A 57,671-nucleotide genomic window follows, 5' to 3' on the forward strand; every position below is an offset into this window, starting at 1 on the left:
TCGTCCATAGAACCTCCGTTCTGTGTCGCGCATAAAATAGCGGTCCAAGCACGGAGGTCTCTCAACTACGATGTAGAACACGTCCAGTCCTCCACCGTAGGTGGAGGTTTACTTACTTCATAAGAAAAAGGCGACCCTTGCGGGCCGCCTTTCATATTCGTCGTTCAATGCAGAACGATCAGCTGTCGAGGAAGCTCCGGAGCTTGCGCGACCGGCTCGGATGCTTGAGCTTGCGCAGTGCTTTGGCCTCGATCTGGCGGATACGTTCACGGGTCACCGAGAACTGTTGTCCAACTTCTTCCAGCGTGTGGTCGGTGTTCATACCGATTCCGAAGCGCATGCGCAGCACGCGCTCTTCGCGGGGCGTCAGCGAAGCCAGCACGCGGGTCGTCGTTTCGCGCAGGTTTGCCTGGATGGCGGCGTCGATCGGCAGCAGCGCGTTCTTGTCCTCGATGAAATCGCCGAGGTGAGAATCTTCTTCGTCACCGACCGGGGTTTCGAGCGAGATCGGCTCCTTGGCGATCTTCAGGACCTTGCGGACCTTTTCCAGCGGCATGGCGAGCTTTTCGGCCAGTTCTTCCGGCGTCGGCTCACGGCCGATTTCGTGCAGCATCTGGCGCGACGTGCGGACGATCTTGTTGATCGTCTCGATCATGTGCACCGGAATACGGATGGTGCGGGCCTGGTCGGCAATCGAACGGGTAATCGCCTGACGGATCCACCATGTCGCATAGGTCGAGAACTTGTAGCCACGGCGGTATTCGAACTTGTCGACCGCCTTCATCAGGCCGATATTGCCTTCCTGGATCAGATCGAGGAACTGCAGGCCGCGGTTGGTGTATTTCTTGGCGATGGAGATGACGAGACGCAGGTTGGCCTCGACCATTTCCTTCTTGGCGATACGCGCTTCGCGCTCGCCCTTCTGCACCATCTGCACGATCCGGCGGAATTCCGAGATCGAGATGCCGGTTTCAGTGGCGAGGTTCTGGATTTCCTGGCGAAGATCCTTGATCGTCTGGTTCTCGCTCCTGGAAAAATCCTTCCAGCCGCGCGCGGCTAGGTTGCCGATCGACTTCATCCAGTTCGGATCGAGTTCGGCGCCCATATACTGGTTGAGGAAGTCTTCGCGCGCCACACCGAACGACTCGGCCAGACGCAGCAGCTTGCCTTCGTTCTGCACCAGGCGCTTGTTGATCTCGTAGAGTTGCTCAACGAGGCTGTCGATACGGTTCTGGTTGAGCGACAGCGACTTGACCGCCTTGATCAGCTCGTCCTTGAGTTCCTTGTAGCGGCGCTCCTGGGCCGGTGACAGCGTGGCGGAGGCTGCGAGACGCGCTTCCACCTGCTGGTCCTGAAGCTTGCGCAGCTTCTTGTAGGTCTCAGCGATCTGGTCGAGGGTTTCCATGACCTGCGGGCGCAGCTCGGCTTCCATCGCGGCCAGCGAAAGATTGGACTCGTCTTCGTCCTCTTCCTCTTCCTCCGGATTCATGCTCTCGCCGCCGACATTGGTGATGTCGTCGTCCTCGCCGCCGCCGAAGCGGGCGCGGCGAACCTTTTCCTTTTCCTCTGCCGCCTTGCGGTCGGCTTCGATCTTTTCCGGGCTCTGGAACTGCGGCGCCGCCTTGGCTTCCGGGCCGGAATAAGTGGTTTCGAGATCGATGATCTCGCGCAGCAGCGTCGTGCCTTCGTTGAGCTCGTCACGCCAGATGATCAGCGCCTGGAACGTCAGCGGGCTCTCACAGAGCCCCTGGATCATCGTTTCGCGGCCGGCCTCGATACGCTTGGCGATGGCAATTTCGCCTTCGCGCGACAAAAGCTCGACCGAACCCATTTCGCGGAGGTACATGCGCACTGGGTCATCGGTGCGATCGGTCGGTTCTTTTTTCTTGGCGGTGGCAAGTGCCGTGCCCGAGGTGGGAGCGATTTCGCCACCCTCGCTGTCACCGTCGCCGTCGCTGTCACCGCTGTCCTCTTCCGGAGCAGCTTCTTCCACGTCTTCGTCTTCGACGACATTGATGCCCATGTCGGACAACATCGCCATCGTGTCTTCGATCTGCTCGGACGTGACTTCCTCCGAAGGCAGCACGGCGTTCAGTTCGTCCATGGTCACATAACCGCGCTTCTTCGCGGTCTTGATCATTTTCTTGACCGCGTCATCGGAAAGGTCGAGAAGAGGACCATCCGGTGCGCTTTCGCGTTCCGATTCCGCTTCTTCGTTTTCTTTGACTTTTGTTGCCATAGTCTGTGACTTTCTCTGACGCCGGTTTCTTACAAACTTCGAAGCTACTCGATTGCTCGCGCCGGGCGGGATGCCGGCAGCGAATCAGCTACAACGAAGTAACAGGAAGACGGATTAAGGCCGGATTAATCTCGGGGTGTTTGCCGCTCGCAAACTGCACTTGCGTGCCCCCGGGACAGTCTCGGCCCGATCTCGTGCTTCCTGTTGAATTTCTACTCACTAATTTGCCTGAGATGGTGATTCCCGCAATTTTATGTCCCGTCAAGCTTATAAGCTCAAAAAAGCGCAAAAAGCCTGCAGCGCAGCGCTTGCAGACCCCATTTTCACTCATTTCACCCTATGTAGGGACGATCTGCCGAAAGACAAGGGTCGAGAATCAGCCCTTGCGCGAAGCTTGCGCTAGAATCCGGCTTAACTAGCTGAAATCAAGACATAAGTTGACGACAGCTCAATGCGTCTCCATGAAAATGGTAAGCGATGCGAAATCCCCTGATTCTTGTGATCGCCGCGGGCGGCAAAGCCCCTTCTCCCAACTGCACGGGATCACCATGAAGACGACAAAAGGCACCACTGGCCATGACGGCCTCACAGGAACCAAAGCGGCGGACTTGATCCATGGCCTCGAGGGCAACGACACCATAAAAGGATTGGGCGGCAGTGACCGGATCTGGGGCGACGACGGGATAGACTGGCTCTACGGCGACGGCGGCAGCGACACGTTGTTCGGCAATGCGGGCGACGATTTCCTGTTTGGCGGCGCCGGCAAGGATCTGCTGGATGGTGGAGACGGCAACGACATCCTCGTAGGCGACGCAGGAAACGACACCATCAAGGGCGGCGAAGGAAACGATCGTCTGTTTGCCAATACCGGCAACGACACGTTGAATGGCGGCAACGGCAACGACTACTATTCCGTCATGGCCGACGCCCCGAAAATCACGGACAAGAGCGGTGCCGAGCGATACGAAATTGCCTTCAATGACTTGCGCCCGAGCTCGGCCTGGATTTCCGATGTCGGCGGATTGGACGAGATCGTTTTCAAGGGCTTCGAACTCGGCCAATTGGAGTTCATGCAGTCCGGGCTGGACCTGGTGATCCGCGTCGAGGGCTTCAAACAGGAAACGACGCTTTCCTATTTCTTCGCCGAAGCCAAGTACCAGGTCGAGCAATTGGAGGTCTCCAATGGCAAGGGCGGCTTGAAGGAATACGATCTCACCGAAATCGAGGATGGCGAGTTCATGGACTTCACGAGCGGGGATACGATCTGGCTTTGACCGTCAATGGCTGATGCCGTTGAACTTTACCACCTCGACACTGTCCAGATCGAACTCAGGTATGCAACGCAGGTTGATCATCGCCGATTTCTCGCCGTCCTTTCCCTCGCCTTCGCTGAACGGCGCGGTGCCGCAAGTCGAGCAGAAATGATGCTGGATGACCTGCTTGTTAAAACGGTAGGTCGAAAGCCGCTCCACAGGTGTCCTCAGCCTCAGATTTCCCGCCGGCACAAAGGCCAGTAGCCCGCCCCTGCGTCTGCAGAGCGAACAGTTGCAGTCGATGGCCTGAGTGAACGTGCCCTCCACTTCGAATGCGATGGCGCCGCAATGGCAGCTTCCCTGATACAGCATGGTTCACTCCCGCTTGTTCTCGTTATGTTCTAAGGGTGAAGAACGAGGGTGTCAACCAGTTATTGCCTTCGGGTCTGTCAGTGCCAGTCCATGACCACCTTGCCGGAGTTGCCAGATCGCATGGCTTCGAAACCGTCGCGGAAGTCATCGATGCCGATCCGATGGGTGATGACCTGGCTGAGGTCGAGCCCACCCTGGACGAAGGCGATCATCTTGTACCAGGTCTCGAACATTTCTCGTCCATAGATGCCCTTGAGCGTCAGCATCTTGAAGATCACCTTGTTCCAGTCGATGCCGAAGCCTTCTGGCGCGATGCCGAGGATGGCGATCTTGCCGCCATTGTTCATCGTATCGATCATCGACCGGAAGGCGGGCGGGGCGCCGGACATTTCAAGTCCGACATCAAAACCTTCCTTCATGCCGATGGCGGCCATGACGTCTTCGAGCTTCTCCTTGGATGCGTCCACGACGTGATCGATACCGCATCGGCGGGCGAGTTCGAGCCGGATCGGGTTGATGTCGGTGATGACAACCTTACGGGCACCGGCACGTTTAGCGACCATTGCCCCCATGATGCCGATAGGCCCCGCGCCGGTGACCAGCACATCCTCTCCGACCAGATCGAACGACAGCGCGGTGTGCACGGCATTGCCGAACGGGTCGAAAATCGCCGCCACTTCGTCGGGCACATCCTCGGGAATCGCCACGACATTGTGCTCGGGAATGCAGACATACTCGCCGAACGAACCCGGACGGTTGACGCCCACACCCTTGGTATAGTGGCAGAGATGGCCCCTGCCCGCCCGGCAATTGCGGCATTTGCCGCAGACGATATGGCCCTCGCCGGACACCCGTTCGCCGACCTTGTACTTGGTCACCGATGAACCGATTTCGGCGATCTCGCCGACGAATTCATGTCCCACGACCATCGGTACCGGAATAGTCTTCTGCGCCCATTGATCCCAGTTCCAGATATGCACATCGGTGCCGCAGATGGCCGACTTCTTCACCCGGATCAGCACGTCGTTGGGGCCGGGTTCGGGCACCGGCACATGCTCCATCCACAGCCCGACCTCGGTCTTTGCCTTCACCAACGCACGCATCATGTTCGACATTTCGGCATTCCTCTCAGGCTAGCGCCGGCATCTCCATTCCCTCTTCTCCCCATCGGGGAGAAGGTGGCCCATAGGGCCGGATGAGGGGGAAGGCTGTGCCCTAGATCAACGTCAAGAGGGCTTGGCGTCGCCCCCTCATCTGTCCTTCGGACATCTTCTCCCCGCTGGGGAGAAGGGGAAATCTCAAATCACACCCAATTCCCGACCAACCTCGGCAAACACCTCAATCACCTTTTCGACATCGGCACGCGAATGCGCCGCCGACATCTGAGTCCGGATCCGCGCCTGCCCTTTCGGCACGACGGGAAAGGAAAAGCCGACGACATACACGCCCTTCTCCAGCATCCGCGCCGCCATCGCCTGCGCCAGCGTCGCATCGCCCAGCATCACAGGAATGATCGGATGACCCTCGCCGGCAAGCGTAAAGCCGAGCCTGGTCATCTCGGAGCGGAACAGCGCGGCGTTGGCATAGAGCCGTTCGCGCAGCGCATCTCCATCATCGATCAGGTCGAACACCCTCAGCGATGCCGCCGCGATCACCGGCGCCAGCGTGTTGGAGAACAGATAGGGCCGCGATCGCTGCCGCAGCCATTCCACCACTTCGGCCTTCGCCGACGTATAGCCGCCCGATGCCCCGCCCAGCGCCTTGCCGAGCGTGCCAGTGATGATATCGACACGGCCCTCGACGCCGCAATGCTCGGCCGAACCCCGACCATGCTTGCCGACAAAGCCGACCGCATGGCTGTCGTCGACCATCACCATCGCGCCGTATTTTTCCGCCAGATCGCAGACGCCGCCGAGATTGGCGATGATGCCGTCCATGGAGAACACGCCGTCGGTGGCGATCAGCTTGAAGCGGCTGCCCTCGGCCTTCTTTAGCTCCTCTTCCAGTGCCGCCATGTCGTTGTTGGCGTAGCGGAAGCGCTTCGCCTTCGACAGCCGGACGCCGTCGATGATCGAGGCATGGTTGAGCGCATCGGAGATGATCGCATCGTCCTCGCGCAGCAGTGTCTCGAACAGGCCGCCATTGGCATCGAAGCACGAGGAATAGAGGATCGTGTCCTCCATACCGAGGAAGGACGAGATCCGCCCCTCTAATTGCTTGTGCTCTTCCTGCGTCCCGCAGATGAAGCGCACCGACGCCATGCCATAGCCATAGCGGTCGAGCGCCTGCTTGCCGGCTTCGGCGAGTTCGGCGTTGTCAGCGAGCCCGAGATAGTTGTTGGCGCAGAAATTCAGCACCCTGGCGCCGGATGCGACCTCGATTGTGCCCGCCTGCTTGGAGGTTATCACCCGTTCGGATTTATATAGACCCGCGGATTTCAGCCCGTCGAGTTCGCCGCGCAAGTGATCGAGAAATGCTGCCGTCATGCTGATGCCCCACCTCGATTGATCTGTGACAGATATAACAGAAACGATCAGCAAATGCGCCCGGTCTCGCGGCGAAAAGGTGGCGTTGGGAGGATAGGCGAACTTGCTCAATAGCGCCCGGGCCGGAAGGGTCCGGAATCGACGACAGTCGACTGCCCCGACATGACAGATGCCAGCAATTCACCGGTCACCGGTCCGAGCGTAAGGCCCTGATGGCCGTGGCCGAAATTCATCCAGAGACCGGCTTGGCGCTGCGATTGCCCGATTACCGGCAACATGTCCGGCATGCAGGGGCGCGTGCCCATCCAGGGCTGCTCTTCGACCCGCTCGCCGAGCGCCATCAATTGACGAGCCGAGATTTCCGCGCGCGCAAGCTGGACGGGATCGGCCGATGTGTCGGGCCGGGCGAGATGTGCGCCGGTGGTGACGCGTGTCCCCAGCGCCATCGGCGCCATCACATAACCGTTGGCAACATCCATCATCGGCACCCGAAGCGGCTCGGGCGAACTGTAATGGGCATGATAGCCGCGCTTGCGCACCATCGAAAACCTGTGGCCAAACAGCCTGAGCAGCGTTGGCGACCACGGGCCGAGCGCCACGACGACGTTTTCCGCCTCGATCGGCCCGCTCTCGGTCTGCACCACCCAGCCCCGGCCCGAAGCGTTTCGCTTCAGCGTTTCGGCCTTTCCATGCACGAAAGTCCCGCCTGCCCCCACAAAAAGGTCGGCATAGGACGAAGCCAGCTTGCCGGGGTCGCTTGAAGACCAAGGACCGAGCCAGTGAATGGCGCCCACGCCCCCGAGGATCAGCGCTGGTTCGGCTGCGGCAACCTCATCGGGCGTCAATGTCCTAAAATCGAGCGCATGGGCGCTTGCGAGCTGCTCGGCATGGGTGATTGCTTCCTCCAAGGCCGGTTTGCTGCGGTAAAGCACGCGATAGCCCGAACGCCGGATCAGGTTTCCGGCATTCGCGCGCTTGATGAGATCCTCGTGCCCGGAGGCCGCATGGGCGATCAGGCCGGCCCATGTCAGGGAAATTGCCTGGTGGCGTCTGGATTGCGAATGCCACCAGTAGCGCGCCAGCGAACCGAGATGGGCCGGCAACTCGCGAAAGCTGTAGTGGACGTCGTTGGTGCGTCCCAGCACGATGTCGGCCAGTTCCCGTATGGAACGGGGCATGGCATAGGGCTCGACAACTTCGGACTGGATGATGCCGGCGTTGCCGTAGCTCGTTTCCAGCCCAGGCTGCTTTCGATCGATCAGGGTTACCGACCAGCCGCGATCCTGCAAGGCAAGCGCTGATGATACTCCCACCATGCCGGCACCCAAAACGATCGCACTCTTCATTCCCACGCTCCCGACGCAACAATGCCTGTGGGAGGATCAGTAGATGCGAACGCCCTGCCGCTCAAGCTCGGACTGCACCGACGCTATATCGACACGATCGAATTCACATCCGCTCTTGACAGATAGAGCTGCGGCCACCCCTGCGCCCTGCCCGGCCACTGCGCAGCAGGCCATGTTGCGCGTCGCCGCGTGCGAAACCCGGTCGCCGCCGATGGCGCGCCCGGCCACCAACAGGTTCCGCACACCCTTGGGCAGCATCGAACGATAGGGGATGTGCATATAGCGGCCGGTGGTCGGCAAGATCAGGATACCGTAACCGTCGATGAATTCCGGGTAGATGCCGATCGTATCCTCGAACCGGCCTTCGTTGCGCACGTCGCTTTCGGTGATGTTGTAGACGGCATCGATCTTGCGGGTGTCGCGGATGCCGATGGTCATGCCGAAGTTGCGCAACCGCGCACCTTCGCAGCCTGGCGTATAGCGGCGTAGCGCCTCGATCGCCAGCATCGCCTGCTTGCGGCCTTCGATCTCGAAGGTCGTCATGCTGTCGGGGTCAGTGCCGTCGCAGCCTGCCAGGTGCACGAGGTTCATATAGGTGAGTTCGCCCGTATCGTGGGCTGCGCCCCAAGTCCCGGCAATCGTGTTCAGATGCTTGGGGATGATCCCGTCCTTGATCGCCTGGGCGAACGGTTTGGCGAGGAACGGCGAGAACATCTTGTCCTCCTTGCCAGACGTCTCGATCTGCCACTCGCCCGTCGACCAGTCGCTATAGGTCTGCGGATCGCGCTTGATGCCCTCCATGAAGGCGCGCTTGTCGACTCCGGCAAGATGAAACATAACCGAGGCAGCCTGCATATGCTCAAGGGGTGTCTTGACCGTAGCTGCGCCGGCGCGGTGCGCGACATCCGCATCTCCAGTGGCATCGATCACGCGTTTGGCAAGAATTGCCTCACGGCCCGCCTTTGATTCGACGATGATGCCGACGATCGTATCGCCCTCCATGATCGGCGCGACGAACTGGCGGTGCAGCATCGGGTGAATGCCGGCTTCCTCGACCAGCCGGTCGGCGACCAGTTTGAAGCCTTCCGAATCAAGCTCGTAGGAAAGAGACTGGCTTTCGGGCACGGCAGCGCCCATGTCCTTCGCCCGCTCCTCAAACTCGCGGCCTATGCCGTTGGCCTCCACTGTCTTCTCATGACGGTACCAGGCAAACCCCTCGACCCCGACCGTGGTGATGTTGCCGCCAAAGCAGCCGAAGCGCTCGACTAGCGTAACCTCGACGCCGGCGCGCGCGGCAGCCAGTGCGGCGGCCAGACCGCCCGGGCCCGATCCCACGACCAGCACGTCCGTCCGGTGAATGACCTCGACCTGACGGGCGGGTTCGGTGATGAAATCATGCTCGGTCGTCATTGTGGCTCTCGCTATATGTATCGTTGTTGTCAAACTAACGGGATGCAAGCCGGAGTGGGATGTCAAGCGCGACAGGCCGGGTCGAATTCGCACAAACGCAGTTTGAAAACGACAAATCTCTCCATGTTTTCAGGCAGGTGGCCGCAATCGAAAACCATAAGTTGACTTATCATCCAGAACCGACTACTTATGGCTTATCGATATTTGCTTGCTGAGCTTTTGTTATCGCACCCTAGCAACGTGCCCTCGACGAACCTTCCTTCAAAAATCGCACCGCACCGTTCGCCGCGCATTCGCGCGTCGGAATTTCAATTTGTTATGGAAGGGTTCATCATGGCCACCGGCACAGTTAAATGGTTTAATTCCACTAAAGGCTTCGGCTTCATTCAGCCTGACAATGGTGGTGAGGACGCATTCGTTCACATCTCCGCAGTCGAGCGCGCTGGCATGCGCGAAATCGTAGAAGGCCAGAAGCTTTCCTACGAACTGGAACGCGACAGCAAGTCGGGCAAGATGTCCGCTTGTAAGCTCCAGGCTGCCTAATCAGGACTTGGCCATGCCGATGACCACGGATGTACTGGCATCGCGCAGCGGCTAATTCCGATCGAAAGTCAGGCAGGTTTGCCTGGCTTTTTTTAATTTCCACCAGGATACCACTTTGACCGAAACTCCCAGCAAAGCCCGAGAACGGGCCGAGACTGCGTTCGGAAAGACACAGTCGCAATTCATTGCTCGCAACCGGGCGATTTCCGAAAGCGACGCGATTGTGCAAGCCCGAGACGAAAAGACAATGCGTTTGCGCGAACTGCGCATGGCAAAAGAGGCAAGCGAACTTGCCGCAGGAATTCCGTTGAAACCTAAAAAGCGCGTCCTCAAGTCGCGATAGATCAACGGCCACCCGACCCACCAATCAAGTGACCGCAATAAAGACAGATTGCAGCGATTGAACCTCGCTCCGGGTTGCTCGATTTTCAATCAGGACTGAAACTTGAAAAAAAGAAACAACGAACTCGCCGACCGCCGCCAGGTCGCTGCGGATGCCAAGAAGGCACTGCTTGAGAACTATCGCTCCGCACAGAACGCGGCAGCACCCAACCTCGCAGCGAAGCTGGCCGAGCGTGCAGCCATCGCCGCCGCCAGGGAAGAGCGTCGCGCCGAGCGCGAGCGCCTCAAGACAGAGGAAAAAAACCGCATCCTCGAAGAGCAGGCTGCGCGTCTTGCATTGGAAGAAGCGGAAGCTCGCGCCGAGGCAGAAGCTCGCGCTGCAGCGGAAAACAGCCGGATCGCGCGCGTGATCGAGGACGAAGCCGCCCGCAAGGCGGAACGTGATCGGCGCTACGCACAGCGCAAAGCCCGCAAGGCCTGATTAAACATGGGCGCTCCAATGCGCCCGTAGGGCACAAGAGGGCTTAGTGCCCTCCCGCAGGCCCCTTGACCTTGCCGGACATCACGCCGAAGCCATCGATCAGCGCTTCCTGGCTTTCGAGCCGCACCGCTTCGAGCTGGTTCTCGTTGAGCGCCAGCATCAACTGTTCGACCTCCGCCTCGTCGCCCCGTTCGGTCGCATCGGCAAGTTCCCGCTCCAGTTCGCGTCGATGGCGGATAAGCGCGCGCGCCCTCGTCTGGAGCGCCAGCGCCTGGCGATAACCCTCGCGCGCGTCCTCGATGGCCGCGCTCTCGGTCGCAGTCCACAGGCGCGCGAACCTGATCTGCCGATCGAGGTTACCGAGCAGCGTATCGAAACCTTGTACTTCAAGAGCAGTGATCAGCTCCTCCCGCGTCAGCCCCGGACCACTGGCTGCAGCCACCTGCAGCACCGCCTGCCAGAATCGTTGCATGTCACGGTTTGCATACTCGATCTGGGAAATCTCGTCATACTCGTCGAAGAACAATGCCGGATGGTTGACGATGGTGAGCGCAAGCACGGCTTCCCGCAGCGATGGCAACGAGCGGTAACCGCTGACAAGACCGGATTTGGCTAGCCTGTCGGATATCGGCGCCAGCCTTGAGTTCGAGTTCTGGGGCTGGTTTTTGCCACGCCCCTGCCCACCCCGCTCCTGGAACTTCTGCCGGTTCTGCGGGTTCGTTTGGTTCTGCTGGTTGCGTGACTGAAAGAAAGCATAGAGCCTGTCGCGCATCTCCTGCTGGTAGTGGCGGCGCACGCTTTCATCGGCGATCACCTGCGTCACGTTCTTCAGCCTGGCTTCGAGTTCGGCGCGTTTTTCCGGGGTCTCGTATTCGCCCCCGGAGGTTTCGCGCAACCAGACCATATCGGCCATGGCCCGGGCTTCGGCGATCACACGATCGAAAGGCGCCCGGCCATCGATCTTGACCAGATCGTCCGGATCCTTTCCATCGGGCAACAGCGCTATTTTCAAGGAATAGCCTGGCTTGATCAGCGGCAGCGCCAGATCGACGGCGCGCGAAGCCGCGCGCATGCCAGCCCCATCGCCATCGAAGCAAAGCACGGGTACCGTCGTCATCTTCCACAGCAGCGCCAGCTGGTTCTCAGTCAGTGCCGTCCCGAGAGGTGCAACGGCATTTTCCACACCCGCCTGGTGCAGCGCGATGACGTCCATGTAGCCTTCGACCGCAATGACGGTGCCATCGTTTCCCTGCAGCGTTTTGCGCGCGCGGGAGAAGTTGAACAGCACCTGCCCCTTGGAAAAGAGTTCGGTCTCGTTCGAGTTGAGATATTTGGCCGGCGCATCCGGCGACATCGCCCGCCCGCCGAAGGCGATGACCTTTTCGCGCGACGACAGGATGGGAAACATGATGCGATCGCGAAACCGGTCATAAGAAACCGGAATATCCGGGCCGTGCACGACAAGCCCACACGCCTCGATCTGCTCGCGGCTTATGCCCTTGGAGGACAAGAACTCCTTGAGCGCATTTCGACTGTCGAGCGAATATCCGAGCCGGAACGTCTCGATCGTGCGGCCCGTCAGGCCACGGTCACGCAGATAGGCGCGCGCCCTCGCACCCGCTGCCGATTGCAGCTGGTCCTGAAAGAACTGCGTCGCAAGCTCCATCACGTCGGAGAGATTGTGGCGCTCACGTTCGCGACGCTCGCTTTCCGGGTCTGGTTGCGGCAAGGCAACGCCCGCCATATCGGCCACCTGCTGGACGGCCTCGTTGAAGGCCATGCCATCCAGTTCCATCAGGAAGCGGAAATGATCCCCCGAGACGCCACAGCCGAAACAATGATAGCGGCCCTTGCGATCCTCGCAGTGAAAGCTCGGAGATTTTTCGCCGTGAAAGGGGCAGCAAGCCCAATAGTCACCGCGCCCGGGATTGGTCTTCTTGCGATCCCAGGTCACGCGCCGACCGATCACGTCAGAAATCGTGACGCGATCGCGCAGTTCGTCAAGGAAACTGGGTGAAAAACGCATGGAGTCTGGTCCTGTTGGGGACCGATATAAGCACTTTGGGACGAATGTGCCAATCGGCAACTGCTGCGGCGTCAGCCGCAGCCGATGCCGATGTTTTAACGATATTAGCTGAGCAGCGCCTTGATCTGGCCCGACGCCTTGCCGAAATCGAGCTGGCCCGGATAGCGTTCCTTGAGCAGCGCCATGCACTTGCCCATGTCCTTGATGCCTGAGGCACCAATCTCGGCGATGATGCCCTTGATGATTTCGGTGACTTCGGCTTCGGAAAGCTGCTTGGGCATGAATTCGGAGATGATGGCAATCTCTTCGCGTTCCTGCGCTGCAAGCTCGGGCCGACCGCCCTCGTCATACATCTTGGCCGACTCCTCGCGCTGCTTGACGAGCTTCGAAAGCAGCGAGGCGATATCGCCGTCGGAGGTCGTCGCATCGGGCTTCGTGCGGTTGGCGATCTCGAGATCCTTGATGGCCGCCTGCACCATGCGGATCGTGGTGATTTTCCGCTGTTCCTTGGATTTCATGGCCTCTTTCAAGGCATTCATCAGTTTTTCGCGCATGGCAGGATTCTCCAAAACTATCCGGCGCTTATGCCGAGACGGCGCAAAAAAAGCAATCAATTCCACAAGCAACTGGAATCTATTCATATTTTATTGGCGGGAAAAGTCTCGCGCGCATTGACCGCGAGACAAACCGCCACTATTTTCCGCAAAATTGCAAAAAGGGGATAAAGGCTTGCGAACACGGACACACTCCGTGCGCCTTTTCCTGCGAGCATGTGGCAGACAGACACTGCCGGAACGGAGCGATATGAGCACCCAAGCCTGGACCACCGAAAAACCGACCGCCCTTCTCGTTCTTGCCGATGGCACAGTCATCGAAGGCAAGGGAATTGGTGCAACCGGCCGAACCCAGGCGGAAGTCTGCTTCAACACTGCGCTTACCGGCTACGAAGAGATCCTGACGGATCCCTCCTATCTCGGACAAATCGTCACCTTCACCTTCCCGCATATCGGCAACATCGGCACCAACGAGGAAGATATCGAAGACCTGACGCCCGCCGCCCGCCACGGCGCAGTCGGCGTGATCTTCAAGGCAGATATCACCGACCCATCCAACTACAGAGCCCTGAAGCATCTCGATACGTGGCTGAAGGCGCGCGGCATTATCGGCATGTGCGGCATCGACACGCGCGCGCTCACCGCATGGATCCGCGAGAACGGCGCACCGAACGCTGTCATCGCCCACGATCCGCATGGCGTGTTCGACATCGAAACGCTGAAGGCCGAAGCAAAAGCCTGGAGCGGCCTGCTCAATCTGGATCTGGCCAAGGTTGCGTCCTCGGGACAGTCCTCGCAATGGACGGAAAAGCCGTGGGTCTGGAACGAAGGCTACTCCAACCTTGAAGCCGCCGATGTCAAATATCACGTCGTCTGCCTCGATTTCGGCGTCAAGCGCAACATCCTGCGCCTGTTTGCCGGCCTTGACTGCAAGGTGACAGTGATGCCGGCGAACACCTCGGCGGAAGAAGTGCTTGCCCAGAAGCCGGATGGGGTCTTCCTGTCCAACGGCCCCGGCGATCCGGCAGCGACCGGCATCTATGCCGTGCCGGCAATCAAGGCACTGATCGGCACCGACCTGCCGATCTTCGGCATCTGCCTCGGCCACCAGATGCTCGGCCTGGCGCTCGGCGCCAAGACCGAAAAGATGCATCAGGGCCACCATGGCGCCAATCATCCGGTCAAGGATCACACCACCGGCAAGGTCGAGATCGTGTCGATGAACCATGGCTTTGCAGTTGACTCGAAGTCGCTGCCGGAAGGCGTTGAAGAAACTCACGTTTCGTTGTTCGATGGATCCAACTGTGGCCTGCGCCTGGTTGGCAAGCCGGTGTTCTCCGTCCAGCACCATCCGGAAGCCTCGCCGGGCCCGCAGGATAGTCACTATCTCTTCCGCCGGTTCCTCAACCTGATCAAGGAACGCAAGGGCGAGCCGGCGCTGGCCGAGCGCTGAACCGCCCGATCTTGCAGATATCAAAAAGGCGGCTCCAGGCCGCCTTTTTCGTGCGCGATGCATATTTCCGGATCAAGTTGCCCGCCCCTGTCGCCTGACCAGAATGACATAACGCCCCAGCAGCAGCACGGACGCGGCAATCAGGCCAAACACGAATCCGATCCAGATTCCGATGCCGCCCATGCCGAACGGAAATGCCAACACGTAGGCCAGCAAAAAGCCGACCGGCCAATAGGAGATCAGCGCCAGTATCATCGGCACGGTCGTATCCTTGACGCCGCGCAACAGCCCAGCCGCCACGGCCTGAAGACCATCGACCAGCTGGAAAATCCCGGCAATCACCACCAGCCCGCTGGCATAGGCCAGGACTGCCGCCGAATCCGGCTTGGCCGTATCGAGATAAACTGAGGCGAGTTGCACCGGATACAGTGCGAAGAGCACGCTGCCGATCATCGAACAGCCGGCTGCGATCAGCACGGCCACCCAGGACGCCCGCACCAACGCCTTGTGGTCGGCAGCCCCCGCGGCCAACCCCACGCGCACAGTGACCGCCTGAGCTAGCCCCAGCGGGATCATGAACGCCACGGATGCCCATTGTAGCGCAATCCCGTGCGCAGCCAGCTCGACCGTACCGATCCAACCCATCAGCAATGACGCAACGGTGAACAGGCTGACTTCGGCAAGAATGGTCAAGCAGATCGGCAGGCCGAGGCGAAACACTTCCCACAGCACATGCATGTCGGACCGCCAGAAACGCACGAAGACCTCATAGCTTCGAAGCTCGCGGTGTTTCTGGATGTAGACAAGCGTCAGCAGCACGCTAAGCACGTTTGCACAAAGCGCGACAATCGCGGCTCCCTTCATGCCGAGCGCTGGCATGCCGAAATGACCAAGCACCAGCACATAGGCGCAGAATGCGTTGAAAACGAGCACGACCAACGTGACATAGAGAATAATACGGGCATGCCCGACCGCGCTGAGAAACGACCTCAGCACCATGAAGGCAAGAGCGGGGATCATTCCCCAGCCGGCAATCTGTAGATAGTCGCCAGCAAGCTTGGCGACGTGTGGATCCTGGCCGGCAAACAGCAGGACGTTCTCCGCAAACCAGATGGGTGGCGCGGTCACAAAGCCGAAGCCGATGATCACCCACAGGCCCATGCGAACCGAACGGCGCACCATCATCGTATCGCCCTGCGCATAGGCATAGGCGGCAAGCGGCACGACCGCAGTGGCAAATCCCGAGCCGAAAATGAACAGCGTGAAGAAATACTGGCCCGCCAGCACCATCGCCGCAAGTTCGGCCGTACCGAGCCTGCCGACGATGAAGACGTCGGTGACGTGGATGCCGAGTTGTGCCAATTGCGCGCCGATCAGCGGGATCGACAACGCCAGAGTGGCCAGGAAGTGTCCCTTCCAGCTGTTGTCGACTATTGCCGTTTCATTGCTCGCCGTTAAAGTGGTCATTTGCTCAAACTTTCCTCGAAGGAACCGCTGATAGAGGAAAATTCAGGCGAAAACCAGCAGTCGAGCTCACCCTCGGGAATTTTTCATGGAACCCATCAATGTATTTGATGGGCCTTCTGCGCCAACCCGTTGAGCACCTTGTTCGGCACCCTCCAGACGAACACCGCAAGCCCCAGCACCGTCATCAACGCCGCGGCGAAATACGGCATGCCGGGAAATTCTATCGGCGCCGCAGGCCCGGAAAACCCGGTAAACAGTGACGTAAAAAACAACGGCCCGATGATCGAGGTGACGCTCGAAAGGCTGGTGAATGCACCCTGCAATTCGCCCTGTGCCGACGGCGGCACGCCCGCCGCCGATATCGACCGCAGCGCCGGATCGGTGACCCCCTCAATGCAGCATAACGCGATGACAACGAACACCATCCATCCCTCGGTAGCAAACGCATAGCCAAGGAATGCGAGCACGCAAAAAACCAGGCCGATGACCGCGGTGCGCCATTCGCCATAGCGTTTGACGAGTTGCGGCAGGATCAATCCCATGACAACTGCACTCATCACGCCGAACAGGCCGAGCGACAGGCCGATCATTCCTTGCGACCAGCCATATCGGTAATCAGCAACGAAGGGCCAGGCCACGGGATACACCACGTGGGCAAGCCAGAACAGGAACATCACCGATGCGACCCAGCCAATGCCCTTGTAATTCCTTAGCTGGCGGATGGCCCCAAGTGGGTTGGCGCGCTTCCATTCAAACTTGCGACGGTGCTGCTCGTCCAACGTTTCCGGAAGCAGGAACAGCGCGATGACGAAGTTGAGGAAGGCGATCAGCGCAGCTGCGTAGAACGGCACGCGTGGCCCGAATTCTCCGAGAAAACCGCCGATCACAGGCCCGAGCGTGAAGCCGACGCCGAAAGAAATGCCGACCAGACCGAAGTTCTTCGCTCGATTCTCATCAGTACTGATATCGGCGACATAGGCCGAAGCCGTCGCATAGCTCGCACCGCTGATGCCGGCCAGAACACGGCCGACGAACAGCACCCAGTAGCTGCCGGCCAGCGCGCAGATGAGGTTGTCGATCGCAAACGTCAGCACCGAGAACAACAGAACGGGACGCCGGCCGAATCGGTCACTCAGGTTACCGATGAAGGTGCCGAAAAAGAACTGCATGGCGGCATAGGCAAGAAAAAGCCAGCCACCTTCCATCGCCGCATGACTTACATCGGCGCCGGTCAGTTCCTTGAGATAGGCGGGCATGACAGGCATAATCAAAGCGATCCCCATCATATCCATAAGCAAAATAACAAATACCAACGCCAGCCCGCGGCGGGCGCGTTTTTCATCAATCATGATTGCAAACTCTGCTTGTCCGCCAGATGTCGCACGGAACATAAATAGAACAAGAAGGCACTAGCGAATCTTGGCGCGCCTTTCAAGCGCGCCAATTCTGCAACCTGACGATTTTTCTGCGATGTGACTTGCAGGCGACTCCTGCGTCCTCAGATCGAGTTGTTGAACGTATCGCAGGCTGCCATCTTGCCGGTATCGAAGCCAATGCGGAACCATTTCGCCCGTTGCGCTGATGTGCCGTGCGTAAAGCTGTCGGGCACGACATAGCCCTGGGATTGCTTCTGAAGATTGTCGTCGCCGATCTGGTGGGCGGCATTCAGCGCCTCCTCGAGGTCGCCACGTTCAAGTATGCCCTTCTGGTCGGTGAACTTAGCCCATATGCCGGCAAAGCAATCTGCCTGCAATTCGACCCGTACCGACATGGCATTGGCCTCGCCTTCGCCCATCGACTGGCGTGCGCGGTTGAACTTCGGCAGCACGCCAATCAGATTCTGCACATGGTGGCCGACTTCATGCGAGATGACATAGGCTTGCGCGAAATCGCCCGATGCGCCGAACCGCCGTTCCATTTCGCGGAAAAACGCGGTGTCCAGATAGACCTTCTGGTCCGTCGGACAATAGAATGGACCGGTGGCAGCACTTGCCATCCCGCAGGCCGATGGGAACGAGCCCGAGAACATCACAAGCTTCGGCTCGACGTATTTCCGTCCTGCTGCAGCAAAAATGCCGTTCCACATGTCCTCGGTTTCCGCCAGAACGGTGGAGACGAAGGCCTTCATCTCGTCATTGGTAGCCGGCTTGTCGTTCCGAACCGTCTCGCTCTGATCAAATCCCGGATTCTGGACTTGATCGCCGCTGCCCAACATCTGGGTGACGTCAACGCCCATGAAATAGAGCACTCCGAAGACGATGACGATCAGTACGATCGAGCCTAGGCCGCCGCCCCGTCCCGAACCGATAGGGATGTTAAGACCGCCGCGCCGACCGAAAGGATCGCCCGGCGATTGCGTCGGACCGGTTCCGCGTTCATCCTGAACATTGCCGGACTGCCGGCGACCTTTCCAATCCATGATTTCGCTCCCGTCAACTGCAAGGCAAGCTATGAATAACAGTATGCAGATAACGGTTGATCTTTCAATGCGTTCCTGACTTTACGCGCCCTGCGCGCGATATCAGCACCAGGGCCAACATCAGAAGCGCACAAACAGCCAGGACGGCTAGAAAAAGCATCAGTGGGCCGACGTCAGAAGGCTCCTGCGCTTGCATGAAGACCACATCGTGCATGATGCGCCCTGGAAGCAGGGTGAAGAGCCCCGCGCCGACAATTCCTCCCAGATAGAGCCCGATAACGTGTCGTTTGTGCTGTGCTATTCGGCGAGCGCGCGCATGCCGGTAAGCCATCCAGGCACCGGCGAGCACGTAGATCGAGATCAGATGAATGGGGCCGAAGCCCATGAACAGGTTGCTCTCGTGAATGAAAAAGGACGACAGCGCCACAACGACCATCAGGCCCAGCCAGACCTTGCCCGTAATCCGGTGCATGGGTGTTCCCTTAGGTGCGCAGAAGAGCCATGGCCCGATCATGGCTGCCGGAACCACGGCGCCAACGTGGAATTGCACGGCTATGGGTGCTTGCAAAAGCGGTTCGAGATTCATGCTGAATGCCTCGGATGGGTTGAACATGAATGTCGTCTCGTCCATTTGTTCAGTTAGTACCAAAGGCATTTCGCGACAGGGTAAGGAAACTTCGTGAAGGACAGCATACTGCATTCCGCGCTTCGTGAACTGAGGGCTCTGCCTGGGTCAAGGAACCTCTGGCTGATTTTTGGCGCTGTGGTAGCGCTATTTGCGGTCATCGGCCCATTTGGTACACTGGAGACATTGCCTTTCCTTCAACGCCTTGCCTTTTGGTTCATCCTGCACGCAGCAGCCTGGATGACAGCGTTGATATCAGCCGTATTCGGCAACATCCTGCTTGAAGGGGTCATTGCATCAATGTTCTGGCGCATGATGATTGGATCGCTGGTCGCGGCTGTCCCCATCGGCGCGATCATCCAGACCATCCGCTACCTGTGGTTCGGGCATATCCCGACCGGAACGACACTGTTTGGCGAGATGCTGGCCACCCTGCCTCTCTGCGCCATCTTCTGTGTCATATCCTATCTTGCCATGTCCTCGAACGGGGATCCTACGATACAGTCCGATGCTGATCCGGCAGCGATCCCTTTTACACCAACGACCTCGGCATCCCCGGAACCCGCCCTACTCGGCTGCCCACTCATGGCGCGGCTGAAGCCGGAAAACCGCGGCGCTTTGTGCTTCATGTCAGTCGAAGACCACTACACACATGTCAAAACTAGGCGTGGGCGCGAGCTCGTTTTGCTTCGGTTTGCCGATGCTATTCGTGAAACCGGCAACGTCGACGGGCTTCAAGTCCACCGTTCGCATTGGGTCGCGCGGGATTTCGTCACTGGCGTCAATCGCACCGGCGGCAAGACGACCCTTGTGTTGGCGGACGGCGCGGAAATCCCGGTCAGCAGACCCTACATCGCCCAGGTTCGCGCACTTTTCCAATCGCAATCGTAAGAACAGCAAAACACCACAACCGCGACGGGAAATATTCAACAAATCTAAATATACGTTAAATTAACAGAACCTGCGTAATTTCCTTAAAATTGAAGCCATCATCAGGAATATCCTACGGATTTTCTTTGATTGCGGGCTTGGATGAGGGGAATTTCAGAGGAAAACGATCAACATCTGGTCGCGACCTTCTATCAGGAGGGAAGTGCATGCTCTTTAAGTCGGCTACCAGCCGGAACATTTTTTCAGTCGCTGCTTGTGGGGTTGTGGCAACTGTAGCCGCTTCGGGCGTTTTGTTTAATCTGGCCTATAATGACATCAGGCAATCGAGCCTGGAGCAGATGCGCCAGATCGCCAATGCCAACGCATTGAATCTCGAAAAGTCCATGGACAAGGCGATCAGCCTCGCGGATGGACTGGAAACGTCCCTTTCCACAATGAAGGAAAGCGGCGCGCCCGATCGCAAGCAGGCCGATGTTCTCCTTAACAACTTCCTCAAGGACAACCCGGTTGCGCTTGGCGTCTGGACAGGCTGGGAAGCCAACGCCTTCGATGGCAAGGACAAGGACTTCGTCGGCAAGGAAGGTCACGATACCACCGGACGTTACGTCCCCTACTGGGTTCGCAGCGGCGACAAAGTTCAGCACACGCCTCTCGTGGATTACACGGTCGCTGGCGCCGGCGACTATTACCAGATGCCATTCACCCAGCAGAAGACTGTCGTCATCGAACCCTACGTCTACGCCGTCGATGGCAAGGACGTGCTGATGACCTCGGTTTCCAAGCCGATCGTGATCGACGGTAAAGTGGTTGGCGTTGCGGGCATGGATCTGTCACTTGCCGAAACCAACAAGGCCATCTCGGCAGTCCATCCGATGGAAACCGGTTTTCTCGGGCTCGTCAGCGCCTCCGGCAACATCCTGAGCCATCCCGATGCATCACTCAACGGCAAGAGCCTGAAGGACGCCGGCGAAAAAGCCGCCGGCTGGGACAAGCTAATTGCCAATCCCGGTGTCGAGCACGAAATCACTGGTCCCGACGGCCAGACCCAGTTCGCCATCGCCTACCCTGTCAAATTGACGGCGGACAGCAACTGGTACGCAATCGTGTCCGTACCGAAATCGACGGTCTTTGCCCAGCTCAATAGTATGGCATGGAGTGCAGCCGCAATCACCGCTCTGGCAGCCCTGTTGCTCGGCATCAGCGGCTGGCTGATCGCCCGCAAGTTCATCAAGCGCATTGAGAACGTCATCGGCGAGACAGACCAGATTGCGAATGGCAAGCTAGATGTAGTCATCAAGGACAAGGACCGCAAAGACGAACTCGGCGACCTTTCCCGTTCGCTCGGTATCCTGCTGGAGAACAACCGTCACAAGGTCCAGCTGGAAAAGGATGCGGAGGCAAGCCGCGCCGCTCAGGAAGCCGAGCGCATCGAACGTGCCCGGATCAATTCCGCCCAGGAAGAGGAAGTGAAATTCGCCGTCGGCGAACTTGCAGGCGGCCTCGCCAAGCTCTCGGACGGCGACATGACCGTGCGCCTCGAGCGTCCGTTCACCTCGGCGCTGGATGAAATCCGCGGCAATTTCAACGTTTCCGTCGAAAAGCTGCAGGCAGCACTCGTCTCCTTCTCGGAAAACGCTTCGGTCATCCAGTCCGGCTCGGAAGAAATCCGCTCGGCCGCCGACGACCTTGCCCGCCGCACCGAACAACAGGCTGCATCGGTCGAAGAGACGGCCGCCGCACTGGAAGAGATCACCACGTCGGTCAAGGATTCGACGAGCCGCGCCGAAGAAGCCGGCAATCTCGTCGGCCGCACCAAGGACGGCGCGGAAAAATCCGGCGAAGTCGTTCGCAATGCAGTCGAGGCGATGAGCGCCATCGAACAGTCGTCGCAGTCGATTTCCAACATCATCGGCGTCATCGACGACATCGCCTTCCAGACCAATCTCCTGGCACTGAACGCTGGCGTCGAAGCCGCACGCGCCGGTGAAGCCGGCAAGGGTTTTGCCGTCGTCGCTCAGGAAGTCCGCGAACTGGCCCAGCGGTCGGCAACCGCCGCCAAGGAAATCAAGGCTCTGATCACGTCCTCGGGCGAACAGGTCAAACGCGGCGTCAGCCTCGTCGGCCAAACCGGCGATGCACTCCAGACCATCGTCGGCGAAGTCCAGCAGATCAACCAGAACGTCCAGGCCATCGTCCAGGCCGCGCGCGAACAGTCCACCGGTCTGCAGGAAATCAACACAGCCGTGAACCAGATGGACCAGGCAACCCAGCAGAACGCCGCGATGGTCGAGGAATCGAACGCCGCATCGCATACGCTGGTTACCGAAGTTTCCTCGCTCTCGGCACGGTTGGCTCAGTTCAATCTCGGAGGCTCCAGCAGGACTGCGAGAACCGTCGCGCAGGCGCCGGCTCGCGCACCTCTGAGCCGCACAGCCGCCTCTGCCCCAAAGGCTGCGACGGCCGTTGCCCGGCCAGCCCCCTCGCCTGCCCGCGCGCTCGGCGGCAAACTTGCCGCTGCCTTCGGCGGGACATCCGCAGCGGCAGCTGTATCCGGCGGCGACTGGGAAGAGTTCTGAGCAATATCGCCCAGAAAGACGAATGCGAACGGCGGGGTTATTCCCGCCGTTTTGTTTTGCTGAACCACGGCGAACTCGGTCGGCTGGGATAATTGAGGAATTGTGAAAAAACTTCGCGCAGCGGGGTTCCGTTTGGACGGACATTTCCCTATAAGCCGCTTCTAGCCTTAAAAGACCCCACACCCTGCGCCCCGGCCGGTATTGTACCGTGCGCCGGTCTTTGCCGCAGGCAAAATGATGGAAAATTACATGCCGAAGCGCCAGGATATCAAATCGATCCTCATCATCGGTGCCGGCCCGATTGTTATCGGGCAGGCCTGCGAATTCGATTACTCCGGCACACAGGCCTGTAAAGCGTTGAAGGAAGAGGGTTACCGGGTCATCCTGGTCAACTCCAACCCGGCGACCATCATGACCGATCCGGATCTGGCGGATGCGACCTATGTCGAGCCGATCACGCCTGAAGTGGTTGCCAAGATCATCGCCAAGGAACGCCCGGATGCGCTTCTGCCGACAATGGGCGGCCAGACGGCGCTCAACACGGCGCTTTCTCTCAAGCGCATGGGCGTGCTGGACCGCTACAATGTCGAGATGATCGGCGCCAAGCCCGCTGCCATCGACATGGCCGAAGATCGCGCGCTGTTCCGCGAGGCGATGACCCGGATTGGGCTCGAAACGCCGAAATCCGTCCTGTCGAACGCCACCGAAATCAAGGACCAGGACCGCAAGACCCACGAAGCAGAACGCGCCAAGCTAAAGGCCGAGCTTTCCGGCGACGACCTCGACAAGGCGCTCGATGCACTGGAAAACAAGTGGAACCTCGGCGAGAGCGACCGCAAGCAACGCTACATGAACCACGCGCAGGCGATTGCCGCCCAGGCGCTGGATGAAATCGGCCTGCCGGCGATCATCCGCCCGTCCTTCACGCTCGGCGGCACCGGCGGCGGCATCGCCTACAATCGTTCGGAATTCTTCGAAATCGTCGCGAGCGGACTTGATGCCTCCCCTACCACCGAAGTGCTGATCGAAGAATCTGTACTCGGCTGGAAGGAATATGAAATGGAAGTCGTCCGCGATCATGCGGACAATTGCATCATCATCTGCTCGATCGAGAACATCGACCCGATGGGCGTGCATACCGGCGACTCGATCACCGTCGCGCCCGCGCTGACGCTGACCGACAAGGAATACCAGATCATGCGCAACGCCTCGATCGCGGTGCTGCGCGAGATCGGCGTCGAAACCGGCGGCTCGAACGTCCAGTTCGCCGTCAACCCGGACAATGGCCGCCTCGTCGTCATCGAAATGAACCCGCGCGTGTCGCGCTCGTCGGCGCTCGCTTCCAAGGCCACGGGTTTCCCGATTGCCAAGATCGCCGCCAAGCTCGCGATCGGCTACACGCTGGACGAACTCGACAACGACATCACCGGCGGTGCGACCCCTGCTTCGTTCGAGCCGTCGATCGACTACGTCGTCACCAAGATCCCGCGCTTTGCCTTCGAAAAATTCCCGGGTGCAGAGCCGACCCTGACCACCGCGATGAAGTCGGTCGGCGAAGTCATGGCGATCGGCCGTACATTCGCGGAATCGCTGCAGAAGGCGCTGCGCGGCCTGGAAACGGGACTGACCGGCCTTGACGAGATCGAGATCCCCGGCATCGGCGAAGGCGACGACCAGAACGCCATTCGTGCCGCCATAGGGACCCCGACGCCCGACCGCCTGCGCCAGGTTGCCCAGGCGCTGCGCTTTGGCATGACCGAAGACGAGGTGCATGCGAGCTGCAAGATCGATCCGTGGTTCATCTCCCAGATCAAGGCCATCGTCGACATGGAGGCCCGCATCCGCGAACAAGGCCTGCCGGAAGATGCGCAGAACCTGCGCATGCTGAAGTCGATGGGCTTTTCCGATGCACGCCTTGCCACGCTGACCGGCAAGCGCCCGAAGGAAGTCGCTGAAATCCGCAACGCGCTCAACGTCCGTCCCGTCTACAAGCGGATCGACACCTGCGCGGCAGAATTTGCCTCACCGACTGCCTACATGTATTCGACCTATGAAACACCCTTCGTTGGCGTGGCGCGCTCCGAAGCCGAGATTTCCGATCGCAAGAAGGTTGTCATTCTTGGCGGCGGCCCCAACCGCATCGGTCAGGGTATCGAGTTCGACTATTGCTGCTGCCATGCCGCCTTTGCGCTCAAGGACGCCGGCTTCGAAGCGATCATGGTCAACTGCAACCCGGAAACGGTTTCCACTGACTACGACACTTCGGATCGCCTCTATTTCGAGCCACTGACAGCCGAAGACGTCATCGAGATCCTCAAGATCGAACAGGAGCGCGGCGAACTGCTAGGCGTTATCGTCCAGTTCGGCGGCCAGACACCGCTCAAGCTAGCCGATGCGCTGGAACGCGCCGGCATTCCGATCCTCGGCACTGCGCCCGACATGATCGACCTTGCCGAAGATCGCGACCGCTTCCAGAAGCTGTTGATGAAGCTCGACATGACCCAGCCCAACAACGGCATCGCCTATTCGGTCGAGCAGTCCCGTCTCGTTGCTGCCGAAATCGGCTTTCCGCTGGTCGTGCGTCCTTCCTATGTTCTCGGCGGCCGGGCCATGCAGATCATCCATTCGGAATCGATGCTGCAGAAGTACCTGCTCGACACCGTGCCGGAACTCGTTCCCGAGGATATCAAGGCCCGCTATCCCAATGACAAGACCGGCCAGATCAACACGCTGCTCGGCAAGAACCCGCTTTTGTTCGACAGCTACCTGACCAACGCCATCGAAGTCGATGTCGACTGCCTTGCCGACGGCAAGGACGTCTACGTCTGCGGCATCATGGAACATATCGAGGAGGCCGGCATCCATTCAGGCGACTCGGCCTGTTCGCTGCCGCCGCGTACGCTCTCGAAGGAAATCCTCGATCAGTTGGAGATCCAGACGCGGTCGCTTGCCAAGGCGCTGAATGTAGGCGGCTTCATGAACGTCCAGTATGCTATCAAGGACGACGTGATCTACATTCTCGAAGTCAATCCGCGCGCCTCGCGCACGGTGCCCTTCGTCGCCAAGACCATCGGCGCACCGATCGCCAAGATCGCCGCCCGCGTCATGGCTGGCGAAACGCTCGACACCGCGTTTTCCGCCTATGTCGACGAAAAGCCCGATCCGCGCAATCTCAAGCACATCGCGGTCAAGGAAGCCGTGTTCCCGTTTGCCCGCTTCCCGGGCGTCGACACACTGCTCGGCCCGGAAATGCGCTCCACAGGTGAAGTCATCGGGCTCGATACCGATTTCGCACTGGCGTTTGCCAAGTCGCAACTCGGGGCCGGCGTCGAACTGCCGCGCTCGGGTACGGTGTTCGTATCGGTGCGTGACAGCGACAAGGAGCGCGTGCTGCCCGCCATCCGTATCCTCGACGAGATCGGCTTCAAGGTGCTCGCGACAGGCGGCACCCAGCGTTTCCTCTCCGACAACGGCATTGCCTCCACCAAGATCAACAAGGTTCTGGAAGGTCGTCCGCACATCGAGGACGCAATCCGCAACCGTCAGGTCCAGCTGGTGATCAACACGACCGACGGCAACAAGGCGATCTCGGATTCCAAGTCGCTGCGCCGCGCGGCCCTGATGCAGAAGGTGCCCTACTACACGACGATGTCGGGCGCGCTTTCGGCCGCGGAAGCCATTCGCGCGCTGAAGGCCGGCAACCTCGAGGTTCTGCCGCTGCAGGCCTATTTCGCCTGATCAACAATGACCCCTCCGGCGCCTCCTTGCGAGGCGCCGGAGGGGTTGATGATTTCAAGCGCCTGTCACGAAACAGTCGCGAAATCCTGCTTCCTTCTGCTGACATGACAGGGAAGCAAGCCATGCTAAATCACCAGGAACAACTTGATCGCATCAAGGCGGAAATCGCCGACAGTTTCGACGAAGAACTCGAAATGCAGTTGGAGGAGGACCGCCTCGACGAACTCGTCGCCGAGGGCATGTCCGAGCCTGCGGAACAATCGCTCGACCGCAGGATTTATTTCCGAGAACTCTTTCGCCTGCAGCATGATCTTGTGAAACTGCAGGACTGGATCCAGCACCAGAAGCTCAAGGTCGTGGTGATCTTCGAGGGCCGGGATTCCGCCGGCAAGGGCGGCGCGATCAAGCGCGTCACACAACGGCTCAATCCCCGCGTTTGCCGGGTCGTGGCGCTGCCTGCGCCGACTGAACGCGAACGCAATCAATGGTATTTCCAGCGCTATATCCCCCATCTACCCTCAGCGGGAGAAATGGTTCTCTTTGACCGCAGTTGGTACAATCGCGCCGGCGTCGAGCGTGTCATGGGCTTCTGCACTTCGGACGAACTGGAAGAATTCTTCCGCTCCGTTCCGGAATTCGAGCGCATGCTCGTTCGTTCCGGCATCGTCTTGATCAAATACTGGTTCTCGATCACGGACGAGGAACAGGAGTTCCGCTTCAACATGCGCATCCACGACCCGCTCAAGCAGTGGAAGCTGTCGCCGATGGACATGGAAAGCCGGAAACACTGGGAAGACTACACAAAGGCCAAGGAAGAGATGCTGGCTCGAACCCACACGGCGGAAACGCCGTGGTGGGTCGTCGAAGCGGTCGACAAGAAGAAGGCGCGGCTGAACTGTATCGCCCACTTGCTGAGCCAGGTTCCCTACCAGGATGTTCCCAAGCCACCGGTCGAGCTCCCGGAACGAATTCGCCACGAAGACTACCATCGCCAGCCCGTTCCGCCGGAGATGTTTGTCCCGAAGGTTTATTGACGCTTGGCGAGGCTATGCTGACATTATTTGTCAGCATAGCGCCTTAGTATCGTTCCATGATCCACCGAGGCCAAGGAGAACAGAGGTGAAGAAGACCTATCGTGGCAGCTGCCATTGCGGAAAAGTTCGGTTTGAGGCGGATATAGATTTCAGCCAGGGTACCGGCCGATGCAATTGCTCCTACTGCGCGAAGGTGCGCAACTGGAGCGTCACGATCAAGCCGGAAGAATTCCGACTCCTCTGCGACGAGGTCGAAACGTCGGACTACCAGTTTGGAACCAACAGCGCCCACCACCGCTTCTGCAAGACCTGCGGTCTGCACGCCTATGGCAGCGGCTATGTCGAACAGATCGGCGGCGCCTACTACGCTGTTAGCATACCCTGCCTGGAGGACGTGACACCCGAAGAACTGGCCGTCCTGCCCGTCAAATACATGGATGGCCTGCATGACAACTGGTGGAACCAGCCAAAGATTACATCCTATCTATGACGGCGTGGCGTTGAGCGAAGCTTCGGTCTCTGCTCTTGCCTTCATGGCCGCGAGCCCCCTTTCGAAGTCGCGGCCCACCATCTTGTCCATGTTCATCAGGATGCCCATGATCTTGAACATAAGGTTGTTGGTGCCGCTCATCTCCCAATTCACCTGCGTTCCGCCATGTTGGGGCGTAAGCGAGAACGTTGTCCGGTTCTCCGCCCGGAATGGCTTGTAGAAGCTCAGTTTGATGTCGACCCGCGAGGACGGGGTGGTGGAAAGGATTTCCATGCGCCCTGCACCAACCTGTTTGTTTCCCTCCCACTCATAAACGGCGCCGGAGCCGCTTGGCGAACCGCTGAGCGATCGTTTCATGGCGGGGTCCAGCCTTTCCCATGGCGACCAGCTGGGCCATTGGCGGAAGTCATCGATGAGTGGGAAAACGGTCTCTGCCGGCGCTCTGATCATGATCGCCCGGCTGATGGAAAACTCATTGGGCCTGCGTATCGCGAAGATCACAAGAACAAGCAGGAGTAGCAGCGCCAGAACGAGAACATACAAAAGGACATTGAGCATTCCTTAACTCCATCACACAGGGGGGCGGACATGTTCGGGCAATAGTTTCGGACCGTATGAAAATGTAGGTCGAGGACCACGCGACCACAAGCAGGAAAATCGGGCAAAGAATTTCCTCGCAATTGAGCTGATGATTCTGCTATAAGAACACGAATGCTTATGGACGGTTCTGAAGCTTGCGCTTCTGGGACCGTTTTCTTTTTGTGCCCGATTGGATGGGGCACCGAATGCTAAGGACGATGGAAATGATTGAAAAAGTGCCGATGACGCAGAGTGGCTTTGTCAAGCTCAACGAAGAACTCCGCTGGCGTCAGCAGGAAGAGCGTCCCCGGATCATCGAGGCAATTTCCGAAGCCCGTGCCCACGGCGATTTGTCGGAAAATGCCGAGTATCACGCCGCCAAGGAAGCCCAGAGCCACAATGAAGGCCGGGTTGGCGAACTTGAAGATCTGATCGCTCGCGCCGAAGTCATCGACCTTTCCAAAATGTCTGGAACCACGGTCAAGTTTGGCGCACGCGTCAAGCTCATCGACGAGGACACCGAAGAGGAAAAGAACTACCAGATCGTCGGCGACCAGGAAGCCGATGTAAAGGCAGGCCGTATTTCGATCTCTTCGCCGATTGCCCGTGCATTGATTGGCAAGGAGGTCGGTGACTCAATCGAAGTCAACGCACCCGGCGGCTCCAAGGCCTACGAAATCATTGGCCTCGCCTGGGGCTGAGGCCCCGCATGGCTATTTCCGACATCGAAGTCATCGCGCCGCATTTCAAGCGGCGTCTATCCGGTGTGACATCGACGGTCGTCCAGTTGATACCGAAGCAGCTTGAGGCCGGCGTGAAAATATCCACGCTTGGCCCCGGCTTGCCGGACGACCTTCCCAAACTCCGATACCGTGACCTGCTGCAATGCTGGGTGCGGCCATCCAGCGGCAAAAAGCGCATCTGGCATGCGCGTCGCAACATCGAGATGGTGGCGGGTATCTTTCTCCGAGACGTGCTGCGCATGCCGATGAAGCTCGTCTTCACGTCGGCCGCGCAACGCAACCACACAGACTTCACCAAGGCAATGATCAGGCGAATGGACGGCGTCATCGCTACGTCCGGCCGCTCCGGTGCCTTCCTGGAAGTGCCGCATACCGTCGTCATGCACGGCATCGACACAACACTGTTTCATCCGCCACGGACCAACGACGACCTTTTCTCGGCTTCGGGCCTGCCGGGAAAATACGCGATCGGCTGTTCCGGCCGCATTAGACACCAGAAGGGCACGGACCTTTTCGTCGATGCGATGATCGCCCTTCTACCGCATTACCACGACTGGACCGCCATCATCACCGGCCGCGTCACCGCAGAACACGAGGGGTTCCACGCAGAACTCGAAGAGCGCATTGCCAAAGCCGGGCTTACCGACCGGATCGTCTTTCTTGGCGAGGTCGATGACGTCAAGCTGTGGTATCGCCGTTTCTCGCTGTTCGTGGCGCCGTCGCGCAACGAAGGCTTCGGCCTGACGCCTCTCGAGGCAATGGCCTCCGCTACCGCCACGGTGACGAGCGATGCAGGCGCCTATGCGGAAATGAACGTCTCCGGCAGCACTGGCATGATCGTACCGGCTGGCGACGGAGACGCGCTGAGAAACGCTATAGAACCCTACCTCGCCGACCCCGGCCGCGCCAAGCGCCACGGCGAGAATGCGCTCGCGCATGTGACGACGCACTTCGAGATCGGCGGCGAAGTAAAGGGCGTCAGCGCCGTCTATGAAGCGACTCTCGCGGGCGAACGCTAAGTCAGTATGCGGCCGTTGCAAAAAATGCCGCGGCCAAATCAATCGAACGAGACATATTCCAGGCCGATCGATCGCAAGGCCGAAACGGCCGAGTGATTGACCAGCTCGACGCCGTTGCGCTCGGCAACCTCCTTGGCGAGCGCAATGTGTGCGAGGATCCGCGCCTCCGCACCCGCGATGCCCGAAAATGCCATGGAGCCTTTTTTCTCGTAAAAACGCGGCGCATCGGCGTTGGATATGTCGATGCCGACAAGGCCGATATGCCGCGCCGGCGACGCTAAAGCAAATTGCAGCGCCGATATCACCACCGATCCGCCCTGGAAAACGCCCCGGTCGGGGGCAGTCGAAAATCCGGCCTTGCCGTCCGCGCTCAGCGTGACAAAATCGAGTTGTCGCAAGTCGGCGTCCCTGCGGCACGGTGCGCCATAGGGCTTGCGGATATCATCGATCAATACGACCTGCCGCCCGGTCAGCCAGCCCTTGTCGATTTCGTAGAGCGCCCGCAGCACCCCCGGCGAAAAAAGGCAGGGCACATCGATTGCCAGCCTGTCGCGGATCATGTCGAAATGCCGCCAGATGAACCGCTCGTCCTCGATGGCGATAGCAAGCGGCATGGCTATTTTCTCGCCAACGAGACCGATCGCGCCGTTGAGCAGGATGGAACTCTTCGATGGCAATCGGGCAAGTTCGACACTGTTGACGGAGGGTCCGGAACCGATGATGACGATGCGATCGCCGGCCCGCTCTGCAAGCATATCGCTCGACCGCAGCGAGATTTCGTGTGCCCCGCGGAAGCGAACGGTTCCGGGCGCCCCCGCTTCACGCCCGACTATAGAAAGGGATGGCAGCCACGAATGGTAATGCGCCCGGCTGCCGCCGAGCAGCAGGCGCGCAAGGAGCTTGGTTATCCGCCGCCGCAAAGGCCGCCCCGTTTTCGATGTCATGCGCTCGTCTACTCCTGTGGCCATTGCGGCCGAGTCCCTTCTATTGCCACGATCCGGGTGAACTGTTAACACCCGCCCCCTATCCGCCACTGGCGCTAACTGGACAGAAACATGGCATCCCTACCCGCGAGCATCCGCTGGCTGACGACCAACGTCTTTCTCAGATTCGCAATTGCCTTCGTCGGTCTTTATGCGCTGATTTACTTTATCCTGCATATCAGCGGTGCGCCGACGCGCGTTGCAAGTGTCAATGGTCTGTCGGTTCTCTTCATGGCCATGCCCGCCTGGGGCCTGTCCATTGTCGCGTCACGCTATGCCCGCTACGGCTATGCGCTGTACTTCGTCTGGGCCCTGATATGGGTGGTGGATTTTGCCGCCGTCAGCTTCACCATCGCACGCTACGGGCTGGCGTTGGAGTCACCGGTTGTCGTCGAGGCGGTCAGCAACGCGAACATCAACGAGACGACCGAGTATCTGGGCGAAACGCTGCCCCTGCTCATCCCGATGATGTTCCTCGTTCCCGCGATTGCCTACCTCTTTATGCGACTGATGCGCGGATTTGGACGCCAACTGGAAAAGCTGAGCATGCCACGCTGGACCGCGATCGTGGTGGGACTGACTCTGATCATCCTGCCCCTCGCCTATCACAGCAACAATGTCGTCGCCCGCGCCGATCCGGTGACTCGCTGGGCAAAGTTCTACAAGGATCTCCGCGCCCAGGAAGCCGCTCGGGTGGAACTCGTCGCCGCTCGGGGCGAAGCAGTCAAGAAGGTAGACAGCTGGGAGCCGCGATATGCCGGACCGCAGGAAAAGACCGTCGTTTTCGTGATCGGCGAGAGTTCGAACAAATCGGATTGGTCGCTGTTCGGCTATGAACGCAAAACCACGCCGTTGCTAGAAGCCATGCGCGACCGGCTTGTGCTTTTCCCCGACACCGTGTCGTCCTTCGGCAGCACGATCGTCGAGGTTACCCGCCTGCTCACTGGCGCAAGCCACAGCATTGGCGGCAAGTGGAAGACCGAACCCGACGTTATCCTTCTTGCCAAAGCCGCCGGCTACAAGGTGTTCTGGCTATCGAACCAGAACGATTTCTACCTCAACACCGTCTTCGGCAAGGAGGCAGACTACTTCAAGCTGGTCAACCACGGGCTCGGCCAGCGCAGCGACACCAGCATCGACGAGAATCTGCTTCCCGAAGTCGACAAGGCGCTGGGTGACCCGGCAAAGCTGAAATTCATCATCATCCACTCGATCGGCTCGCACCAGCATTACAGCCTGCGCTACCCACCTGCTTTTGCAAAGTTCGACAATGTGGACGATGCCGTTTCCAAGGCCATGGCCGAAAAATGGGGTAAGTTGCGAGATGCGCGCAACACCTACGACAACACCATCCTCTATACCGATTTTTTCCTGTCGTCGGTGATCGGACAACTCGACAAGGTCTCCAATCCGAATGCGGAAATGCTCTACGTCTCGGATCACGCGCAGGACGTTGGCCACTTCACCAGCATGTGGGGGCACCAGTTCAAGTTCGAAAGCGGGTTCACCGTCCCGATGTTCCTGTGGACGAAGAGCGACGCGGCGCTGCTGGCGAACAAGCAGGCGCTCGAGAACCGGCCGTACCAGACCGATGAACTGGACTGGACCCTGCTTTCGATGCTTGGCGTCAAGACCAGGTACGACATGCCGCAGTTCAACCTGCTCGGCCCCAACTTCAAGCCGTGGGAGCGCATCATCGACAAGCGACCCTACATTCCCGGCCGGTCGCACATCGCGGAGCCGGCGGGCGGCTGAGCCCTCTCAATCCTTCACTTTACAGGCGGCGGCATTTCCAGGCCGGGGAGACCGTTCAAGCCGTTGGCGGGATCGCCTCCGAGCCCCGGCAGATCGATCTTTATCTCCACTTTGCTGGGGTCGATTTTCGGCCCGTCGTCGAGCCAGTAGGTCACCGACTGCGGCCAGAAGATCACGATCGCCACGAGGATCAACTGCATGGCGACCCACGGCAACGCCCCGAGATAGATATCCGATGTTTTGACCGAAGGCGGCGCGATCCCCCGGAGATAAAAGAGCGCAAAGCCGAAGGGCGGGTGCATGAAGCTCGTCTGCATGTTGACGCACAGCAGCACCCCGAACCAGACGAGATCGATGCCGAGCGCCGAAGCAACCGGCGCCAGCATCGGTACAATGATGAAGGCGATCTCGAAGAAATCGAGGAAGAACGCCAGCACGAAGATGAAGATGTTGACAAAAATCAGGAAGCCGATGGCACCTCCGGGCATGCCGGTCAACAGGTGTTCGATCCAGCGCGAGCCGTCCATGCCCTGAAACACCAGGCTGAAGACCGTGGAGCCGATCAGGATGAACACCACCATCGAGGTGATGCGCATGGTCGTCGACATGCCTTCGCGGATCAGCGGCCAGGTCAGTCGACGGTTCATCGCCGCCAGCAACATGGCGCCGACGACGCCGAGCGCACCGGCTTCGGTGGGCGTCGCCAGTCCCATGAAGATGGTACCCAGCACCAGGAAGATCAGCACGATTGACGGTATCATCCCCATCAGCACCCGGCCGATCAGTTTCGCATCCAGATCGCCGCGTTCCTCCTTGGGGATGGGAGGCATCATATTCGGGCGGAAAATCGCGATCAGCGCGATATAGAGAATGAAGATCGCCACCTGCAGCATCGAGGGCCCGATAGCGCCCTTGTACATGTCGCCGACGGACCTGCCGAGCTGGTCTGCCAGCACCACCAGCACCAGCGACGGCGGAATGAGCTGCGTAATCGTACCCGACGCAGCAATGACGCCGGTCGCCAGCTTCATGTTATAACCGTAGCGCTGCATGATCGGCAGCGAGATCATCCCCATGGTGATGACCGACGCTGCGACCGTGCCGGTGATGGCGCCGAGGATCGCGCCGACGATGATCACGGCAAAGGCCAGCCCGCCGGGTATGGCGCCAAATAGTTTGCCTGTACCTTCGAGCAGATCCTCCGCCAGCCCGCATCGTTCGAGGATCGCCCCCATGAAGGTGAAGAATGGAATGGCGAGCAGCAACTCGTTGGAAATGATGCCGTAGAAGCGGAACGGCAGCGCCTCCAGGAAGATCGGCTCGAAATGGCCCGTGGCGATGCCGACGATGCCGAAAAATAGCCCCACCGCCGCCAGCGAAAACGCCACGGGAAAACCATACAGCATGAAGACCACCATGCCGAAGAACATCAGCGGTGGAATGATTCCGAATTCAAACATAAGGCCCCTCGTCCGCGCGCCGGATCACTGCAACGGTTTTTCGTATGTCGTGTCGATCCTGACGACACCCGCGAGCGCGGCAATGCGCTTGATGAGTTCGGAAATGCCTTGCAATGTCAGCAAGGCAAAACCGGCCACCAGCACCAGCTTGACCGGCCAGCGGATGAGCCCGCCGGCATTCAGCGATTGTTCGCCGTTGCGCCAAGCCTCATGAAAGAACGGCCAGCAGAGCCAGGTGAAATAGGCCGTAATCGGCAGCAGGAAAAAGACGATGCCAAACAGGTCCACCCACAGCCGGGCGCGGTCGCTGATGGATCCGTAAAAGATATCCACCCGCACATGCTCGTTCATTTTCAAGGTGTAGGATGCGCCCATCAGCACGATGACGGCGAACATGTACCACTGGATTTCCAACCAGCCGTTGGAGCTCATCGAGAACAGGTAGCGTACGATCGCGTTGCCGGCGCTGATCAACGCGCAGAACAGCACCATGTAGTCGGCGATCTGTCCGAATTTTTTCGACAGGGCATCGATGCTTGCGCTCAGTGCCAGCAGAGCCTGCATACTTCCTCCCGATATCTCCGCACGCCATTTTGGTCTACGCGGAACTCCCCTGACCGAATCCTTAGACGAAGAATGCTGGCTTGGAAAGACAGCGGCCATTCGACTAAAGAACGGGTTCGGCGGCTACCCGTCCGGCGAACACTGCGATCACCAAACTATGACTACCAACGGCAGCCGGTTTGTTGCAGAACTAACCAATGGATCGCCGAGAACACAGGCTGCAGAATTGACCCTTATCAGCACGGCCACAAAGACAAAGATGCACATCGCCTCCGGGATCGTGCTGCTTGTTTTCCTGACCATGCACTTCACGAACCATGCCCTGGGCCTTTCCTCAGTCAGCATGATGGAAACGGGGCGTGCTTTCTTCAACCAGGTATGGCGAAGCTGGCCCGGCACAATCCTGCTGTACGGCGCCATTTTGGTGCACTTCATATCGGCACTGGATGCGTTCTACCGGCGCAAAACCCTTTGGATGCCGATCGGCGAAGTGCTGAAGATCGGCTTTGGGCTGGCACTACCTTTCCTGATCGCCTCGCACGTCATGGGCACGCGCCTTGAATTCGCCTTGTCCGGCTATGATCGCGGCTATCCGCAGGTGCTGGCGGTCGTTTGGGCGACGCCCGGCAATCGGCTTTGGTACGCAATAGCAGTGATCGTGGCTTGGACGCATGGCTGCCTCGGTCTGTGGTTCTGGCTCCGGGCAAGATCCTGGTTTCCGCGCATCGCCCCGCTGTTTCATATGGCAGCGGTGATCGTGCCCCTGGTGGCATTTCTCGGCGTCTACGCCGGCGGCAGGTTCATCACCTCCCTGCCCCCGTTTCTGGACTATCGCCCCAAAACGGATCCCGCGACTATCCCCAGCATACTGGCGGCGTTCTACCTGGTTCTCGGCAGCCTGATTGGCATCATTCTGTTGATGAAAATCATTCCCAGCCGCGACCGCATCGAGATCACCTATTTTGGCAGCAAGCGGGTTCCCATCAGTCCCGGCCTCAGCGTTCTGGAAGTAAGCCGGGCAGCCGGCATTCCGCATGTTTCGATCTGCGGTGGCCGGGGGCGATGTTCGACGTGCCGTATCCAGATCCTGGAAGGCCTTGAAGGACAGCCGGCGCCGCAGGAACGCGAACGCGCCACACTCGCGAGCATCGGTGCACCGGATGATGTTCGCCTTGCCTGCCAGCTTCGTCCCAACCACAATCTGACGGTTCTGCCCTTGGTCGAGGCTGACGGGCTGGTATTTACAGCGCAGAATGCGCCGGACAAGGCGGCGGGACGCGAACGCATGGTCGCCGCGCTGTTCTGCGATCTGCGGGGCTTTACGGAACTGAGCGAACAGAAGCTGCCCTACGACGTCGTTTTCCTGCTCAATCGCTACTTCGCCATGGTCGATGACGTGGTCGAAGGCACAGGCGGGGTCGTGGACAAATTCATCGGCGACGGCGCGATCGCCCTGTTCGGCCTCGACACGCCCCTGAACAAGGCATGCAGGCAGGCGCTGCTCTGCGCCGCCCGGCTCTCCGCTGAACTCGAAGCCCTCAACAGGTCCTTCAATGCCGAACTCGACACGCCCCTGCGCATCGCCATCGGCCTGCATGCGGGGTCGGCGATCGTCGGCCGCATGGGGCACGGCAGGGCTGCGTCGCTCACTGCGATCGGTGACACCATCAACATTGCCAGCCGCCTTGAGGGTCTCGCCAAGGAGCATGATGCCGAACTGGCCGTATCGGCCGAAGTTGTCAGGCAAGCCAATGTGACTTTCATCGATCACACCAGCCAGGAACTGTCGATCCGGGGCCGCACGGCGACGGTAGAGACCTGGATCGTCCCAAACGCAGGTGAAATCGAACGCTGCGTGACGACCCCAGCCGCAGGCATGAATTTGAATAGCGAGGCGCTCGGAAAGGCCTCCTGAAACCGCCCATCGCCCCCGATAGGCAGCGCCGCGCGATTGCCGGGGTTGTGCTGAATATGCGATACTGCCATGAATTTTCGGTATATCAGTGGATAACGGTCTGCGCCCTTGAATATGCATGCCGTCCATCCATAGATAAGGACCAAGATTTGCGCCCTGTTCGGCGCATTAGTTTGCAGGGAAAAACCATGTCAGCACGCCACACGAAGGTTCTCATCATCGGCTCGGGACCGGCCGGATACACGGCCGCTATCTATGCAGCTCGCGCAATGCTCGAGCCTGTCCTGATCGCCGGGATGGAACAGGGCGGCCAGTTGATGATCACCACCGATGTGGAGAATTATCCGGGCTTTGCAGACCCGATACAGGGTCCGTGGCTGATGGAACAGATGCTCGGGCAAGCCAAGCATGTCGGCGCCGAAATCGTCAATGACCTCGTGACGTCGGTCGATCTCTCCAACCGTCCCTTCCACGTCAAGACCGATTCAGGCCAGGATTGGATTGCCGATACCATCGTCATCGCCACCGGTGCCAAGGCCAAATGGCTGGGTATCGATAGCGAGAAGGCATACCAGGGTTTCGGCGTCTCGGCCTGTGCGACCTGCGACGGCTTCTTCTACCGCAACAAGGATGTGATCGTGGTCGGCGGCGGAAATTCCGCCGTCGAGGAAGCGCTCTATCTCTCCAATATCGCCAAGTCGGTGACGGTTGTTCATCGCCGGGACACGTTCCGCTCGGAAAAGATCCTGCAGGAACGCCTGTTCCAGCGCCAAAACGTCAACGTGGTGTGGAACAGCGAGATCGCTGAGATCACTGGCGAGCAACTGCATCCCCCAATGCCGGCCTCGGTGACCGGCGTCAAGATCCGCAACACCAAGACCGGCGAGATCACCGAACGGCCGATCGACGGCCTGTTCGTGGCAATCGGGCACGCCCCGGCGACAGAGCTGTTTACCGGGCAGCTCCGCATGAAGCCGAATGGCTATCTGTGGACCGCGCCAGATTCGACCGCCACCAATGTCGAAGGCGTGTTTGCGGCTGGCGACGTGACTGATGACACGTTCCGCCAGGCCATTACAGCCGCAGGTCTGGGCTGCATGGCGGCGCTGGAAGCCGAACGTTATCTGGCCGGACATCTGCATGTTGCGCAGGCTGCGGAATAATTTGCGGCCTTGAGGGGCTCGCCTGTTTTTTGGGGGAATAAATGTCGCTTGACTGGGACAAACTGCGGATTTTTCACGCGGCAGCTGAAGCGGGGTCATTTACCCATGCCGCGGACAAGCTGCATCTGTCCCAATCGGCCATCAGCCGGCAGGTCAGTGCGTTGGAGAGCGAGGTTAATACCAAGCTCTTCCACCGGCACGCGCGTGGACTGATCCTCACGGAACAGGGCGAATTGCTCTACCGGACTGCCCATGACGTGCTGATGAAGCTCGAAATGGTCAAGATGCAGCTGACCGAGACGACCGAAAAGCCGACCGGCCGGCTGCGCATCACCACGACAGTCGGACTTGGTCAGGGTTGGCTGACCGACAAGGTGCAGGAGTTCCTGTCGCTCTATCCAGACATGCAGGTCCAGCTGATCCTCGACAACGAGGAACTGGATGTGAACATGCGCCATGCCGATTGCGCGATCCGCCTGCGCGAGCCGCAACAATCAGATCTCATCCAACGCAAGCTGTTCACCGTCCACATGCATGTCTATGCGGCCCCTTCCTACATCAGCCGCCACGGCGAACCGCAGTCGCTGGAAGATCTCGACAATCACCGGATCATCTCCTTCGGCGAACCCGCGCCGAACTACCTGCTCGACGTCAACTGGCTGGAGATCGCCGGCAGATCGGACGACAATCCGCGCATGCCCGTGCTGCAGATCAACAGCCTGACATCGATCAAGCGCGCGGCCCTGCTCGGCATCGGTATCGCCATGCTGCCAGACTATATCGTTGGTCGCGATCCGGGCCTCGTCCAATTGGTCACGCATGCCGACATCCCGTCCTTCGACACTTACTTCTGTTACCCGAGCGAATTGAAAAACGCGGCGAAGTTGAAAGTTTTTCGAGACTTCATTGTTTCCAAGGCACGCAACTGGAACTTTTAGCCGTCTGTTTCCAACGGCACAGGGTCGGTCGAACAACGGTCGACTCGAAATCATTCGTATACGAACGGATACTTTTTAGTATTCAATAATTTGACGAAACAACACATATTTTTATGGATTATTTTTGGTTGCTTTTTCAAAGGCTTAACTTAATCAACGCACGACGCATGCAACACCTGCATAACAGTCATGCGTATCTGCTCCTTGCACCCTGCACAAATAAGCACCATATCGCACTCAGTTGATGCGCATGGCGGTTTTCCTCCCAGTGCCGCTGCATCAGCTGTTCCCCTCTGGAGGTTTAATTACCTTCACAACTACAAGGGCCCGAGATTTCTCGTGGCCCTCTTTTTTTGCCTGGATTTCTACCGGATGCACCATCGCCCTGCATGCGATGCGACCCCTGGACGATTGTCGCTGCATAGCCCCCTCGCTGCCTTGTCCAGTGGCATATGCATAGCTGGCATGCACATCCGCGCCTTGTGCGACGCACAAAAAACCATCATATAGCACTCAGTTGATGCGCATGGCGGTTTTCCTCCCAGTGCCGCTGCATCAACTGTTCCCCTCTGGAGGTTTAATTACCTTCACAATTATAAAGGGCCCGAGTTTTCTCGTGGCCCTCTTTTTTTGCCTGGATTTCAACCGGATGCACCGTCGCCTGCATGCGGCCAACGCATGGACGATCGATTGTCGGAGCATTGACCCCTCGCTGCCTTGCCCAGTGGCATCTGCATAGCTGGCATGCATATCCACACCTTGTGCGACGCACAAAAAACCACCATATTGCACTCAGTTGATGCGCATGGCGGTTTTCCTCCCAGTGCCGCTGCATCAGCTGTTCCCCTCTGGAGGTTTAATTACCTTCACAATTATATGGGCCCGGTTTTTTCCGTGGCCCTTTTTTTTGCCCAAATTTCCACCAGCCGTAGCCTGCCCCAGGCAAGCGGACACGAAAAAGCCGCCGCCGGAGGACCGGCAGCGGCTCTGATGTTCTTTGTCGGACGTGGCTTACTTGCAGGAAGCGCAGAAGCGCTGGATGCGTGAGCAGGCCTCTTCGAGCAACGCCTCGGACGTGGCATACGAGATACGGAAATTCGGACCAAGGCCGAATGCCGAGCCATGCACGACGGCAACGCCTTCAGCTTCGAGCAGTTCGGTGACGAAATCCTCGTCAGTCTCGATGACCTTGCCCGAAGGTGCTGTCTTGCCGATCAGGCCGGCGCAGGACGGATAAACGTAGAATGCGCCTTCCGGCGTCGGGCAATTCAGACCCTTGGCCTGGTTGAGCATCGACACGACGAGATCGCGACGGCCCTGGAAGACCTTCTTGTTGTTCTCGATGAAGACCTGCGGACCATTGAGCGCCTCGAGGGCCGCCCACTGGGCGATGGAGTTGGTGCCCGAAGTCTGCTGGCCCTGGATCATGTCCATGGCCTTGATCAGTGCAATCGGACCTGCCGCATAGCCGATGCGCCAGCCGGTCATCGCATAGGCCTTGGAGACGCCGTTCATGGTCAGCGTGCGGTCATAAAGCGCTGGTTCGACCTCGGCCGGCGTCGCGAACTTGAAGTCGTCGAATGTCAGATGCTCGTACATGTCGTCGGTCAGCACCCAGACATGCGGATGGCGCATCAACACATCGGTCAGCGCCTTCAGTTCGTCATGGCTGTAGGCCGCACCCGACGGATTGGAGGGCGAATTGAAGATGAACCACTTGGTCTTCGGCGTAATCGCCTTTTCGAGATCTTCGGGCTGCAGCTTGAAATTGTTCTCGATCGTGGTGCCGACGAACACCGGTGTGCCGCCGCACAGCGCCACCATCTCCGGATATGACACCCAGTAGGGAGCCGGAATAACGACCTCGTCGCCCGGGTTCAGCGTCGCCATCAGCGCGTTGAACAGAATCTGCTTTCCGCCTGTTCCGACGATCACTTGGGCGGCCGTGTAGTCGAGATTGTTCTCGCGCTTGTACTTCTTGGCGATCGCCTCACGCAGTTCCTGGATACCAGCGACGGCTGTGTACTTGGTCTCGCCGCGATTGATGGCGTCGGTCGCTGCCTTCTTGATATTGTCAGGCGTATCGAAATCAGGCTCGCCCGCGCCGAGGCTGATGACATCCCGGCCTTTGGCTTTCAATTCGCGGGCCTTCTGTGCGACTGCGATGGTTGCGGAGGGCTTCACGCGGGAAAGGGCGTCGGCGAGGAAGGCCATTCTTTGAGTTCCTTGTTTGGATAAACTATGGGCGAGCGCGTTATAGGAGATCGTCCTGCCACGATCAAGGCGCTTACGCGGTTGCAAAACAGCTATAACGCAGTGCACCCGCTACAGTTTGTGATTGCCGACACTGAGAATTGACAAGGCGCGCTTAAGCCGCCGGTAATGTTTTCCCGCTATCTCTCAGTACTGACCAAATTTTCAAAAATCGGGCTGTAAAAACATGGCTGGAAACAGCATTTTCTCCAATCTCAGGCTTGAAGACGATGGCTCCTGGACTGCCGTTTACGGCGCTTTTACACTCCAGTCTGCCCTGCAGCCGATCTTCAGCCAGGATGCCGAAGGCTATCTCGAGGTGCAGGCTTTCGAGGGCCTGATCCGACCCAGTCGTGGCGGGGAACCGGTCCGTCCGGCCCAGTTCTTCAGCGAAGTCGCTCGCCAGGATACGGCGATGATCGACAGCCTCTGCCGCACCCTGCATATCCTCAATACCGGCGCTCTCAAGCGTAGCAAGGCAAAGCTCTTCGTCAACTTCCACCCCGGCCTGTTCGTGACGGATGCCGACATCCGCCGCGAAGTCGAGCAGATCCGAGTCGCCTCCCACGAGGCAGGCATGTCCGCGGAGCGGATCGTCTGCGAAATCACCCAGAAGCAAAACGATAGCGAGGACATGCTGGCACATTTCGTGCACGATCTTCGTCAACGCGGTTTCCGCATCGCGATCGACGAATATGGCGCCGATGAAAGCGACACTGCCCGGCTGAAACTGCTCAAGCCCGACTACGTCAAGTTCGAAGCGGATTGGGTCAAGGACTTTCTTGAGAACTCCGCTGGCTCGGCCCTCCTGCGGGTCATGGTTCGGCAATTCATGGAACAGGGCATCCTGGCCATCTTCGAGGGTCTGGAAGACCTTCGTCAGGTCGAAATCTGCCATAGCCTCGACGTACCGCTGTTGCAGGGCTATGCGCTGGCCCGCCCCCAACTTGCGCCCACGAGCTTCAATGACGATTTCCCCGAAGTGGATTCAACCGAGCGGACAACGTTGAAATCGGGTTCGGATCTCGAAAGATACAATCCAGACGTCCATCTGCCACGCGCGACGGCTCCAACCTACGCCCCGGTCCATCGCAAGGCGACCGCCTTCGGCAAACGGACGCGCTAGCGCCTGTCGCCCCATCCGACGCACTTTCTTGACAAGCCTGCCAAGTTGAGCCAGATCGTCAAGAAAAGCAGATAAGCTTCGGAGGAGCGACGTGGAGATATCGAAATGGCGCGCAGGCGCCATGGGCATTGCTGTGTTTTTGTTTCCCACATGCCTGACATCACCGGCCCATTCGGCCGAGCCGGTACATTTCCAGACCGAAACCGTCGAAATCGTGGTGGAGACGCTTGCAAGCGGCCTGGACCATCCATGGGCGGTCGAACCGCTAGACGGCGACACGATGCTGATTACCGAGCGCTCGGGCGCTTTGCGGGTTTTCAAGAACGGCAAGCTGTCAAAGCCCGTCAAGGGTTTGCCCAAACTCTATGCAGATGTACAGGGCGGTTTGCTCGATGTTGCTGTTTCGCCGTCATTTGCCACCGACCACCTGTTGTTCTTTACCGCCACCCAGCCTTTCAACCATGGCATCGGCGTGATCGTATTCAAGGCGAAACTCGCCGGCGACGGCGGCTGGCTGGCGGATACGAAAACGATCTTCCACTCCTCCAAGCCAAACATTGTCGATCATAATTTCGGGTCCCGTATCGCCATCGCCGACGACGGCAGCCTGTTTGTGACCATCGGCGACCAGGCGCGGGAAGCTCTGGCACAGGATCCGTTCGACCATCGCGGCTCGGTGATCCACATCAACAGGGACGGCTCGATCCCGGACAACAACCCGTTCAGAGACGGCGTGGGCGGTTTGCCTGAAATCTGGTCCATCGGGCACCGCAATCCCCAGGGGATAGCCTTCGACCCCCGCGACAGCCGCCTCTATACCGTCGAACACGGCCCCAAGGGCGGCGATGAACTGAACGCGCCTGAACCGGGCAAGAACTACGGCTGGCCGGTGATCTCCTACGGGAGCGACTACAATGGTGGGCACATCGGCAGCGGTACCGCGGCGCCAGGAATGGAGCAGCCCGTTTACTATTGGGACCCTTCGATCGCCCCGAGTTCCCTGCTCGTCTATCATGGGGACATGTTTCCGGAATGGGAGGGCAACTTTCTCGTCACCGCTCTGAAATTCGAGCTGATCGCACGGCTCGCGCGGGACGCGGACGGCAACATCGTTTCAGAGGAGCGCTTTCTCGAGGGAGAGTTCGGGCGCCTTCGCGACATCAAGCAGGCGCCTGACGGTTCGTTGCTGGTCGTTACCGATGAGGATGACGGACAGCTCCTGCGGATCTCGCGAGCGCCCTCCACGTAGTCAGCCACCATGTTGTTGCCAGAATGTTTTTCGACACTGGCTGCAATCCTTCCGCCGAGGACCAGCGATGCGCCGCCGATTTGGACGAACTTCCCTCGCCTTGCTGGCAACGCTGAGCCTTTTGCCACTTTGCAGCGGACACGCCGAGACTATCCAGACACGCAAGGTGAAGTTGTCGGTCGAAACGCTTGCACACGGCCTCAACCATCCCTGGGCAGTAGAGGTCTTGCCAGACGGCGCGATCGTGGTGACCGAGCGTACCGGCCAATTGCGCATTCTGCGCGATGGCAAGCTGTCGGCGCCCTTGGCGGGCATGCCCGACGACATCCTGGTGCGGAACCAGGGCGGCCTTCTCGATGTTGCCCTTTCCCCGGATTTTGCGCATGACCGCACGCTTTTCTTCACCGCGAGCCAGAAATTCGGGCGCAAAGTCGGCGTTTTTGTCTTTTCCGCCAGGCTTTCCCAGGACGAACGTTCCGTTACCGGCCTCGACACCATCTACAGGACGAAAAATCCCGGACGCCGGGCTACCAATCTCGGCGCGCGTATCGCATTTGCACCCGACAAGTCGATGTTTGTGACGCTCGGCGATCAGTTCACGCCCGCGCTCGCCCAGGATTTCAGCGACGCCCACGGCGCGGTGATCCGCATCAACAGAGATGGATCGGTACCTGAAGGCAATCCATTCGCGAATAAGACAGCACTTCCGGAGCTCTGGACCAAGGGCCACCGCAATCCGCAGGGCATTGCCTTCGACAGCAAGGACGGTGCCCTCTATACGGTCGAACACGGTGCGCGCGGCGGCGATGAGGTCAATAAAATCGAGCCCGGCAAGAACTACGGCTGGCCGGTAATTTCCTATGGCGTCAACTACAACGGCAGCAAGATCGGTATCGGCACGGAAGCCAAGGGCTTCGAGCAGCCGCTTTACTATTGGGACCCTTCGATCGCACCGGGAGCATTGCTGATCTATCGCGGCAAGATGTTCCCAGAGTGGGACGGCGATCTTCTCGTCGCGGCATTGAAGTTCGAGCTTATCTCCCGCCTGTCGCGCGACGCTGCGGGCAAGATTGTTTCCGAAGAGCGGATGCTGGAAGAGACCCACGGAAGGCTGCGCGACATCAAGCAAGCACCGGACGGCTCGCTGCTGGTCGTCACAGATGAGGATGACGGCCAACTCCTGCGGATTTCACGCGCGCCATCCACCTGAACAATCTGGCGACGCGACAATGTGCTTCTCGAAGCTGGAATGGTCTATCGAAGGAAGACGAGCAGATGTCAGACTGGACCGGCGCGCAACTCCTTGCGCACCACGAATTTGAGGCCGGACCACACCTCGTCGATCGCCGCAACCTTGACGTCGACAAGGCCGGTCGGCAGCAGGATTTCGCGCAGCATGTCTTCCGTGATGGTGGTCGGCACCTTGGACGCCTTCTTCGGCCATGAAATCCAAACCATCCCCTCGGGCTTGAGGTTTGCGATCAGCCGGTGCGAAACGCTCTCAAGTTCCGCCCTGCGGGTCTCGAACAGATGAATGTAGTCAAAACGGCTGATGTCCGATGGCGGCCAGACGCGCTCGCAGGCAGCATAGCCGCCAAACTCGACGATCTCGGCAATCGTGTTGGGAACATTGATCAGCAAGGCGACCTGACCATCCCTAAGGCCAATCTTGCGAGCCAACGGCGTGCCGGAATAGCCTGCATCGGTCATGGTTTTGCCGCCCACACCACAGGGAAATGTTGCGGACCGCCCATGTCCTTTTCGTCGCAATCGCCCTTTTCGCGTTTTTCCGCAAGCACCAGCGACACGCCGGCTACGGCCCATTTGTACCAGACTCCGCAATCGCCGATGCCCCGCCCCTTGAAGAAGGAGGTCAGGGTCTTCGTCTTCGGATCATAGTCCACATTATAGGCCGTGCTTGTTACAGTGGGTGCGCGGCCTCGAACATCCGGAAAGCCTACGCGCTCCAGGATAGTGTCATAGCCGGCATAGATCGCGTAGGGTTGGTTGTATGCCCCGCCAAGGCCGCATGGCACAACGATGAGGCGTGTGTCGTCCACCGACACTTCGAACGCCCCAAAGCCGCCGAAACTATCCTCCTCAAGGTCGGAGCAACCGCCATTTGTTGCGGTAAAATCATTCCGAACCACGGGTGGAAGCTCGCTCAACTGCGCAAGATCCCGAGCCGGCGCCTCTTTGGGGGGCGCCTTGTCGCCCCGCGCCACCAGCGCATCGGCGCGCCCCAACCTGCCCTGCGATTCATCCATGTAAAGCAACGATCCCTTGACGCCGTCGAGCGGCACCTGCAGCGCGGAATTGCCCACGGCCCCCTTGTAGAAAATCTCCATGCGACTGCCGGCAGACATGGTCGAGAGCAGGGCGTCAATAAAAGGTTTTTCTCCAAAAACCCGCACGTTCATCCGATCGTCGACTTTAGTATTCGCGACAGGAATGGAGACAACCTCGTTTCCATCGATCTGGACCAGGTACCGCCCTGTGCCATCGTCCTTGTTGACATCGCTGCCGGCCGGCAACAGAAATTCGACACCGGCCTCCGGCGCGGCTGCGCGGCGGAGGCCGACGTGGCTGAAGCCCTGAGCATTCGTGCCGAAATAGCTCATCTCACAGGTCAATCCATTGGTGCAGGAGACCTGCCAGTTGCGGATCTCCTTGTAGAGCCCGGCTTGGGCGTCATGGCAGGCCACAAGGCCGAAGAATGCGGCAGCACCGGCCGCCATCGTAAATTTGACCGTCATCATTTCCCCCCGCTTCTGCAATCCAGGCACACGCCGCCCACCATATCCTTGCGATGCTCGCAGGTCGCATCGAGCGGTCGCTGCATGACCGGAAAGACGAGCCAACGCGCGACTATATTCTCGGGAAACGCCGACTCAACAGCAATGTTTCTGGATTTTGCGCTGAACCATCAATATTCTTCAACTGTGTAATTATTGTTCGGCGGATAGCAACCTGCTAACCCGGTAAGGAACGATTTACCGGAAAGCTCCCGCATGACACGAATTCAAGCCAACCTGATACTCCTAGCGACCGCAGCCATATGGGGAGCAGGATTTGTCGCCCAGGACATGGCGATGGAGACGATGGGACCGCTTTGGTTCGTCGGCCTGCGGTTCCTGGTTGCGTTTATGGTGGCACTTCCACTGGCGCTACGCGAGCACAGCCGGGTGACTGCCCCGGTCAACCACCGCGAGATGTTGATTTTCGTCGTGATCGGCCTAGCGCTGTTCGGAGGAGCAACAACCCAGCAATTCGGGCTGCTGACAACCAGCGTGACCAATTCAAGCTTCCTGACTGGGCTCTATGTCATCATTGTGCCGGTGCTCAGTGTGATCGTCCTGCGCAAGATCCCGCATTGGATCATCTGGCCGGCGGCGATCATGGCGGTAACCGGCATCTATTACCTCAGCGGCGGAGAACTCGCGAGCCTGACCACCGGCGACCTGCTGACGATTGTCTGTGCCTGCTTCTGGGCCACGCAGGTGCTGCTGATCGGAGTGTTCGCACCGGGCAGCGAGCGGCCGATGGCGCTTTCGGCCATCCAGTTTCTGGTCTGCGGCCTCGGCGGCATCGTGCTGGCGATCGTTTTCGAGCCGATAACCTGGCAAGGCTTCGTCGGTGCCATTCCTGAAATTCTCTACGCCGGCCTGTTTTCTTCCGGTATCGCATTCATTCTGCAGATCATTGGCCAACGCTGGACGACCGCGCCACAGGCTGCAATTTTTCTTGCAAGCGAATCCCTGTTTGGTGCTCTTTTCGGCGCTGCCCTTCTGGGTGAGAGAATGGGCTTGCTTGGTTATGTCGGTTGCGCGCTGCTATTTACCTCGATGATTTTGGTAGAGATTGTTCCAGAAATGGCAAAATCGAAATACCGGCGCGCATGAACTACGATCATCTTGAAAAACGCAAGAAAATCAGAGCGTTTCTAAGTTTAATGAACTTCACCGAAATGAAAGCAATGCAAATTTTGCATCACGAATGAAAGTTTTGCTTGCCAAATTGCAGGAATGCCATCAGTGTACCGTCCGTTCGGGCAATTTACGAACAACGGGAAGACCTTGAGAATAACGCACCGGAGGCGCAATAATCTCCGGGTGACAGAAAGACGGGAAACCGCCCGACTGGCACGATATTAGGATCCTTTCCTCTCATGTCGGAATCTGCCTGCGTTGCGCCCTTCGGGGCATCACTGAGGATGCTGCCAACAATACTGCGCAGCGAGGAAAGGAATTGCCCCATGGCTGACACTGGCACAGTCAAGTTTTTCAACGCCGACAAAGGCTTCGGCTTCATCAAGCCGGACAAGGGTGGCTCGGACATTTTCGTCCACATCACTGCTGTTCAGGCGTCTGGCCTTACCGGCCTCACCGAAAACCAGAAAGTTTCTTACGACACCGAGCCGGATCGTCGCGGCAAGGGTCCCAAGGCCGTCAACCTGCAGGTTACTGGCTGATCATAAAGCCCGCACATGGGGCATTTTACCGCCGCTGGACATTTCCAGCGGCGGATTTTCGACATTTGGCAAGCTAAAAATCTGACCACAAAGTTGCCTTGATCCGTTCAGGCAGCATTCATGCTCCCGCTTTTACGGTCCGCCTATAATCACCGATCTGGTGCAGGTTTTCCTGGAAGGCACGGACAACGAGCATGAACAAATTCCTCAAAACTGCAGTTCTCGGGACTGCTGCAATTGCAACCCTCCTGACATCGGTCGAATTCGCCTCGGCGGGGGATCGCTATTGGCGCGGCCGGCACCATCATGGACACTATCACAACGGGGCAGTCGCCGCCGGTATCCTTGGTGGTGTGGCCGCCGGCGTCATCGTCGGATCGGTACTGGCCGAACCGCGTGAGGTTTATGACGACCCGGACGTCGTCTATGCGGATCCCGACGGGGAATATCTCGGGCCCGCGGATGAATATGACGGCCCCGGCGACGACGAATACGCCGCCCCGCGCGACCGCCGTGAGCTGAATGACGAAGCGGGTGATGACGGCTATTTCCCCGATCGCCCGCAACGCAACCAGCGCTACCAGCAGTCCGCGCGCGGTGGTTTGGAACCCTGGTCGGCAGAATGGCGCGCCTATTGCAGCCAGCGCTACCAGTCGTTCAACAATCGCACCGGAACCTATCGCGGCTATGACGGGCAGGACCACTTCTGCACCGCCGGTTGAAACCGATAGCCTGACAATCCAACGCCCCCATCCGGGGGCGTTTTAATATGCTGGGTATCTCCGCCGAATTTCCTCAGAGCCCCCTGAGGTAAGGATTGGTCCGACGCTCGTCGCCGATCCGGCTTCCCGGTCCGTGCCCGCAGATGAACCCAACCTCGTCGCCAAGCGGCAGCACCTTGTCCCGGATGGAATCAAGCAATTGCTGGTGATTGCCGCCAGGCAGATCCGTGCGGCCGATGGAACCGTTGAAAAGGACATCGCCGAGATGGGCAAAATTTTGCGCCCGGTTGAAGAATATCACATGACCGGGCGCATGACCGGGGCAGTGGTACACCTCGAAAACATGCTCGCCGAAGGATACGGTCTCGCCATCTTCAAGAAAGCGATCCGGCACCACGTTGCGGACGTTGAACTCTGTGCCGAACCGCTTGGCGCTGTCCTCCATCGACTGAAGCAGCGGCAGGTCGTCCTTGTGCGGGCCAACGATGTCCAGACCTGTCGCTTCCTTGAGTTCAAGCGCACCCCCTGCATGATCGAGATGGCCGTGTGTCAACCAGATTGCCTTGAGCTTGATATCGTTTTCCTGGATGGTCTGCAGGATCACTTCGACATCGCCACCTGGGTCGACGATTACCCCTTCCATCGTATCCGGATCGAACAACACTGTGCAGTTCTGCTGGAAGGGGGTGACCGGAATGATGCCGGCTTGAAGTTGGGCCATGTCGGATCCTGACTGATACGCTATTGTTGTCTTTCGACATGGACCATAGCGCATTGCCTGGCAAACCGGAATCGCTTTATCGAAAGGTTGGCGCACGAATTCAACGCGTTACCTTCGCAGGCGCTGAACCAGTCGTGGAAGTGGCGAGCGACACACCTGCGGGAAAGCCGAATGAAATCTCATCGGCTTTCTCGATAAGTTGCCGGAGTTGTCCTGGCTGCGACCGGGGTTAAGAACACCTAGCGAAGGCTGGCTAGTTCCACCGAGTCGATCGGCGTGGCTCCAAGGCTTGCCGTGGTGATGAGAAGAGTGGCGACGGCCAGATTGACCGCGGCGACCAGAATGACCAGCGGCCGAAGCTGGCGTGCGACGAATGCTTGTTCTGCGCTGGCTTTACTGCTCATGGTGTTTGTCCCGGTTTGGTAATGCAACGACCAGCGCTGCGATTTGTGCCCTCACTATCGCCGGAATTTTTCCGTCAGCCAGTTTCCTGCGTGACAGGTCCGCGGGTGGTTTGTCTAAAGTTTCGCATAGCTCTCTTGCCTGACTGATACGCCCGGAAAGACGGGATCAGATCACGTGGGACCCAAACTTTTTGGGAGCGAGGCAAACGGCGGTTGCGGCCCGTGAAACGAGGCGTTCGAACTCGTGGCTGCATTATCGGGCATGAAACAAAAAAGGCGGCCATGCGGCCGCCTTTTGTGGTGAAGTGTGGAGACTTATTCCGCCGCTACAGCCGCGGCCGGATAGACTTCCTTCATGTAGTCGTTCATCAGCGTCTCGCTGATCTTGCCCGGAGTGAAGGTCCATTTGCCGCCGATTTCGGATACCGGCGTGACTTCTGCAGCAGATCCTGTGAGGAAGCACTCGCTGAAACCGGAAAGCTCTTCCGGCATGATCGCGCGCTCGACAACCTCGATACCGCGGCGCTTGGCAAGCTCGATCACCGTCCGACGGGTGATGCCGTCGAGGAAGCAATCCGGGTCGGGCGTGTGGAGGACCCCATCCTTCACGAAGAAGACGTTGGCACCCGTCGCTTCTGCAACGCGACCGCGATAGTCGAGCATCATCGCATCGGCAAAACCCTTTGCCTCGGCTGCGTGCTTGGAGATCGTGCAAATCATGTAGAGACCCGCAGCCTTCGCTTTCGATGGCGCTGTCATCGGGTCGGGGCGGCGATACTCGGCAAGATCCAGCTTGATGCCCTTGAGCTTCTCAGCCGGATCAAAATAGCTGCCCCATTGCCAGATAGCGATGGCAACATTGATCCTGTTCGCCTGGGCGGACACACCCATCATCTCCGAGCCGCGCCAGGCGATAGGCCTGACATAGGCGTCGGAAAAACCCTGACGCTTCAGAAGCTCGATGGTCGCCGCATCCAGTTCGGCTACCGAGTAAGGCACCTTGAAACCCATGAACTCGGCGGAATCGTGCAGACGCTGGTTGTGCTCGGTCAGCTTGAACACACGCCCGCCGTAGGCCCGTTCGCCCTCGAACACGGCGCTCGCATAGTGCAGGCCATGGGTCAGAACGTGGATCTTGGCGTCCTTCCAGGGGATGAACTCGCCGTTCATCCATATCTGTCCGTCTAGCTGGTCAAAGGGAACTGCCATGGTGTAACCTCCCGGCGGAAAACGCCTGATGCTTGAACTGATTGTACCCCGCCGCCGGGAACTGTCTACCCTATTTGGCTGCCGGAACGGAGGACATGAATGTTGAAGACAGTCCGGTGAAGCCGTGTAACGATCGCTTCAGGAAGAACTTTTTATGTCCACAAAATCGTTTTCAGGCTAACAGGGGTTGGAATTTACGTCAATAAAGCTGACATAAATTGGGATATGATGGACCGATCGACGCGAAAGGAAGCGAATGTGGCAGCCACGCCGGAAAAGCGCATGAATCTCGAGGATGTTGTCCGCACCCCGATGAGCGACGAAGGGGCAATCGATTTTGAGATCATCGAGCTGTTGTTCTTCGCCTACCGGGATTTCATTTCCGATCCGGACGCCATTCTGGCCAAGGAAGGGTTCGGTCGCGCGCATCACAGAGTCGTCCACTTCGTCAACCGCGAACCCGGGATGACCGTCGCGGATTTGCTCGTCACGCTGAACATCACCAAGCAGTCGCTGGCGCGCGTGCTCAAGCAACTCATCGATTCCGGCTACATCACACAGATAGAAGGCCCGGACGACCGACGCCAGCGACGGCTTTACCCGACCGTGTCTGGTCGCAAGCTGGCGCTCGAACTCGCGCGTCCACAATCACACCGCATTGAAAACGCTTTTGGCGACGAACAAAATGCCATGCGCGGCGCGGTGGTCCAGTTCCTGAACGGCATGCGCGACAAGGGAGGCAGGGGATGAGCGAGGCTGGTATGCTCGAGGACGATGCGCCGCACCTGTTGATCGTCGATGACGACCGGCGCATTCGCGAATTGTTGCAGAAGTTCCTCACCGGCAAGGGGTTTCGCGTCACCGTCGCGGCCGACGCCGCCGAGGCCCGCCGCAAGCTGGAGGGGCTGGATTTCGACCTGCTGGTGCTCGATGTGATGATGCCGGGTGAATCCGGCATAGCGCTGACCAATTCGCTGCGGGAGATCCGCAACATCCCGATCATCCTTCTGACCGCGCTTGCGGAAGCAGAATCCCGCATTGCCGGCCTTGAAGCAGGCGCTGACGACTACTTGCCAAAACCCTTCGATCCGCGCGAACTCGTGCTCAGGATCAACAACATCCTCAAGCGCGCGGTCAATCCGCAGAAGCCAAAGATCGACCAGCTGATTTTCGGCCCTTTCACCTTCTCCCTGGTCAAGCGTGAACTGAAGCGCGGCGCCACCCAGATCGGGCTGACCGGCCGCGAGCAGGAGATCATGATGATTTTTGCCGCAAACGCGGGCCAGACTATCGCCCGGCATGAGTTGGCAGGAAACGGCGTCGACGTTGGCGAGCGCACCATCGACGTGCAGATCAACCGGCTTCGGCGCAAGATAGAAGACGACCCCGGCAATCCGATCTGGCTGCAGACCGTGCGCGGAATAGGATACAAGCTATGTCTGGATCAGGGCGGATGACGGAGGTGGATGCTTCCACGCGGATCGACGCAACGGCGCGGCCCCAGCATCGAGACCGGCCGTGGGAGCGGTTCATGCGCCGCAATCTGCCCCGAGGCCTGTTCGTACGGTCGTTGCTGATCATCATCATTCCGATGGTCATCCTCCAATCGGTCATTGCCGCCGTGTTCATGGAACGCCATTGGCAGATGGTGACGACCAGGCTTTCGGCAGCCGTGACGCGCGACGTAGCCGCCGTCATCGATCTGCTGGATACGTTTCCCAATGCTTCGAGCGACGCCGAGCTGATCCGCATAGCAAAGCAGCGACTCGGACTCGAGGTGGAGATCACGCCCGGCTCCACGCTGCCGGCACCGAAGCCGATACCCCTGTTCTCCATTCTTGATCGAACCCTGTCGCGACAAATCAACCAGCAAATCAGTCGGCCCTTCTGGCTGAATACGAGTGCCGACGAGAAGACCGTCGAGATTCGGATCAAGCTCGACCAGAACCGCATCCTCAGCGTCACCACCCGACGCGATCGTACCTATGCATCCAACACCCACATATTCCTGATTTGGATGGTTGGCACCTCGCTGTTCCTGATCCTTATTTCGATCCTCTTCCTACGCGGCCAGATCCGGCCGATAGAGGCGCTGACACGAGCCGCAGAGGGGTTCGGCAAGGGCCAGAAGTCCACCGATCCCTTTGTACCGCGCGGAGCCGACGAGGTTCGACGCGCCGGCTATGCGTTCCTGCAAATGCGCGAGAGGATCGAACGCCAGATCGAGCAGCGAACCATGATGTTGAGCGGCGTGAGCCACGACCTCAGGACCATATTGACTCGCTTCCGGCTCCAACTCGCCATCGCCGAAAGCATGAAGGATCTTGAAGGCCTCAACCGCGACGTTGATGACATGAACACCATGCTTGATGGCTATCTCGATTTCGCCCGTGGCGAGACGGAGGAGCAGCAAGCGGAGCTGGATCTTGGAAAGCTGCTCGATCAGCTGGAAGAAAGTGCCCAGTTGCATGGAGCGGACGTAACCACAGCCCTGGAAGGCCCGGCAACCGTGATCGTCAGGCCGGTCGCCTTTGCCCGCCTCCTCACCAATCTGGTCGCCAATGCGTGGCGGCATGCGCATAAGATCCATATCGAAGCGCGCAATTCTGGCCGGTTCCTGACCGTGACCGTCGACGACGACGGTCCAGGCGTGCCCGAAGCGATGCGCGAGGAAGTGTTCAAGCCGTTTTTCCGGCTGGATGAAGCCCGCAATCTCGATGCGTCAGGCACGGGTCTTGGCCTTGCCATCGTCCGTGACATCGCGCGCAGCCACGGCGGCAACGTGACCCTGTCCCAAAGCCCCCTGGGCGGTTTGCGGGCCACGGTCCGCGTTCCTGTCTAAAGCTAGCGGTTATAGATCTCGCAAGGCACCAGTTCGAAGAAGCGGCGCCTGAGGTTGTGCTTGTGCAGCGCATCGATGCGTTTTGGAAACCGGGCACGCATGTCGTCGAGCGGCTTCAACAACGCGCCGTCCCTGCCCCAGCGCCGATCCAGGATCTCGACGATACGGCGGTTGGGCCAGGGTTTGTTGACAATGGAAAGAAAAGCGCCGAATGCCTGCTCCTCGTAGCCGGGGCCGGCAGAGTGGGCAATCATCGAATAGGCAAAGGCGGTAGAACGCGAAATGCCTGCATGGCAGTGAACGAGGATACGCGAGTTGCGGGTCTCGACTGCAGGTCGCACGGTTTCAAACAGGCTCTCGACCAGATCAGGGAAATGGCTGGTCGTGTCAGGGTTCTCCTGGTCGCGCAACCTCGCCACGATGTGCTCGGCATCGCGTATGACAGGCACGTGCTCGTCCGCGATGCCCGGATCCAGCAAGGAAATGACATGCGTGGCGCGCCACTCCTGCGCCACTTCAGCGGCGCGTGGCAGGCAGGATACGCGAAAACGATCATGAATGGCGCTGAGCGTCATGGCCCTCTTTCCTCAATCAACTGGCTTGCCGAAGCTCTATGCCACGTTTCCGGAAAAAATGCTTCAGATAAGCTTGCGGCCGTTCGGCACGCTCAGGCCCGGTACGGCAAGTGCGACTGCGCCGTTTTCATCCTCGAAACCAAGGGTCAGGACCTCCGAGCGGAACGGCCCGATCTGGCGCGGTGGAAAATTGACGACGGCAAGGACCTGTCGTCCGACCAGCGTTTCGGGTTGATAGTGAACGGTAATCTGAGCCGACGACTTCTTGACGCCGATCTCGTCGCCAAAATCGATCAACAACTTGATGGCGGGCTTGCGGGCTTCCGGAAAGGGATTGGCTTCGACAACGGTTCCGACGCGAATGTCGACACGCTCGAAATCGGCATAAGTAATTTGTTCGGACATAGCTTCTTCGTTATCCAGCAAGTTCCTGGGCGCGATCGCGCGCGGCCTTGATCGCCGCATCGAACAGCGGCTGCATGCCGTCATCCGCCATCAGTTTTTCCAGCGCGGCGGCAGTCGTGCCTCCGGGCGAGGTGACGTTACGACGCAATTCGGCGGCTTCGCCGGGCGACTGGTGAAGCAATTCACCAGCGCCCGACACCGTAGCCCGTGCGAGACGCATGGCGAGGTCCGCCGGCAGACCGAGTTTTCGGCCTGCCTCTGCCATGCACTCGACGAGGTAGAATACATATGCGGGACCAGACCCCGAAACAGCGGTAACCGCATCGATCAGGGCTTCGCTTTCGACCCATTCGACCGGGCCGGATACCTTCAAGAGAGAATCGACCAGTGCCCGCTGGTCATCCGTGACCTTGGGATTGGCGAATGCGCCCGTGACACCCCGACCGATCATCGCCGGCGTGTTGGGCATGGCGCGGACCATGGCCGTATCGCCGAGATGCTGCGCCAGAAAAGCCAGCGTCTTGCCGGCCGCAATCGAAATCACGATAGTCTCGGGTCCGATGATTTTCCTGTAGGAAGGAAGCACCGCTTCCATCACTTGCGGCTTGACCGCCACAAAGATCACGGCTGCCGTCATACCATCCGGAGGGGCTGCGACGAACTGCAAGCCGCTGCCCTCGAACCTGGCCTTCATCGCGTCGGAAGGATTGGGATCGGCCGCAATGATGGAGGAACCCGCAATCCCGCTTTTGATCCAACCGGCCGCCATGGCGCCGCCCATATTACCGGCGCCGATAAGCACGATTGGACCATTCAGAGCGATTGTCATGCCTGCCCCACGGTTTCGAACATCACGGCGCTGACGGCCGACTGGGCATCCATACCAGACCAGACCACGAACTGGAATGCCTGATAATAGGCTTCGCAGGTCTCGAGACCATTCGACAGCATCATTTCAACCTGCCGGCCGGTCGGCTCGACGCCACCTGACAACGGTAGGGACTGACGGAAAACGATGACGTCGGCATTCTGCCAGACATCGAAATGCCCCATCAACAGTTCGCCATTGACGTGGCTCAACAGCCGGATGACTTCATTGACCCGGCTATCCGGAACCTTGAGATCAAAAGCGCAGGAGAAATGGATCGCCTCGAACTTCTCCATCCACGAAAACGAGACGGTGTAATCGGCCCACTTGCCTTCGACTGTCATGGCGATCTCGTCGTCGGCGGGGCGTTCGAAAGCCCAGTCGTTGCTATCGGCAACGAACTCGATCATGTCCACTGGATGGGACTGACGTTCGATCTTCAAATCAAAAAGGCTCATACGGCACCTGAAATGAGGAATCCTTCTCCGCTCGCGCCAAGCACTCGTGACGCGACCGGTGGAAACCGGAAACTTGATGGAATGACCCACGAAACGATTTGAGCAGCTTAACTTACGTAGCCTGCCCGGAACTTACGCAACTCGTTTCGAATCATCTTGTAAAATCAGTGTATAACGACGGAATCCGTAAACCAGTCCCGGCGCCGCAAATTTTGTTCACCGCCTCAGTCGCGGCTCTCATAATTTGATTCAAGAGAAAATCTTAAATGACTCTCTCACAATGGTTTTTCGGTGATTTCCACAGGTGGAAAACTCTCCGTATATTAGAAAGAGTCGGGCTGTGGATAAGCTTCGACAGCCCGAACCCATGTCATGCTTTGCTGGAAAGACTAGCGATTTTCGCTTCGAGTTCTGAAAGCCGTGCGGAAAGCCGATCGTTTTCGTCGCGCGCCTTCAAAGCCATTTCGCGCACAGCTTCAAATTCTTCGCGTTTAACGAGGTCCATGCCGTTCAGCCAGCGCTCTGCCTGGGACTTGAAGGCCGTCTCGACTTCCTTGCCGACGCCCTGCACCGCACCGGCCGCATCTGTCATCAGTTTGGCAAAATCATCGAGAATTCGATTGGGTCCAGTGCTCATTCCATTTCTCCCGGATCACGTTGTTTCCTGAAGTGGAGGTAAGATTTGGGCACCCGTCTTGCAAGGAAAAAGCCGCTAGCCCCGTCGCTTTTTGCGGCTCAGCACATTGCAAAAGGCTGTTAGAGGCAAAATATCATGCTATGCACCGCTCGAAATCTGACCTCCGGAGTCATCAGCCTTGACCGAAACCCTGCACGCACTGGCGATAATGCCGTTTCCTAACATCGATCCGGTCGCCTTTTCCATCGGCCCGATGGAGATCAAGTGGTACGGCATTTCCTACGTGGTCAGCATTCTGCTCGGCTGGTTTTACGCCCGCAAGATTCTTTCGACACCAAGGCTCTGGCGCAACAACCAGCCCGCAATGACGCTCACCGACATCGATGATTTCGTCTTCTGGGCCGCAATAGGCATCGTATTGGGCGGCCGTATCGGCTACATCCTCTTCTACGACTTCGCCAACGTTATCGCCAATCCGCTAAGGGCGCTGGAAATCTGGAACGGCGGCATGTCCTTTCACGGCGGCATCACCGGCACCACAATCGCCATGATCCTGTTCGCCCGCAAACGCGGTATCTCCATGTGGTCGCTATTCGATGTGGTTGCTACGGTTTGCGTGACCGGTCTGTTTCTCGTCCGCATCGCCAATTTCATCAACGGCGAACTCTGGGGCAAGGTGACAGATCTACCCTGGGGCGTGATCTTTCCGGGCCAAGAGCCTTTCACACGCCATCCAAGCCAGCTTTACGAGGCCGGCCTCGAAGGCCTGGCGACCGGCCTGATCCTCGCGTTTCTGGTGTTCTACCGCGGTGGCCTCAAGACGCCGGGCTATGTGGCCGGCGCCTTCGTCAGTCTCTATGCGCTGTC

53 protein-coding genes (1 of these 53 running past the window's edge) are annotated in these 57,671 nt (G+C 58.9%); 26 read left to right on the top strand and 27 right to left on the bottom strand.

The annotated features are described in order from the left end of the window. Positions 1-178 precede the first annotated feature (178 nt). Positions 179-2,239: an RNA polymerase sigma factor RpoD gene (gene rpoD, locus JJB09_RS07715; protein WP_201655640.1), complete on the bottom strand. Its 2,061-nt coding sequence runs from the start codon at positions 2,237-2,239 to the stop codon at positions 179-181. Between the two features lie 548 nt (positions 2,240-2,787). Here rpoD and JJB09_RS07720 point away from each other — a divergent pair. Beyond that, complete coding sequence (locus JJB09_RS07720; RefSeq protein WP_246748620.1) at positions 2,788-3,513, top strand: calcium-binding protein; 726 nt, start codon at positions 2,788-2,790, stop codon at positions 3,511-3,513. A 3-nt stretch (positions 3,514-3,516) separates the two neighbouring features. On the opposite strand, the gene JJB09_RS07725 is transcribed toward JJB09_RS07720, so the two are convergent. From JJB09_RS07725 to JJB09_RS07745, 5 genes are all read right to left on the bottom strand, one after another. After that, positions 3,517-3,864 carry a GFA family protein gene (locus JJB09_RS07725; RefSeq protein ID WP_201655646.1) on the bottom strand — a complete coding sequence of 116 codons (348 nt, stop codon included), beginning with the start codon at positions 3,862-3,864 and terminating at the stop codon, positions 3,517-3,519. A 77-nt stretch (positions 3,865-3,941) separates the two neighbouring features. Continuing rightward, positions 3,942-4,979, bottom strand: coding sequence for an L-threonine 3-dehydrogenase (gene tdh, locus JJB09_RS07730; RefSeq protein ID WP_201655649.1), 1,038 nt, complete (start codon positions 4,977-4,979; stop codon positions 3,942-3,944). A 183-nt stretch (positions 4,980-5,162) separates the two neighbouring features. Next, positions 5,163-6,350: a glycine C-acetyltransferase gene (locus JJB09_RS07735; protein ID WP_201655652.1), complete on the bottom strand. Its 1,188-nt coding sequence runs from the start codon at positions 6,348-6,350 to the stop codon at positions 5,163-5,165. Between the two features lie 107 nt (positions 6,351-6,457). After that, complete coding sequence (locus tag JJB09_RS07740; RefSeq protein WP_201655655.1) at positions 6,458-7,696, bottom strand: NAD(P)/FAD-dependent oxidoreductase; 1,239 nt, start codon at positions 7,694-7,696, stop codon at positions 6,458-6,460. A 36-nt stretch (positions 7,697-7,732) separates the two neighbouring features. Continuing rightward, the gene (locus JJB09_RS07745; RefSeq protein WP_201655657.1) at positions 7,733-9,106 is read right to left on the bottom strand and encodes an FAD-dependent oxidoreductase; all 1,374 of its coding nucleotides are present in this window, start codon (positions 9,104-9,106) and stop codon (positions 7,733-7,735) included. Between the two features lie 333 nt (positions 9,107-9,439). Here JJB09_RS07745 and JJB09_RS07750 point away from each other — a divergent pair, with 333 nt between their 5' ends. Both JJB09_RS07750 and JJB09_RS07755 read left to right on the top strand, forming a co-directional pair. Next, entirely contained in the window at positions 9,440-9,649 is a 210-nt protein-coding gene (locus JJB09_RS07750) for a cold-shock protein (RefSeq protein WP_201656769.1), read from the top strand. Between the two features lie 445 nt (positions 9,650-10,094). Continuing rightward, positions 10,095-10,472 carry a DUF6481 family protein gene (locus JJB09_RS07755; RefSeq protein WP_201655660.1) on the top strand — a complete coding sequence of 126 codons (378 nt, stop codon included), beginning with the start codon at positions 10,095-10,097 and terminating at the stop codon, positions 10,470-10,472. A 43-nt stretch (positions 10,473-10,515) separates the two neighbouring features. Here the strand turns inward: JJB09_RS07755 and dnaG are convergent, their stop codons facing one another. Together dnaG and JJB09_RS07765 are read right to left on the bottom strand one after the other, a co-directional pair. Further along, a complete protein-coding gene (gene dnaG / locus JJB09_RS07760) occupies positions 10,516-12,498 on the bottom strand; it encodes a DNA primase (RefSeq protein WP_201655663.1) in 1,983 nt (660 codons plus the stop codon). A 104-nt stretch (positions 12,499-12,602) separates the two neighbouring features. Next, positions 12,603-13,052 (bottom strand): GatB/YqeY domain-containing protein, encoded by a 450-nt coding sequence (locus JJB09_RS07765; RefSeq protein ID WP_201655666.1) that lies wholly within the window; start codon positions 13,050-13,052, stop codon positions 12,603-12,605. Between the two features lie 250 nt (positions 13,053-13,302). Here JJB09_RS07765 and carA point away from each other — a divergent pair, with 250 nt between their 5' ends. Next, the gene (gene carA / locus JJB09_RS07770) at positions 13,303-14,505 is read left to right on the top strand and encodes a glutamine-hydrolyzing carbamoyl-phosphate synthase small subunit (protein ID WP_201655669.1); all 1,203 of its coding nucleotides are present in this window, start codon (positions 13,303-13,305) and stop codon (positions 14,503-14,505) included. 72 nt (positions 14,506-14,577) lie between these two features. Here carA and JJB09_RS07775 read toward each other — a convergent pair whose 3' ends face one another. From JJB09_RS07775 to JJB09_RS07790, 4 genes are all read right to left on the bottom strand, one after another. Beyond that, entirely contained in the window at positions 14,578-15,972 is a 1,395-nt protein-coding gene (locus JJB09_RS07775; protein WP_201655672.1) for an MATE family efflux transporter, read from the bottom strand. 95 nt (positions 15,973-16,067) lie between these two features. Next, the gene (locus JJB09_RS07780) at positions 16,068-17,321 is read right to left on the bottom strand and encodes a TCR/Tet family MFS transporter (RefSeq protein ID WP_201655675.1); all 1,254 of its coding nucleotides are present in this window, start codon (positions 17,319-17,321) and stop codon (positions 16,068-16,070) included. Between the two features lie 149 nt (positions 17,322-17,470). After that, complete coding sequence (gene ypfJ / locus JJB09_RS07785; RefSeq protein WP_201655678.1) at positions 17,471-18,391, bottom strand: KPN_02809 family neutral zinc metallopeptidase; 921 nt, start codon at positions 18,389-18,391, stop codon at positions 17,471-17,473. 64 nt (positions 18,392-18,455) lie between these two features. Next, positions 18,456-19,022, bottom strand: coding sequence for a DUF2306 domain-containing protein (locus JJB09_RS07790; RefSeq protein ID WP_425523694.1), 567 nt, complete (start codon positions 19,020-19,022; stop codon positions 18,456-18,458). Between the two features lie 48 nt (positions 19,023-19,070). On the opposite strand from JJB09_RS07790, the gene JJB09_RS07795 reads away from it, so the two are divergent. From JJB09_RS07795 to JJB09_RS07815, 5 genes are all read left to right on the top strand, one after another. Further along, positions 19,071-19,907: a LytTR family transcriptional regulator DNA-binding domain-containing protein gene (locus JJB09_RS07795; protein ID WP_201655681.1), complete on the top strand. Its 837-nt coding sequence runs from the start codon at positions 19,071-19,073 to the stop codon at positions 19,905-19,907. A 206-nt stretch (positions 19,908-20,113) separates the two neighbouring features. Further along, on the top strand, positions 20,114-22,483 hold the full coding sequence (locus JJB09_RS07800; protein WP_201655684.1) for a methyl-accepting chemotaxis protein: 2,370 nt from the start codon (positions 20,114-20,116) through the stop codon (positions 22,481-22,483). A 249-nt stretch (positions 22,484-22,732) separates the two neighbouring features. Beyond that, entirely contained in the window at positions 22,733-26,221 is a 3,489-nt protein-coding gene (gene carB / locus JJB09_RS07805; protein WP_201655687.1) for a carbamoyl-phosphate synthase large subunit, read from the top strand. Between the two features lie 122 nt (positions 26,222-26,343). Then, positions 26,344-27,255, top strand: a complete 912-nt coding sequence (ppk2, locus tag JJB09_RS07810) for a polyphosphate kinase 2 (protein WP_201655690.1) — start codon at positions 26,344-26,346, stop codon at positions 27,253-27,255. A gap of 85 nt (positions 27,256-27,340) precedes the next feature. Then, on the top strand, positions 27,341-27,745 hold the full coding sequence (locus JJB09_RS07815; protein ID WP_201655693.1) for a GFA family protein: 405 nt from the start codon (positions 27,341-27,343) through the stop codon (positions 27,743-27,745). On the opposite strand, the gene JJB09_RS07820 is transcribed toward JJB09_RS07815, so the two are convergent. Next, positions 27,740-28,303 carry an SRPBCC family protein gene (locus JJB09_RS07820; protein WP_201655696.1) on the bottom strand — a complete coding sequence of 188 codons (564 nt, stop codon included), beginning with the start codon at positions 28,301-28,303 and terminating at the stop codon, positions 27,740-27,742. The two genes, JJB09_RS07815 and JJB09_RS07820, sit on opposite strands and share 6 nt — an antisense overlap. Before the next feature lie 245 nt (positions 28,304-28,548). On the opposite strand from JJB09_RS07820, the gene greA reads away from it, so the two are divergent. Then, complete coding sequence (gene greA, locus JJB09_RS07825; protein ID WP_201655699.1) at positions 28,549-29,025, top strand: transcription elongation factor GreA; 477 nt, start codon at positions 28,549-28,551, stop codon at positions 29,023-29,025. Next, positions 29,016-30,086 carry a glycosyltransferase family 4 protein gene (locus JJB09_RS07830; protein WP_201656774.1) on the top strand — a complete coding sequence of 357 codons (1,071 nt, stop codon included), beginning with the start codon at positions 29,016-29,018 and terminating at the stop codon, positions 30,084-30,086. Before greA ends, JJB09_RS07830 begins: the two co-directional genes overlap by 10 nt. A gap of 38 nt (positions 30,087-30,124) precedes the next feature. Here JJB09_RS07830 and JJB09_RS07835 read toward each other — a convergent pair whose 3' ends face one another. After that, entirely contained in the window at positions 30,125-31,030 is a 906-nt protein-coding gene (locus JJB09_RS07835; protein WP_201655702.1) for a glycosyl transferase, read from the bottom strand. Between the two features lie 111 nt (positions 31,031-31,141). Here JJB09_RS07835 and JJB09_RS07840 point away from each other — a divergent pair, with 111 nt between their 5' ends. Then, complete coding sequence (locus tag JJB09_RS07840; protein ID WP_201655704.1) at positions 31,142-32,824, top strand: phosphoethanolamine transferase; 1,683 nt, start codon at positions 31,142-31,144, stop codon at positions 32,822-32,824. A 14-nt stretch (positions 32,825-32,838) separates the two neighbouring features. On the opposite strand, the gene JJB09_RS07845 is transcribed toward JJB09_RS07840, so the two are convergent. Further along, positions 32,839-34,284 (bottom strand): TRAP transporter large permease subunit, encoded by a 1,446-nt coding sequence (locus JJB09_RS07845; protein ID WP_201655707.1) that lies wholly within the window; start codon positions 34,282-34,284, stop codon positions 32,839-32,841. A 24-nt stretch (positions 34,285-34,308) separates the two neighbouring features. Further along, positions 34,309-34,848 carry a TRAP transporter small permease subunit gene (locus tag JJB09_RS07850; protein ID WP_201655710.1) on the bottom strand — a complete coding sequence of 180 codons (540 nt, stop codon included), beginning with the start codon at positions 34,846-34,848 and terminating at the stop codon, positions 34,309-34,311. A gap of 226 nt (positions 34,849-35,074) precedes the next feature. Between JJB09_RS07850 and JJB09_RS07855 the strand changes: the two genes are divergently transcribed. From JJB09_RS07855 to JJB09_RS07870, 4 genes are all read left to right on the top strand, one after another. Next, positions 35,075-36,763 carry an adenylate/guanylate cyclase domain-containing protein gene (locus JJB09_RS07855; RefSeq protein WP_201655713.1) on the top strand — a complete coding sequence of 563 codons (1,689 nt, stop codon included), beginning with the start codon at positions 35,075-35,077 and terminating at the stop codon, positions 36,761-36,763. 188 nt (positions 36,764-36,951) lie between these two features. Then, positions 36,952-37,926 (top strand): thioredoxin-disulfide reductase, encoded by a 975-nt coding sequence (gene trxB, locus JJB09_RS07860; RefSeq protein WP_201655716.1) that lies wholly within the window; start codon positions 36,952-36,954, stop codon positions 37,924-37,926. A gap of 41 nt (positions 37,927-37,967) precedes the next feature. Continuing rightward, positions 37,968-38,864: a LysR family transcriptional regulator VtlR gene (locus tag JJB09_RS07865; protein WP_201655719.1), complete on the top strand. Its 897-nt coding sequence runs from the start codon at positions 37,968-37,970 to the stop codon at positions 38,862-38,864. Between the two features lie 744 nt (positions 38,865-39,608). After that, positions 39,609-39,911: a hypothetical protein gene (locus JJB09_RS07870; RefSeq protein WP_201655722.1), complete on the top strand. Its 303-nt coding sequence runs from the start codon at positions 39,609-39,611 to the stop codon at positions 39,909-39,911. Here the strand turns inward: JJB09_RS07870 and JJB09_RS07875 are convergent. Beyond that, a complete protein-coding gene (locus tag JJB09_RS07875) occupies positions 39,876-41,078 on the bottom strand; it encodes a pyridoxal phosphate-dependent aminotransferase (protein ID WP_201655725.1) in 1,203 nt (400 codons plus the stop codon). The genes JJB09_RS07870 and JJB09_RS07875 overlap by 36 nt on opposite strands. 226 nt (positions 41,079-41,304) lie before the next feature. Between JJB09_RS07875 and JJB09_RS07880 the strand changes: the two genes are divergently transcribed. The 3 genes from JJB09_RS07880 (at position 41,305) to JJB09_RS07890 (ending at position 44,702) form a co-directional block, all read left to right on the top strand. Next, positions 41,305-42,243: an EAL domain-containing protein gene (locus JJB09_RS07880; RefSeq protein WP_201655728.1), complete on the top strand. Its 939-nt coding sequence runs from the start codon at positions 41,305-41,307 to the stop codon at positions 42,241-42,243. Between the two features lie 91 nt (positions 42,244-42,334). Next, positions 42,335-43,492 carry a PQQ-dependent sugar dehydrogenase gene (locus JJB09_RS07885; protein WP_343228998.1) on the top strand — a complete coding sequence of 386 codons (1,158 nt, stop codon included), beginning with the start codon at positions 42,335-42,337 and terminating at the stop codon, positions 43,490-43,492. 67 nt (positions 43,493-43,559) lie between these two features. Further along, positions 43,560-44,702 carry a PQQ-dependent sugar dehydrogenase gene (locus JJB09_RS07890; protein ID WP_201655730.1) on the top strand — a complete coding sequence of 381 codons (1,143 nt, stop codon included), beginning with the start codon at positions 43,560-43,562 and terminating at the stop codon, positions 44,700-44,702. Between the two features lie 68 nt (positions 44,703-44,770). Here the strand turns inward: JJB09_RS07890 and JJB09_RS07895 are convergent, their stop codons facing one another. After that, positions 44,771-45,202, bottom strand: a complete 432-nt coding sequence (locus JJB09_RS07895) for a DUF3052 domain-containing protein (RefSeq protein WP_201655733.1) — start codon at positions 45,200-45,202, stop codon at positions 44,771-44,773. After that, on the bottom strand, positions 45,199-46,248 hold the full coding sequence (locus JJB09_RS07900) for a DUF1176 domain-containing protein (RefSeq protein WP_201655736.1): 1,050 nt from the start codon (positions 46,246-46,248) through the stop codon (positions 45,199-45,201). Before JJB09_RS07900 ends, JJB09_RS07895 begins: the two co-directional genes overlap by 4 nt. A 255-nt stretch (positions 46,249-46,503) precedes the next feature. On the opposite strand from JJB09_RS07900, the gene JJB09_RS07905 reads away from it, so the two are divergent. The 3 genes from JJB09_RS07905 to JJB09_RS07915 all read left to right on the top strand — a co-directional run bounded on the left by JJB09_RS07905 (position 46,504) and on the right by JJB09_RS07915 (position 48,685). After that, complete coding sequence (locus tag JJB09_RS07905) at positions 46,504-47,394, top strand: DMT family transporter (protein ID WP_201655739.1); 891 nt, start codon at positions 46,504-46,506, stop codon at positions 47,392-47,394. A 353-nt stretch (positions 47,395-47,747) separates the two neighbouring features. Beyond that, positions 47,748-47,963: a cold-shock protein gene (locus JJB09_RS07910; protein ID WP_201655742.1), complete on the top strand. Its 216-nt coding sequence runs from the start codon at positions 47,748-47,750 to the stop codon at positions 47,961-47,963. 194 nt (positions 47,964-48,157) lie between these two features. After that, positions 48,158-48,685, top strand: coding sequence for a BA14K family protein (locus JJB09_RS07915; protein WP_201655745.1), 528 nt, complete (start codon positions 48,158-48,160; stop codon positions 48,683-48,685). Between the two features lie 73 nt (positions 48,686-48,758). Here the strand turns inward: JJB09_RS07915 and JJB09_RS07920 are convergent, their stop codons facing one another. From JJB09_RS07920 to JJB09_RS07930, 3 genes are all read right to left on the bottom strand, one after another. Beyond that, positions 48,759-49,406 (bottom strand): MBL fold metallo-hydrolase, encoded by a 648-nt coding sequence (locus JJB09_RS07920; protein WP_201655748.1) that lies wholly within the window; start codon positions 49,404-49,406, stop codon positions 48,759-48,761. 239 nt (positions 49,407-49,645) lie between these two features. Continuing rightward, a complete protein-coding gene (locus tag JJB09_RS07925; RefSeq protein ID WP_201655751.1) occupies positions 49,646-49,810 on the bottom strand; it encodes a hypothetical protein in 165 nt (54 codons plus the stop codon). Between the two features lie 315 nt (positions 49,811-50,125). Beyond that, the gene (locus tag JJB09_RS07930; protein ID WP_201655754.1) at positions 50,126-51,019 is read right to left on the bottom strand and encodes a branched-chain amino acid aminotransferase; all 894 of its coding nucleotides are present in this window, start codon (positions 51,017-51,019) and stop codon (positions 50,126-50,128) included. A gap of 282 nt (positions 51,020-51,301) precedes the next feature. Here JJB09_RS07930 and JJB09_RS07935 point away from each other — a divergent pair, with 282 nt between their 5' ends. The 3 genes from JJB09_RS07935 to JJB09_RS07945 are packed head-to-tail and all read left to right on the top strand — an operon-like array spanning position 51,302 to position 53,861. Further along, on the top strand, positions 51,302-51,769 hold the full coding sequence (locus JJB09_RS07935; RefSeq protein ID WP_201656780.1) for a MarR family winged helix-turn-helix transcriptional regulator: 468 nt from the start codon (positions 51,302-51,304) through the stop codon (positions 51,767-51,769). Further along, entirely contained in the window at positions 51,766-52,476 is a 711-nt protein-coding gene (locus JJB09_RS07940; RefSeq protein WP_201655757.1) for a response regulator, read from the top strand. The genes JJB09_RS07935 and JJB09_RS07940 overlap by 4 nt, the downstream gene beginning before the upstream one ends. Continuing rightward, the gene (locus tag JJB09_RS07945) at positions 52,473-53,861 is read left to right on the top strand and encodes an ATP-binding protein (protein ID WP_201655760.1); all 1,389 of its coding nucleotides are present in this window, start codon (positions 52,473-52,475) and stop codon (positions 53,859-53,861) included. Before JJB09_RS07940 ends, JJB09_RS07945 begins: the two co-directional genes overlap by 4 nt. Before the next feature lie 2 nt (positions 53,862-53,863). Here JJB09_RS07945 and JJB09_RS07950 read toward each other — a convergent pair whose 3' ends face one another. The 5 genes from JJB09_RS07950 to JJB09_RS07970 all read right to left on the bottom strand — a co-directional run bounded on the left by JJB09_RS07950 (position 53,864) and on the right by JJB09_RS07970 (position 56,804). Then, complete coding sequence (locus tag JJB09_RS07950) at positions 53,864-54,436, bottom strand: protein-tyrosine phosphatase family protein (RefSeq protein ID WP_201655762.1); 573 nt, start codon at positions 54,434-54,436, stop codon at positions 53,864-53,866. Positions 54,437-54,499: 63 nt separating this feature from the next. Next, positions 54,500-54,841 carry a tRNA-binding protein gene (locus tag JJB09_RS07955; RefSeq protein WP_201655764.1) on the bottom strand — a complete coding sequence of 114 codons (342 nt, stop codon included), beginning with the start codon at positions 54,839-54,841 and terminating at the stop codon, positions 54,500-54,502. A 10-nt stretch (positions 54,842-54,851) separates the two neighbouring features. Continuing rightward, a complete protein-coding gene (gene proC / locus JJB09_RS07960) occupies positions 54,852-55,670 on the bottom strand; it encodes a pyrroline-5-carboxylate reductase (RefSeq protein WP_201655767.1) in 819 nt (272 codons plus the stop codon). Next, positions 55,667-56,167 carry a type III secretion system chaperone family protein gene (locus JJB09_RS07965; protein WP_201655770.1) on the bottom strand — a complete coding sequence of 167 codons (501 nt, stop codon included), beginning with the start codon at positions 56,165-56,167 and terminating at the stop codon, positions 55,667-55,669. Before JJB09_RS07965 ends, proC begins: the two co-directional genes overlap by 4 nt. 370 nt (positions 56,168-56,537) lie before the next feature. After that, a complete protein-coding gene (locus JJB09_RS07970; RefSeq protein ID WP_201655772.1) occupies positions 56,538-56,804 on the bottom strand; it encodes an accessory factor UbiK family protein in 267 nt (88 codons plus the stop codon). A gap of 178 nt (positions 56,805-56,982) precedes the next feature. On the opposite strand from JJB09_RS07970, the gene lgt reads away from it, so the two are divergent. Beyond that, positions 56,983-57,671, top strand: the 5' portion of a protein-coding gene (gene lgt, locus JJB09_RS07975; protein WP_425523695.1) for a prolipoprotein diacylglyceryl transferase. 157 nt of this gene lie beyond the right edge of the window; the window shows 689 of its 846 coding nt (coding positions 1-689); it begins with the start codon at positions 56,983-56,985; its stop codon lies beyond the right edge, outside the window.

The sequence above is a fragment of the Phytoamicus setariae genome (assembly GCF_016722925.1).
GTDB classification, from domain to species: Bacteria; Pseudomonadota; Alphaproteobacteria; order Rhizobiales; family Rhizobiaceae; genus Rhizobium_E; species Rhizobium_E setariae.

Bases quoted from the DNA above. Each gene is read 5' to 3' on its own strand.
- rpoD (WP_201655640.1), bottom strand. From the start codon at position 2,239: ATGGCAACAAAAGTCAAAGAAAACGAAGAAGCGGAATCGGAACGCGAA.
- JJB09_RS07720 (WP_246748620.1), top strand. From the start codon at position 2,788: ATGAAGACGACAAAAGGCACCACTGGCCATGACGGCCTCACAGGAACC.
- JJB09_RS07725 (WP_201655646.1), bottom strand. From the start codon at position 3,864: ATGCTGTATCAGGGAAGCTGCCATTGCGGCGCCATCGCATTCGAAGTG.
- tdh (WP_201655649.1), bottom strand. From the start codon at position 4,979: ATGTCGAACATGATGCGTGCGTTGGTGAAGGCAAAGACCGAGGTCGGG.
- JJB09_RS07735 (WP_201655652.1), bottom strand. From the start codon at position 6,350: ATGACGGCAGCATTTCTCGATCACTTGCGCGGCGAACTCGACGGGCTG.
- JJB09_RS07740 (WP_201655655.1), bottom strand. From the start codon at position 7,696: ATGAAGAGTGCGATCGTTTTGGGTGCCGGCATGGTGGGAGTATCATCA.
- JJB09_RS07745 (WP_201655657.1), bottom strand. From the start codon at position 9,106: ATGACGACCGAGCATGATTTCATCACCGAACCCGCCCGTCAGGTCGAG.
- JJB09_RS07750 (WP_201656769.1), top strand. From the start codon at position 9,440: ATGGCCACCGGCACAGTTAAATGGTTTAATTCCACTAAAGGCTTCGGC.
- dnaG (WP_201655663.1), bottom strand. From the start codon at position 12,498: ATGCGTTTTTCACCCAGTTTCCTTGACGAACTGCGCGATCGCGTCACG.
- JJB09_RS07765 (WP_201655666.1), bottom strand. From the start codon at position 13,052: ATGCGCGAAAAACTGATGAATGCCTTGAAAGAGGCCATGAAATCCAAG.
- carA (WP_201655669.1), top strand. From the start codon at position 13,303: ATGAGCACCCAAGCCTGGACCACCGAAAAACCGACCGCCCTTCTCGTT.
- JJB09_RS07775 (WP_201655672.1), bottom strand. From the start codon at position 15,972: ATGACCACTTTAACGGCGAGCAATGAAACGGCAATAGTCGACAACAGC.
- JJB09_RS07780 (WP_201655675.1), bottom strand. From the start codon at position 17,321: ATGATTGATGAAAAACGCGCCCGCCGCGGGCTGGCGTTGGTATTTGTT.
- ypfJ (WP_201655678.1), bottom strand. From the start codon at position 18,391: ATGGATTGGAAAGGTCGCCGGCAGTCCGGCAATGTTCAGGATGAACGC.
- JJB09_RS07790 (WP_425523694.1), bottom strand. From the start codon at position 19,022: ATGGACGAGACGACATTCATGTTCAACCCATCCGAGGCATTCAGCATG.
- JJB09_RS07800 (WP_201655684.1), top strand. From the start codon at position 20,114: ATGCTCTTTAAGTCGGCTACCAGCCGGAACATTTTTTCAGTCGCTGCT.
- carB (WP_201655687.1), top strand. From the start codon at position 22,733: ATGCCGAAGCGCCAGGATATCAAATCGATCCTCATCATCGGTGCCGGC.
- ppk2 (WP_201655690.1), top strand. From the start codon at position 26,344: ATGCTAAATCACCAGGAACAACTTGATCGCATCAAGGCGGAAATCGCC.
- JJB09_RS07820 (WP_201655696.1), bottom strand. From the start codon at position 28,303: ATGCTCAATGTCCTTTTGTATGTTCTCGTTCTGGCGCTGCTACTCCTG.
- greA (WP_201655699.1), top strand. From the start codon at position 28,549: ATGATTGAAAAAGTGCCGATGACGCAGAGTGGCTTTGTCAAGCTCAAC.
- JJB09_RS07835 (WP_201655702.1), bottom strand. From the start codon at position 31,030: ATGACATCGAAAACGGGGCGGCCTTTGCGGCGGCGGATAACCAAGCTC.
- JJB09_RS07840 (WP_201655704.1), top strand. From the start codon at position 31,142: ATGGCATCCCTACCCGCGAGCATCCGCTGGCTGACGACCAACGTCTTT.
- JJB09_RS07845 (WP_201655707.1), bottom strand. From the start codon at position 34,284: ATGTTTGAATTCGGAATCATTCCACCGCTGATGTTCTTCGGCATGGTG.
- JJB09_RS07850 (WP_201655710.1), bottom strand. From the start codon at position 34,848: ATGCAGGCTCTGCTGGCACTGAGCGCAAGCATCGATGCCCTGTCGAAA.
- trxB (WP_201655716.1), top strand. From the start codon at position 36,952: ATGTCAGCACGCCACACGAAGGTTCTCATCATCGGCTCGGGACCGGCC.
- JJB09_RS07865 (WP_201655719.1), top strand. From the start codon at position 37,968: ATGTCGCTTGACTGGGACAAACTGCGGATTTTTCACGCGGCAGCTGAA.
- JJB09_RS07870 (WP_201655722.1), top strand. From the start codon at position 39,609: ATGCATATCCACACCTTGTGCGACGCACAAAAAACCACCATATTGCAC.
- JJB09_RS07875 (WP_201655725.1), bottom strand. From the start codon at position 41,078: ATGGCCTTCCTCGCCGACGCCCTTTCCCGCGTGAAGCCCTCCGCAACC.
- JJB09_RS07880 (WP_201655728.1), top strand. From the start codon at position 41,305: ATGGCTGGAAACAGCATTTTCTCCAATCTCAGGCTTGAAGACGATGGC.
- JJB09_RS07890 (WP_201655730.1), top strand. From the start codon at position 43,560: ATGCGCCGCCGATTTGGACGAACTTCCCTCGCCTTGCTGGCAACGCTG.
- JJB09_RS07895 (WP_201655733.1), bottom strand. From the start codon at position 45,202: ATGACCGATGCAGGCTATTCCGGCACGCCGTTGGCTCGCAAGATTGGC.
- JJB09_RS07900 (WP_201655736.1), bottom strand. From the start codon at position 46,248: ATGACGGTCAAATTTACGATGGCGGCCGGTGCTGCCGCATTCTTCGGC.
- JJB09_RS07905 (WP_201655739.1), top strand. From the start codon at position 46,504: ATGACACGAATTCAAGCCAACCTGATACTCCTAGCGACCGCAGCCATA.
- JJB09_RS07910 (WP_201655742.1), top strand. From the start codon at position 47,748: ATGGCTGACACTGGCACAGTCAAGTTTTTCAACGCCGACAAAGGCTTC.
- JJB09_RS07915 (WP_201655745.1), top strand. From the start codon at position 48,158: ATGAACAAATTCCTCAAAACTGCAGTTCTCGGGACTGCTGCAATTGCA.
- JJB09_RS07920 (WP_201655748.1), bottom strand. From the start codon at position 49,406: ATGGCCCAACTTCAAGCCGGCATCATTCCGGTCACCCCCTTCCAGCAG.
- JJB09_RS07925 (WP_201655751.1), bottom strand. From the start codon at position 49,810: ATGAGCAGTAAAGCCAGCGCAGAACAAGCATTCGTCGCACGCCAGCTT.
- JJB09_RS07930 (WP_201655754.1), bottom strand. From the start codon at position 51,019: ATGGCAGTTCCCTTTGACCAGCTAGACGGACAGATATGGATGAACGGC.
- JJB09_RS07935 (WP_201656780.1), top strand. From the start codon at position 51,302: ATGAATCTCGAGGATGTTGTCCGCACCCCGATGAGCGACGAAGGGGCA.
- JJB09_RS07940 (WP_201655757.1), top strand. From the start codon at position 51,766: ATGAGCGAGGCTGGTATGCTCGAGGACGATGCGCCGCACCTGTTGATC.
- JJB09_RS07945 (WP_201655760.1), top strand. From the start codon at position 52,473: ATGACGGAGGTGGATGCTTCCACGCGGATCGACGCAACGGCGCGGCCC.
- JJB09_RS07950 (WP_201655762.1), bottom strand. From the start codon at position 54,436: ATGACGCTCAGCGCCATTCATGATCGTTTTCGCGTATCCTGCCTGCCA.
- JJB09_RS07955 (WP_201655764.1), bottom strand. From the start codon at position 54,841: ATGTCCGAACAAATTACTTATGCCGATTTCGAGCGTGTCGACATTCGC.
- proC (WP_201655767.1), bottom strand. From the start codon at position 55,670: ATGACAATCGCTCTGAATGGTCCAATCGTGCTTATCGGCGCCGGTAAT.
- JJB09_RS07965 (WP_201655770.1), bottom strand. From the start codon at position 56,167: ATGAGCCTTTTTGATTTGAAGATCGAACGTCAGTCCCATCCAGTGGAC.
- JJB09_RS07970 (WP_201655772.1), bottom strand. From the start codon at position 56,804: ATGAGCACTGGACCCAATCGAATTCTCGATGATTTTGCCAAACTGATG.